The sequence below is a fragment of the Streptomyces sp. NPDC045955 genome (assembly GCF_056430805.1).
In genome coordinates this window covers 181,998-238,335 of record NZ_JBWKKY010000002.1, presented here as the reverse complement: position 1 = coordinate 238,335, position 56,338 = coordinate 181,998, and the positions used below count along the sequence as shown (strand labels likewise).

The window sequence follows — 56,338 nt, the reverse complement described above, 5'->3', positions numbered from 1 at the left end:
GCGTGCTCAGGAGCTGGTCGACCGTGTGCTCCCGCAGGAACGGCAGATCGGCGGAGAGCACCACGACGTGCTCCGCCCTGGTGTGCCGGAGACCGGCGTCGAGCGCGGCGAGCGGGCCGCCGCCGGGCGGGTCCTCCTGGGCCCAGGTCACGGGCCGGGCCGTCGGCCGGGGCGCGGCGACGACGACGGTGGCGCGGGCGCCCGCGCACGCGGCGAGCACCCGGTCGAGCAGAGCCCGGCCGCCCACGCGCACACCGGGTTTGTCCGCGCCTCCGAGGCGCCGGGCGGCACCGCCGGCGAGTACGACCGCGTCGTACGCGGCGGGGTCCGGCCCGCGCGCGGGGCCGGTGCCGGATTCGCCGGGGGGCTGGTAGGCGGTCACCCCCTGAGTATGCGTGCCCCCGCGATCACAAGGAACTCGGGGGAACCGACACGATCAGGGGCACCAGCTCGCGGGCGGAGTAGGACTCACAGCATCCGTCCTTCGGGGCCGGACCGGAGATCACAGCGTCCGTCTTTCCGGGCCGGACCGGAGATCACAGCGTCCGCAGCAACACCGCCGGCTGTTCCACGCAGTCCGCCACGTAGCGCAGGAAGCCGCCCGCCGTGCCGCCGTCGCACACCCGGTGGTCGAAGGTGAGCGAGAGCTGGACGACCTGCCGCACCGCCAGTTCGCCCTCGTGCACCCACGGCTTGGGGACGATGCGGCCGACGCCGAGCATGGCCGCCTCGGGGTGGTTGATGATCGGGGTGGAGCCGTCGACGCCGAAGACGCCGTAGTTGTTCAACGTGAAGGTCCCGCCGGTGAGTTCCGCGGGCGTCAGTGTCCCGGTCCGGCCCGCCTCGGTCAGCCGGGCGAACTCCGCGGTCAGCGACTCGGCGTCGCGCGCGTGCGCGTCCCGGACGACCGGGACGACGAGGCCCCGGTCGGTCTGCGCGGCGAAGCCCAGGTGCACGTGCTCGAACCGGACGACCTCCCTGGCCTCCGCGTCCACCGTGGAGTTGAGCTCGGGGAAGCGGGCGAGGGCCGCCGTGCAGATCCTGGCCAGCAGGGCGAGGAGGGAGATCTTGGGACCGCCGGCCGCGTTCATGGCCGTGCGCGCCCGCATGAGCTCCGTGGCGTCGGCGTCCACCCAGCAGGTGGCGTCCGGGATCTCGCGGCGGCTGCGCGCCAGTTTGTCGGCGACGGCGCCCCGGATGCCCTTGAGCGGCGTGCGGATCTCGCCGTGGGCCGCTGCCGCGGTGGGCTGCGCTGACGTGGACCGCGGTGCGGTGGGCTGCGGTGCGGTCGCCGTGCTCGTCGCCTGCGGCACGGGCGCGTGCGGCTCCGCCGTCTGCGCCGCACCCGCTCGGGCAGCGGCACGCAGCGCGTACTCCACGTCCGCCCGCAGGATCAGCCCGTCGGGGCCGGACCCGGTCAGCTCCCGCAGATCGAGGCCGTTCTGCCGGGCCAGCCGGCGGACCAGCGGCGAGATCACGGGGACCGGGCCGTCCTCGGTCCCGGGGACACCCGCCTGCCCGTTCACCGCCGCCGGGCCGGCGCCCTGCCCGGTCGTCACCGCCCGGGAGCCCGCCGCGGACGCATCCGGCACCGGCCTCTGCTGCCGCACCCTGCGGCGCCGCGCGGGCGCCTCGGACGTGCCGTATCCGACCAGGACGTTCCCGGAACCCCCGGCGTCGGCGGACCTCGCGTCCCCGGCATCGGACGCCGGCCGCTCCCCCACCGCCACCGTGATCAGCGGCGCCCCGACGGGCAGTTCCGTGCCCTCCTCGCCGAAGCGGGCCGTGACCACACCGCCATAGGGACAGGGCACCTCGACCATCGCCTTGGCCGTCTCGACCTCGACGACCGGCTGGTCGATCGCGACGACGTCCCCGACCTCGACGAGCCAGCGCACGATCTCCGCCTCGGTGAGCCCCTCACCCAGGTCGGGCAGCTTGAACTCCAGCACCTGTGCCATCAGCTCTCGGCCTCCCATTGCAGGCGCCCCACGGCGTCCAGGATCCGGTCCACACCGGGCAGGTGGTGGCGCTCCAGCATCGGCGGCGGATACGGGACGTCGAACCCGGCCACGCGCAGCACCGGCGCCTCCAGGTGGTGGAAGCAGCGCTCCGTGACCCGCGCCGCGATCTCCCCGCCCGGGCCGCCGAAGGAGCCCGACTCGTGGACGACGACCGCGCGTCCCGTCCGCCGCACCGAGGCGCACACCGTCTCGTCGTCGAACGGCACCAGGGAGCGCAGATCGACGACTTCGAGATCCCAGCCCTCGGCCCGGGCCGCCTCGGCCGCCTCCATGCAGACGGGTACGGACGGGCCGTACGTGACGAGCGTGGCGCTCCGGCCCGAGCGCCGCACCACCGCGCGGCCGATCGGTTCAACGGGCGCGGGTTCCTCGGGGTTCCAGGAGTCCTTCGACCAGTACAGCCGCTTCGGCTCCAGGAAGACGACCGGGTCGTCGGAGGCGATGGCGGCGCGCAGCAGACCGTAGGCGTCGGCGACGGTGGCCGGCGTGACGACATGGAGCCCCGGAGTCGCCATGTAGTACGCCTCGGAGGAGTCACTGTGGTGCTCGACGCCGCCGATGCCGCCGCCGTAGGGGACACGGATGGTGATCGGGAGGGGCATCTTGCCGCGGGTGCGGTTGCGCATGCGGGACACGTGCGAGATGAGCTGTTCGAACGCCGGGTAGGCGAACGCGTCGAACTGCATCTCCACGACCGGGCGCAGGCCGTACATCGCCATGCCGACGGCCGTGCCGAGGATGCCCGCCTCGGCCAGCGGGGTGTCGGTGCAGCGGTCCTCGCCGAACTCCTTGGCGAGTCCGTCGGTGACGCGGAAGACGCCGCCGAGGGTGCCGACGTCCTCGCCCATGACGTGCACGGCGGGGTCGGCGGCCATGGCGTCGCGCAGCGCGCGCGTGAGGGCCTGCGCCATGGTGGCCGGCTTGACGGCGACGGTGGTCATCGGTGCGTCCCCTCCGACTCGCTCTCGGCCTCCAGCTCGGCCCGCAGCTGGTCCTGCTGCTCGCGCAATTGGGGTGTGGGCTCGGCGTAGATGTGGGCGAACAGGTCCATGGGGTCGAGCGCCGGGTCCTGGTTCATGTGCGCGCGCAGGTCGGCGGCCATCGCCTCGGCGGCGTCACGCGCGGCCTGCTTGCCGGCCTCGTCGAGCAGGCCGCGCGCGGTCAGCTCCCGCTCCAGCAGCTCGATCGGGTCGTGTTCGCGCCAGGTCTCGACCTCGGCGTCGCCGCGGTAGCGGGTCGCGTCGTCGGCGTTGGTGTGGGCGTCGACCCGGTAGGTGATGGCCTCGACGAGGGTCGGTCCGCCGCCGGCGCGCGCGTGGCGTACGGCGTCGCTCAGCACCTCGTGCACGGCGGCGGCGTCGTTGCCGTCGACCAGGCGGCCGGGCATGCCGTAGCCGACGGCCTTGTGGGCCAGCGAGGGGGCCGCGGTCTGCTTGGCGAGCGGGACGGAGATCGCGAAGCCGTTGTTCTGGACGAGGAAGACCACCGGGGCCTGCCAGACGGCGGCGAAGTTCAGCGCCTCGTGGAAGTCGCCCTCGCTGGTGCCGCCGTCGCCGACCATGGCCAGCGCGACGACGTCGTCACCCTTGAGGCGGGCGGCGTGCGCGAGGCCCACCGCGTGCGGCAGCTGGGTGGCGAGCGGGGTGCACAGGGGGGCGACCCGGTGCTCGTAGGGGTCGTAGCCGGTGTGCCAGTCGCCGCGCAGCAGCGTGAGCGCCTCGACGGGATCCACGCCGCGGGCCACGACGGCGAGCGTGTCGCGGTAGCTGGGGAAGAGCCAGTCCTGCTCCTCCAGCACGAGCGCGGCGGCGATCTCGCAGGCCTCCTGGCCGGTGGTGGAGGGGTAGACGGCGAGGCGGCCCTGCTTGGTGAGCGCGGTGGCCTGGGCGTTGTAGCGGCGACCGCGGACCAGCTGCGCGTACAGCGTGCGCAGCAGCTCCGGGTCGGCCTTCGCGGCCGCCTCGGTGCCGAGGACGCGGTACGGCTCGGCGTCGGGCAGCAGCGGCGCGGGGTCCGTGCGGGGCTGCCAGGCGGGCGGCGGAGTCGGCCGGTACGCGCCCCGCTGCTCCATGACCGTCATGACGGCACCTCCTCGTGGGGAGCGGCTTCGTGCAGGCGCGTCGGCGGTGATGCGCCTCACCTACCGATTGTTCGGTCGTCGGCACAATTTGGCTACGGGTGACCTCAGGCTGTGGACAAACGGTTCTCCACAGCCTGTGATGGACGCAGTACGTCCATGCTAGGGAGGCGGGCGCAGGTGGCATCTGAACAAATGGCCGAGAGCCAGGACGACAGCAGCCTGCCGCCACCGCCGCGCCCGCTCGACGCCATCGACCAGGACATCCTGCGCATGCTCCAGGCGGACGGCCGCGCCTCGATACGGTCGGTCGCCGAGCGGGTCCACGTCTCGCGCGCCAACGCCTACGCCCGGATCAACCGACTCGTCGAGGACGGTGTCATCCGCGGCTTCGGCGCCCGCGTCAACCACGAACGGGCGGGTCAGGGGACATCCGCCTACATCACCCTGAAGATCGTGCAGAACTCCTGGCGCACGGTGCGCGAGGAGCTCAGACAACTGCCCGGCGCCTCGCACATCGCCCTGGTGGGCGGTGATTTCGACGTGCTGCTGCTGGTGCACGTGTCCGACAACCGGGCGCTGCGCGAGCTGGTGCTGACCCGGCTCCAGGCGATCCCGCAGGTGCTCAGCACGCGCACGCTGCTGGTGTTCGAGGAGGAGGACCTGGAGCCGCAGGGCTGAGCTCAGGCGCTCTTGCCGAGCCCGCCGAACGCCAGCTGCACCACCGCGTCGGCCACCTCGCGCTCGCTCATGCCCCGCCCGCCCGGCTTGTACCACTCGACGATCGAGTTGATCATGCCAAAGACCAGCCGGGTCACCAGGCGGACCTCTATGTCGCCGCGCACGTCCCCGTCCGCGGCGGCGGCCTTGAGCAGGTCGGCCACCCGGTGGTCGAAGTCGCGGCGGCGCTCCAGGGCCCACCGCTCGGTGTCCGTGTTGCCGCGCACGCGCAGCAGGAGGGTCACATAGGGCAGTTCGGCTATGAGCACCTCGACCATGCGCCGCACGACGTACTCCAGGCGCTCGGCGGCGCGCCCCACGCGCGCGTGCTCCTCGTCGAGGATCCCGAACAGGCCGTCCAGGGCCCGGCTCACGGCGCGGCGCAGCAGCTCCTCCTTGCCGGCGACGTGGTGGTAGATCGACGACTTGGAGATGCCGGCCGCCTTGGAGAGGTGCTCCATGGAGGTGCCGTCGTAGCCGCGCTCGTTGAACACCCGGACGGCGACGGACAGCAGCGTGTCCGGGGTGTAGGTGTCGCGCTTGGCGGTGGTCATGAGGCGGTGCCCTCCCGCTTGTCGGAGGCGTGGGCGTGGCGGTACAGCGCGAGGGACGGCGCGTAGCGCCCCGAGGGGTCGCGCAGGTGCAGGTCGTCCAGGAGGGCGTAGGCCCAGGAGCGGCCGAGCCTGCGGCTCCACTCGAAGGGGCCCAGGGGGTAGTTGACGCCGAGGCGCATCGCGGTGTCGATGTCCTCCTCGGTGGCCACGCCCTTGGCGACGGCGTCGTGCGCCAGGTCGATGATCCGCGCGACCGTCCGGGCGACGATCATGCCGGGCACGTCGCCGATGACGGTGACCTTCTTGCCGAGCGCCTGGAACAGGCCGATGGCCTCGGCGAGGGTCTGCGGGGAGGTGTCCTGGGAGGCGGACAGGGCGATCCGGGTGGCCTTGCGGTAGTCCAGGGCGAGGTCGAAGTAGACGACGTCCCGGAACTCCACGGAGGTCTGTCCGTCGGCGAGGGCGAGCTGACCGCCGCTCGGCAGCACCAGGCGGGTGCCGTTGTCCTCGTCCTCGTCGCGGACCGGGATGCCCGCCTCGCGGATCAGGGCGAGCAGGTCACCGGCCGGGCCCAGGTCGCCCTCGGTGACGACGTAGGCGGGCGGCTGCCGCTGCTCCGCCGTGTCGGGCTCCGGGCGCTCGGCGCCGTCCCGGTGGTCGTACCAGCCGTGACCGGTCTTGCGGCCCAGCCGGCCGGACTCGACCAGGCGGCGCTGGGCGAGGGACGGCGTGAAGCGCACGTCCTGGAAGAAGGACTCCCAGACCGACCGCGTGACGGCCTCGTTGACGTCCTGGCCGATCAGGTCGGTCAGCTCGAACGCGCCCATCCGGAAGCCGCCCGACTCGCGCAGCACGGCGTCGATGGTGGCCGGGTCGGCGCCCTGCGCCTCGTACACCGCGAAGGCTTCGGCGTAGAAGGGCCGGGCGATGCGGTTGACGATGAAGCCGGGGGTGTCCGCGCAGGCGACCGGTGTCTTGCCCCAGGCGCGGGCGGTCTCGTACGCGCGCGTGGCGTACGTGACGTCGGTGGCGAACCCGGAGACGACCTCGACCAGCGGCAGCAGCGGCGCCGGGTTGAAGAAGTGCAGGCCGACGAAGCGGCCGGGGACGCGCAGGGCGCCGGCGACGGCGGTGACGGACAGGGACGAGGTGTTGGTGGCGAGCAGGCAGTCGTCGTCGACGATGTCCTCCAGCTCGCGGAACAGCTCCTGTTTGACGTCGAGGCGCTCCAGGACCGCCTCGACGACGAGGGCGCAGTCCGCCAGCTCGGAGAGCGTCCCGGCGGGCAGCAGCCGGGCGCGGGCGGCGTCCCGGTCGGCGCCGGTGAGCCGCTCCTTCTCCACGAGCCGGTCCAGACGGGCCCCGATCGCGTCGGCGGCCTCCCGAGCGCGTCCGGGGATGGTGTCGTACAGCCGTACGGGATGGCCGGCGACCAGCGCGACCTGGGCGATTCCCTGGCCCATGGTGCCGGTGCCGACGACGGCCACGGGGCTGCTGAGGTCGAGTGCTGTCATGTGCGCGATCCTCCCGCACGGGGTTTTCCACAGATGCGGCGGACCCCCTTGAACCGACCGATCGTTCGGTTACTCTAGCTCTGTCCGAGTGTTCCTGCCCAGGTTTCTGCCCAGGTCATGAACTCGACGAGGAGTTCTTGAGACGAGGAGTTGGTCACCCATGACCGCCGCACTCTCGGCGCACGAGCTGATCGCCCGGCACCGGTCCACCCTCGACCAGGCGCTGGAAGCGATCCGCACGCGCGCGTACTGGTCCCCGCACCCCGAGCACCCCAAGGCCTACGGGGAGAACGGCAGCCTGGACGCGGCCGCGGGCAAGGCCGCCTTCGACGCCCTGCTCGGCAGCCGCCTCGACCTCGGCCAGCCGGGCACGGACGACTGGGTGGGCGGCGAGACCTCCCCGTACGGCATCGACCTGGGCGTGACGTACCCGCACGCGGACCTCGACGTGCTGCTGCCCGCCATGAAGGCCGGACAGCGGGCCTGGCGGGACGCCGGCGCGGAGCAGCGCGCGGTGGTCTGCCTGGAGATCCTCAAGCGCATCAGCGACCGGACGCACGAGTTCGCGCACGCGGTCATGCACACCTCCGGCCAGGCGTTCATGATGGCGTTCCAGGCGGGCGGGCCGCACGCGCAGGACCGCGGCCTGGAAGCGGTGGCGTACGCCTACGTGGAGCAGGTCCGCACGCCCGACACGGCGGAGTGGACCAAGCCGCAGGGCAAGCGCGACCCGCTCGCCATGACCAAGCAGTTCACTCCTGTCCCGCGGGGCATCGGCCTGGTGATCGGCTGCAACACCTTCCCCACGTGGAACGGCTACCCGGGCCTGTTCGCCTCCCTCGCCACCGGCAACGCGGTCCTGGTCAAGCCACACCCGCGCGCGGTGCTGCCCCTCGCGCTCACCGTGCAGGTCGCCCGCGAGGTGCTCGCCGAGGCCGGTTTCGACCCGAACCTGGTGGCGCTGGCCGCCGAGCGCCCCGGCGAGGGCATCGCCAAGACGCTCGCGCTGCGCCCCGAGATCCGGATCATCGACTACACGGGCTCGACGGAGTTCGGCGACTGGCTGGAGGCCAACGCCCGCCAGGCCCAGGTCTACACGGAGAAGGCCGGCGTCAACACGGTCGTCGTCCACTCCACGTCCGACTACAAGGGCATGCTCTCCAACCTGGCCTTCTCGCTGTCCCTCTACAGCGGCCAGATGTGCACGACCCCGCAGAACCTGCTCGTCCCGCGGGAGGGCATCTCCACGGACCAGGGCCCCAAGTCGTACGACGAGGTGGTCGCCGACCTCGCCAAGGCGGTCGACGGGCTCCTCGGCGACGACGCCCGGGCGAACGCGCTGCTGGGCGCGATCGTCAACCCGGACGTGAAGGCCCGGCTGGAGGCCGCGGCGGGGCTGGGCGAAGTAGCGCTCGCCTCCCGGGAGATCACCAACCCGGAGTTCCCCGGCGCGGTCGTGCGCACGCCGGTGATCGTGAAGCTGGACGGGGCCAAGCCGGACGCGGAGGCCGCGTACATGAGCGAGTGCTTCGGGCCGGTCTCCTTCGCCGTGTCGGTCGACTCGGCGGCGGACGCGGCGGAGTTGCTGCGGCGGACCGTCCGGGAGAAGGGCGCGATGACCGTCGGGGCGTACACCACCGACCCGGAGGTCGAGCAGGCCGTGCGGGAGGTGTGCCTGGAGGAGGCGGCGCAGTTGTCGCTGAATCTCACGGGTGGGGTGTATGTGAACCAGACGGCCGCGTTCTCCGACTTCCACGGGTCGGGTGGAAATCCGGCGGCCAGTGCGGCGCTGTGTGACGGGGCGTTCGTCGCCAACCGGTTCAGGGTGGTCGAGGTGCGGCGGGAGGCCTGAGCACTCGGGGGTGCGGTGATCGCGCGGGCGCGGGCCCTTCGTGGTTGCTCGCGCGGTTCCCCCCGCCCCTAAGGCATGTGGCAGCTCCAGTGGTACAAGGTCATCGCCACGCTCGTCGCCAGGTTGTAGCTGCTGACCTGGGGGCGCATGGGCAGGGACAGCAACTGGTCCGCACGCGCGCGTAGTTCCGGTGACAGGCCCGTGCGTTCGGAGCCGAAGGCGAGGACGGCGTCGTCCGGGAGCTTCAAGGCCCGGATGTCGTCGCCCTCCGGGTCCAGCGCGAACAGCGGGCCGGGCGGCAGGTCGGACACCTCCAGCCGTTCCACCGCCGTCGCGAAGTGCAGCCCGGCCCCGCCGCGCACCACCGTGGGGTGCCAGGGGTCGACCGTCCCCGTCGTCACCACGCCCGTCGCCCCGAAGCCGGCGGCCAGGCGGATCACCGCGCCCGCATTGCCCAGGTTGCGCGGGTTGTCGAGGACGACGACGGGGGCCGTGCGGGGCGTGTACGCCAGCTTCCGGAGGTTGGACTCGCGGGAGGGCCGTACGGCCAGGGCGGCCACGGCGGTGGGATGCGGGCGCGGGACGAACGACGCGTACGTCTCGTGCGGCACCTCCGTCAGCAGCCCGGCCAGCGCGTCCCGTACGTCCGGGGCCAGCTCGTCGGCGAGGGCGAGCGTGGCCGCCCGGTCGGCGGTGACCGCGACCGGCACCTCGGCGCCGAACCGCACGGCGTGCTTGAGGGCGTGGAAGCCGTCGAGCAGGACGGTACTGCCGGCGAGCCGGCGCCAGACGGTGACGGGGTCGGTCATGTCCCGAAGCCTACGTGCGTGGCCTCCGGGCGGTCGTGGGTGTGCTGCTCGCCGGGCTGGGCGGACCCGTCGCGCCGCAGCAGCCGGTCACGCGCGCGTGCCGCCCGGCCGCCCAGGCGGCGCAGGAAGGACGTCGGCAGGAACACCGCGTCGGCCGCGATCATCGCCAGCGAGAAGAACGGCAGCCCGAGGACGACGGCGATCACGGCGTGCTCGGTGATCATGATCGCCAGCAGGACGTTCTTCACCCGCCGGTTGAACAGCGTGAAGGGGAAGGCGACCTGCACGAGGACCGTCCCGTAGGTCACGAGCATCACCATCGTGCCGCTGGCGGTCAGCAGGTCGGCGAGCCCGGGCCAGGGCGAGAAGTACTCCAGCTGGAGCGGGTAGTAGACGGCGGTCCCGTCCTGCCAGCGGGAGCCCTGGATCTTGTACCAGCCGGCCGTCGCGTAGATCAGGCACGCCTCGGCCATGATCACGAACAGGGCGCCGTTGTGCACGACGTTCGCGACGACGTCGAGCATGATCCGCGGCTCACCGGTCTTGGCGCGGCGCCCGGTCAGCCACCACAGGGCCTGCGCCGCCCACACGGTCCACAGCAGCGCCGGTATCAGCGGTTCGCCCTCCATCCGGCCGGCCAGGGTCGCCCCGAGCAGCAGGAACCCGAGCACACCCCACAGGACAAGCCCGGTCCGGTCCGTGACCCGCTCGCCCCGCGCGTTTGCCGCCCGGGCCCACGCGGCCCGCCGGGCGTCCAGCGACCACACCCGGGCGCAGCGCGTGAACACCAGATAGATCGACATCAGGTGCAGCACGTTGTCGCCGCCGTCGCCCATGAAGACGCTGCGGTTCTGGAGCGACAGCACGCCGACCATGAACAGCACCGACATGGTGCGGGTGCGCCAGCCCAGCATCAGCAGGGCACTGGCGAGGACGGCGAGCAGGTAGACGGTCTCGAACCAGATACCGCCGTCCGACCACATGAGAGCGGTGAAAGCCTTGTTGGTCCCGATCAGCTGCTCGGCGAGACCCCAGCTCCAGGGCCCGTCGGGGCCGTAGAGCTCGTGGCGGTGGGGGTACTCGCGCAGCAGGAAGAGCAGCCAGGTCGCGCTGAAGCCGATGCGGATCACGGCGGTCTGGTACGGACCGAGGGCGGCCTCGGTGACCAGGGCGATACCCCGCGAGACGGCCAGGGAGAAGCGGTTCACCGCACGCCACCCCCGGCCTCGTCCGCCGGCACCGGCCACCACGGCAGCTCACGGTAGGCCGGCGTCGTGGACACCTTCTCCCGGCTCCACTTCGGCGCGGGCACATTGCTGGTACGGGAGCGGACCTGGACGCGCTCGATGGCACCACCGCCCCCGGTGGCGGCCCGCACGGCGTCGTCGCGGTCGAGGCGCAGCACCACGATCCGGCGCAGATACGACTCGGAGAGCGAGCCGCGCAGGCCCACCGGGCGGTTCTCGCCGTCGTGTGTCGCGAGGAAGAAGTCCCAGGCCCGGCGCAGCTCGTTCTGCTGGGTGTGGCTGGGCAGCAGGTTGCCGTCGATGGCCCGGCCGTCCTCCGCGGACAGGTCGTACCAGCCGGTGGTGAGGTTCCCGCCCTCCCCGTCCCGGACCTCGGCGCGGACCTGGATCGAGATGTTCTGCTGGAGCGGGTTCGGCGCGAAGAGCTTCCAGTTCTGCTCGAACTCCGGGTAGATCCAGTCGTCCACGGCCTTGCCGTGCTCCCGGGTGACGGTGTTCGGCGGCGCGACGTGCAGGAACGTCATCCCGAGGTGCGCACAGGCCCCGACCGCGACGACCGCGAGCGCCAGGGCGACACCGATCTGGTAGCGGAGGGAGAGCGCGGCTATACCCGCACGGGGTCCGGCGGGCGCGTGCGGCTCGGCGGGCGCGTGCGGCTCGGCGGGCGCGTGCGGCTCGGCGGGCGCGTGCGGCTCGGCGGCCGGGTCCGGCTCGGCGGGCGCGTGCGGCTCGGCGGCCGGGTCCGGCTCGGCGGGCGCGTGCGGCTCGGCGGCCGGGACCGGCTCGGCGGGCTCGTGCGGCTCCTCGGCAAGCCCGACGGACGGGGCGGGCGCACCCGAAGCGGCAGTCGCGCCGGACTCGGCGGGAACACCCGGCCCGGCCTTCCCCGCCGGCCCCGCCGGCCCCGCCGGCCCCTCCGGCCCGTCCGGCCCGCGGGCGTTCGAGCCTCCGTCGTACGCGTCCATTCAGCCCCGTCCACGATCCCGGTCAGTCGTTGTCGTCCGCCCGGTCGCGAGGGCGTCGCACCGCCCGCGCACCGCTGCGCGACGTCGGCACGGGCACCGTACTCAGGCCGCCCTCCCGCGCACAGCCTCTTGCGCCGGTTCCGGCCGTGGCCGTCACCACACCACGGAACCCGACCCGCCGCCGACCCCACGCCGGGGGTGAGCAGACCGGAGGCGGATCGGAGGCGGATCGGAAACAGACCGTACGGCGCGCGCGGCGGCCGGGGAGCGGCGATCCCCCTGGTCCACAGGGGACCCCCGCAGGTTGTCCACAGGGCGCCCGGGCCGGTCGCCCTCAGGAGTGACACCCTACGACGCCCGCCCGTACGCCCATTCCCTTCTTCTAGAACCTGTTCTATCTTGCGCCCGTCAGCTCAACGGGACCGGCCGGAAGGACAGGCACCGTGGACTTCACCTTCACCGAGGAGCAGCAGGCGGCGGCCGAGGCGGCGAAGGGCGTGTTCGCCGGGGTCGCACCGGACACCGTGCCCAGCCCCGCCCTCACCCCGGGCGCCGTCGCCGACACCTTCGACCGCGCCCTGTGGGACAGGCTCGCCGACGCCGATCTGCTGAGCCTGCTGCTGGACGCGCGCTACGGCGGGGCCGGCCTGGACGCGATCGCGCTGTGCCTGGTGCTGCGGGAGTCGGCGCGCGTGCTGGCCAGGGTGCCGCTGCTGGAGAACAGCGCGGCAGCGGCCGTCGTCCAGGCCTACGGCAGCGATGAGGCCAAGGCCGCCCTGCCGGCCCGGGCGTGCCGGGGCGAGCTCGTGCTGACCGTCGCCGCGCACGGCCGCACCGGCCACGACCCGGCCGAGCTGGCCGTCACCGCACGGCGGGACGGCCAGGCGTGGGTGCTGGACGGAGTGCAGACGGCGGTGCCATGGGCGTACGACGCGGACGTCACGGTCGTCCCCGCGCACACGGAAACGGGCCGGACCGTGCTCGCCCTGGTGCCCCGTGACCAGGAGGGGACCGTCCTCGCCGAGCAGTTCTCGACGAGCGGTGAGCGGCTCGGTGAGCTGCGGCTGGAGTCGGCACGGCTCGCCGCCCGGGACGTGATCGACGCGGACGGGGCTTGGGAGTGGCTGCGGGATCTGCTGGCCACCGGGACGTGTGCGCTGGCGCTCGGCCTCGGAGAGCGCGTGCTGCGGATGACCGGGCGGTACACGAGCGAGCGGGAGCAGTTCGGCTTCCCGATCGCGACCTTCCAGGCCGTCGCCGTGCAGGCCGCCGACCGCTACATCGACCTGCGCGCGATGGAGGTCACGCTGTGGCAGGCCGCGTGGCGGATCTCCTTGGGGGCGCCGGGCGCGCTGCCCGCCGCCGGTGACGTCGCCGTCGCCAAGATCTGGGCGGCGGAGGGCGTCCGCCGGGTCGTGCAGACCGCGCAGCATCTGCACGGCGGGTTCGGCGCCGACGTCGACTACCCCCTGCACCGGTACCACGCCTGGGCCAAGCACCTGGAGCTGTCGCTCGGCCCGGCGGCGGCGCACGAGGAGGCCCTGGGCGACCTGCTGGCGGCCCACTCCCTGGGCTGATCCCACCGGCGACCGGGCACCGACGAGGCGGGCGCTGGAGGCGGGCGCTACAGGACGAAGCCGGGCTGCCCGTCGTCCGTCACGACGGGACGGCCCGCCGCCTCCCACACCTGCATGCCGCCGTCGACGTTCACGGCGTCGACGCCCTGCTGGGCCAGGTACATCGTGACCTGGGCGGAACGCCCGCCGGAGCGGCAGATGACATGGACCCGGCCGTCCTGCGGGGCGGCCTCGGTCAGCTCGCCGTAACGGGCGACGAACTCGCTGATGGGGATGTGCAGCGCCCCTTCGGCGTGACCGGCCTTCCACTCGTCGTCCTCCCGGACGTCCAGCAGGAAGTCGCCGTCCTTGAGGTCCGCGACCTCGACCGTGGGCACACCAGCTCCAAAACTCATGCCTCCGACGCTACCCGAACCGGCGCCCGGCCCGACCGCACTGCGGCCCGACGGGAGTGCGGCCCGACCCGAGTGCGGCTCAGCCCTCGGCGAGCAGCGCGGCCAGCTCCCGCTCCCGCTCGGTGACCTGGGTGAGCAGCTGCTGCCCGATCTCGTCCAGGAGGCCGTCCGGGTCGTCCGGGGCCAGCTGGAGCATGTGGCCTATGGCGCTCTCCTCCAGCTCCTTGGCGAGCAGGGCGAGCAGCTCCTTGCGCTGGGCGAGCCATTCGAGGCGGGCGTAGAGCTCCTCGGCGCGGCTCGGGCCCCGCTTCAGCTCGGGCCCCTTGGCCCACTCCTCGGCGAGCTCGCGCAGCTCCGCCTCGTCGCCCCGGGCGTAGGCCGCGTTCACCCGGGTGATGAACTCCTCGCGCCGCTCGCGTTCCTTCTCCTCCTGCGCCAGGTCGGGGTGGGCCTTGCGGGCCAGCTCGCGGTAGAGCTTGCGGGCCTCCTCGCTGGGGCGGACCCGCTGCGGGGGCCGGACCGCCTGGTCCGTGAGCATCGCCACGGCCTCCGGAAAGAGGCCGCTGTCGTCCATCCAGCCGTTCAGCAGCTCCTCGACGCCGGGGATGGGCGCGAGCCGGGCCCGGGCCTCCTCCGCCCGGCGCCGGTCCTCCACGTCGCCGCTGCGGGCGGCTCTGGCCTCGAGGATCCGGGCGTCCAGCTCCTCCAGCCGGGCGTAGAGCGGACCGAGCTTCTGTTCGTGCAGCCGGGAGAAGTTCTCGATCTCGACGCGGAAGGTCTCCACCGCGATCTCGTACTCGATCAGCGCCTGCTCGGCGGCCCGCACGGCCCGCTCCAGCCGCGCCTCGGGCCGCGCCGCCTCGCCTTCGCTCTGCGCCGCGCCGTCCTCGGAGCGAGGCTCGCCTCCGTCGGCACGCGCCGCATCACCTTCGGGCGTCACCCGTTGCTCACCGGCGCCGCCACCACCCTGCTCAGCTTCCGGGGTCGTCACCCGACCAGCGTAGGCCACGGCCCGACCGCTCCCGCGCCGCGGACCGTCACCCGCCCGGGCTCCTCAGGGTTCACACCCCCATCTCCGCGGCGACCTTCCCCGCCCGCACCGCCGCGACCAGGTCCGCATGGTCCGCCTCCGTACGGTCCGCATAGGCGACGGCGAACGCGGCGATCGCCTCGTCCAGCTCCTCGCTCTTGCCGCAGTAGCCGGCGATCAGGCGGGGGTCGGCGCTGTGGGCGTGGGCGCGGGCCAGGAGGGCGCCGGTCATCCGGCCGTAGTCGTCTATCTGGTCGGCGGCCAGGGCGGCCGGATCGACGCTGCCCTTGCGGTTGCGGAACTGGCGGACCTGGAAGGGGCGCCCGTCGACCGTCGTCCAGCCCAGCAGGATGTCGCTGACGACTTGCATCCGCTTCTGTCCCAGCACGACCCGCCGCCCCTCGTGCTCGGCCGCCGGCGCGTCGAAACCGGCCGTCACCAGATGCGGCACCAGCGCCGACGCCCGCGCCTCCTTCACCTGGAGCACCAGCGGCTCGCCCCGGTGGTCCAGGAGCAGCACCACGTAGGACCGGGTGCCGACACTGCCGGTGCCGACGACGCGGAACGCCACGTCGTGCACCGCGTGCCGGGCGAGGAGCGGCAGGCGGTCCTCCGGCAGGGTGCCGACGTACTCCTCCAGGGACGCCGCCACCGCCGCGGCCTCCTCGTCCGGGACGCGCCGCAGCACCGGCGGGGCGTCGACGAAGCGGCGCCCGCCGTCCTGCGTGGCCTCCGTCGACTTGGCCGCGAAGCGGCCGCTGGTGTTGTGGCGGGCCTTCTCGGAGACCCGCTCCAGCGTGCCGATCAGGTCATGGGCGTCCGTGTGGGAGACGAGCTCCTCGTCCGCGATGGCGTTCCACGCGTCCAGCACCGGGAGCCTGGCCAGCAGGCGCATGGTGCGGCGGTAGGCGCCCACCGCGTCACAGGCCGCCTTGCGGCACCTGTCCTCGTCCGCTCCGGCCTCCCGGCCCGCGAGCACCAGGGACGCCGCGAGGCGCTTCACGTCCCACTCCCAGGGGCCGGGCACCGTCTCGTCGAAGTCGTTCAGATCGATGACCAGGCCGCCGCGGGCGTCGCCGTACAGGCCGAAGTTGGCCGCGTGGGCGTCTCCGCAGATCTGGGCCCGGATCCGGGTCATGGGGGTGCGCGCCAGGTCGTGGGCCATGAGGCCCGCGGCGCCGCGCAGGAATGCGAACGGGGTGGCGGCCATGCGACCGACCCGGAGCGGCGTCAGCTCGGGGAGCCGGCCTCGGCCCGACTCCTCGACGGCGCTCACCGCGTCGGGCCGGGACGCGTCCGGATCGAGCGTGGCGTGCGCGCTGCGCGGGATCGGTTTGCGCAGGGCCTTGCCCTCGTCCTTGGGCGAGCCCTCGACGGGCCACTCGGCGAAACCGCGCACCCGCGGCAGCCGACGGGTCGCCCCCTGCGCCGCCCCGCCCTCGGCTCCGGCACCGTCCCTGGTCACACCGACCGCCTCCCCCGCACGCGCACGAACATCAACTCGTGCGACCGTACAGCCGACGGCCGAAACGCGTCAGACCCTGTGGACAACTCCACAGCTGTGGACGACCCGTGCGGAGCACACCGGCTCCTAGCCTGTTGCGAGAGTGACCTCTGCCGCGCGGCGCCCGGCACGCTCCCCCACTGCCTTAGGGGCGTGCGAGGTGCCCCCACTCGCCGCACCGCCCGAAAGCCCGAGTACGCCCGTACGAGGGCTTCCGGGCGGCACTCCCCCAGCCTTCGGCCGGGGGGACCCCCAGAGCACGCACCGGACGCCGCGCGGCCGCCCTCCGGGCGACGAGGCCACTTTCGCAACAGGCCCTAGGTTGCACACCTAGGCCCCCGTCGAGACAGCCTGCTCCTGCACCTGTACCCGCCCCTGCACGGGCACCTCCACCCGCCCCTGCGCCAGTACCCGCTCGGCCCGCTCCGCCGAGATGTCGAGCCGGGCCAGCACCGCGGGGACGGCGATACTCGGCAGGAAGTGTTCGAACATCACGACGATGCGGCGCTCCAGATCCTGCCGCTGGCAGCGCAGCTGCGACAGCAGCTGCACCCCCGAGAAGCTGCCGACCAGCAGCTCCGCCGTCTCCGCCACGTCGACATGCGGCAGCAGTTCGCCCTGCGCCTTCGCCTCGGCCAGCATCTGCACGTTCTGGTCGATCCACATCCGGAAGGCCGGCGTGCGGTCGAGGTCCATCGCCCCCTGGTCGAGGGCGAGCCCCACACTGGCGCGGACCAGCGGTTCGGACCGCAGCCGGCGGGCCAGCACCAGCCCGGAGTCGACGAGTTCCTGGAGCTGGCTGGACTGCGGCGGGAGCGTGATCGCGAGCTGCTCCTCGAACACCCCCAGCGCGAGCTCCTCCTTGGAACCGAAGTGGAAGTACAGCGCGCCCTTGGTGACGCCCGCCCGGTCCAGGATCTCCCCGATGGTGGCCGAGGTGTAGCCGCGTTCGTCGAAGACGGCCGCGGCCGCTTCGAGGATGGTCCGCCGGGTGCGGATCGCGCGCTCCTGTCGCGCCATCGGGTGCCTCCAGATCTCCGTCGATTCCAGTGAAATCGCTGTGCAGCGGGGGCGCGGAGAGCCTGGCCCAGCGGTTTGGCCCACCCTTTGAAAAAAACCGGCTCGTCCGTATCTTAGTCAAACGCCGACCTCAGCCAGGCAGCCGATCCTGGGGGTTCTCATGCCGCAGTCAGAACCTTTAAGCGCACCCGTGGACGATCAGACCGGACAGGAGGGCCGTCCGGCAAACAGAACCACCGCGGCCGTCGAGAACGCGCCATACGCCGCAGTCACCGACCGCACAGAACCCCCCGGCCTCCCCGGAGTCCCCGAAGCCGTCCCGGTCACCAAGGAACTCGCCCACCGCACCACCGAAGCAGACGTCTTCCCCACCCGGTGGCGCCGAATCTCCGAAACCCGCTTCCGCTTCACCGCTCACTGGCCGGCCGCCCACGCCTTCTTCGGCCCCGTGGACGACCGCCACCAGGACCCGATGATCGTGGGCGAAACGTTGCGGCAGGCCTCGATGGTGCTCGCGCACGCCGAGTTCGGCGCTCCCGCCGACACCCACTTCGTCATGTGGGACCTGACGGTCCACACCGACCCCTTCGCGCTCCTGCTGGCGGACGCGGACGAACCGGTCGACGTCGACGTCGTCTGCTCCGAGATACGCCGGCGCGGTCGCGGCCTGCACAGCATGCGGACCACGATGGAGTTCCGCCGCGCGGGACGCTTCGTCGCCCGCGGCACCGGCAGCACCGCCTGCACCTCACCCCTCGCCTACCGCCGTCTGCGGGCGAAGCAGTTGGCCGAACTGGGCACCCCGGTGCCGCTGCTGCCGGGCATCTCACCGGCGCTCGCCGGCCGCTCCCGCGCCCAGGACGTCGTCCTCGCCCCCGCCGACCGCCCCGGCGTCTGGCGACTGCGCGTGGACACCGACCACCCGGTGCTCTTCCCGCGGCCCAACGACCACGTGCCCGGCATGGTCCTGTTCGAGGCGGCCCGCCAGGCGGCGGCCGCCGCGTCCGGCCGGCAGCCCTTCCTGCCCCGCTCGATGACGGCGGCCTTCTCCCGGTACGCCGAACTGCACACCCCGTGCTGGATCGAGACGGAGGTGCTCGACGAGAACCCGCGGGATCCGGCGGAGACGACCGTACGGGTCTCGGGGCGGCAGGACGGCGAGTCCGTCTTCAGCGCCACGCTGACCTGCGCGCAGCCGGCCCGGGTACGGTCCCTGTCGTGACGGTCGACTTTCTCATCACGGGCGCGAGCGGCTTCGTCGGCAGCAGGGTCGCCGCCGTCGCGCACCGGCAACCCGGCGTCCGGGTGCGGCACTTGTCACGCCGTACGCCACCGGGAACAGGCCCCGGCGAGTTCGTCCGGGGCGACCTCGGCGACCCGCTCTCCCTGCGGGGCGTCTGCGCGGGCGCCGACGTCCTGGTGCACTGCGCCGCGCGGATCGGCGGCGACGCCGGGAGCGTCGAGGCCGTCAACGACCTGGGCACGCGGGCCCTGGTCGAGGAGGCCGTGCGCGCCGGAGTGCGCCGGATCGTGTACGTGAGCACGGCCGCCGTGTACGGCCGGGGCCCCTTCCGCGGTGTCCACCCCGGGGAGGTGCCGATCGCGCCCGCGTCGGCCACCAGCCGCACCCGGGCCGCCGCCGAACGGCACGTCCTCGACGCGGGCGGCCTGGTGCTGCGCCCGCACCTCGTGTACGGCGAGGGCGACCAGTGGGTCGTCCCCGGAGTGGCATGGCTGCTGGGCGAGTTGTCGGCGACGACCCTCACCGGCTGCGAGGCGCTCCTGTCGATGATCGACGTCGACACGCTGGGGCGTGCGGTGGTGGCCGCGGCCCTGTCCCCGGCGCACGACGGCGGTGTGCACCACGTCAACCACCCCGAGCCGGTGAGCGTCCCGGACCTGGTCGGGGCCGTGCGGACCCTGCCGGCTGAGCCCGGCGGCGGTGCGGCGGTGGACGTCGCCACCGCCTTCGACCGGGCCGCCGGTAAGCCGCTCGTCCTGCATCACCTCGGCATGCTCACGGTCGACCACTGGTTCGTGGACGACGCCTTCTGGAAGGACCTCGACTGCTCGCCCGGCGAGGGGTTCGCGGCCGGATTCAGTCGCGCGGCACCCTGGTACCGCTCGTTCCTCCGAGGCCGGAAAGCTTCCTGATCGCCTCCGCCTCCTCGGGACGCGGGCCAGGGTCCGGTGCGGCGCTCCCGGGCCGGCCGTGCAGCAGCACGGGCAGCTCCTGGTGCCCCGTGGAGATGATGGACCGCAGCCGCCGCGGAGGCCGGGACGGATCGGCCAGGGCCAGCCGCGGGAACCGGTCGAACAGGGACGTCAGGGCCACCGTCGCCTCGGCCATGGCCAGGGGCCGGCCCAGGCAGTGGTGCACGCCGTGGCCGAAGGAGACGTGGTCGCGGCTGGTGGACCGGGTGATGTCGAACCGATCGGCGTCCGGGCCGTGCCGCTCGGGGTCGCGTCCGGCACCGGCGAACGAGACCACGACCGGATCGCCCTTCGGAATGGTCAGACCCGGCTCGATCTCGATGTCCTCGACGGCGTAGCGCAGCCCCGACATGGCGCCGGGCGCCTCGAAGCGCAGCGACTCCTCGATGGCGTCCTCCCAGGTCACCTGTCCGGAGCGGACGAGTGCGAGCTGGTCGGGGTGGGCGAGCAGGCTGTGCACGGTGTTGTCGATGAGGTTGACGGTCGTCTCGAAGCCTGCGGTGAGCAGCAGGATCAGGTTGTCCATCAACTCCTGTTCGCTGAGGCTGCCGTCGTCGTGCGCGGCCATGAGGGCCGTCGTCAGGTCGTCGGCCGGGTGCTCGCGCTTGTACTGCAGGAACGCGGTCAGCGTGCCGTACAGCTCCACTCCGTTGGCCTGGGCGTCCTCCAGGGTGATCGCCGTGTCGAAGAAGCGGTTGATGATGCGGTAGAGGGACGCCCGCGGACCGCCCTCACCCGGCGGCACGCCGAAGAGTTCGCACACCACCTCGTGCGGTATCGGCGCCGCGAACGCCGCGCGCAGATCGACGACTTCGCCCTCGGGGATCCGCTCCAGGCCGTCCAGGGCCCGGTCGACGATCTCCTGGACGCGCGGCAGCAGCGCGTCGACGCGGCGCTTGGTGAAGGCGGCGGCCATCGGTTTGCGCAGCCGGCTGTGGTCGCTGCCATAGGCCGTGACCATGTTGCGCACCGACACCCAGATCGCGAGCGGCCAGGTGCGGGAGATGTCCCCGTTGATCCAGGCCGGCCAGTGCTGGAAGGCGTCCTTGCTCGTCTCGGGGCCGGCCAGGAGCCGCTTGTTCAGCTCCAGGCCGTTGATCCACCACGCCCGTACGCCGCCGGGGAGTTCCACCTCCACGGCCGGTCCCCGGGCCCGGATCCGGGATATCTCGCCGTACAGGTCCTGGCCGGACGGGTCGATCGCCAGGAAGGGGCAGGCCTGTTGTGCCATGACTCATCGCTCCTCGGTCCAGAGGCTGGGGAACCATCGTGCGATCCACATGACGAAAAAACTTGGCATCCGGTTTGTTTTGGTCACCACTTCACCCACTGTCGGCCAGGGGGAGCCCGGCCGGGCGCCGACCAGGCGCGGGCGGCGACGCCCCGCTACCGCAGTGCGAGCCCCGCCCTGCCCGGCTCCTCCCACGCCACGCCGGTCTCATCCGCTGCCCCGGGATCCGGCTCGGCCCCGGCCGGGTCCACCACACCGGCCAGGTGCGGTGCGGCCACGCAGGGCAGGAGCAGGTGCCACAGGTCGGTCAGCGAGGAGCGGGCGAGCCAGCCGGGGTCCTCCCGGCCCAGCACCTCGATGCCGGTCGTGGCGGCGAGGACGACGGCGCAGGAGCGGTGCGGCGGCATCCCGGCGGCGAGTTCACCCCTGCGCTCGGCCTCGGCCAGCAGTGCGTGCACGCACTCCCGCCACTCCCGTCGCAGGTCACGCACCCGCCCGGCGACCGCCTCGGCGTTGAGCCGCAACCCCGCACGCACCACGATGTCGGCGCACAACAGCCGTGCGACGTGGTGCGTGACGTCCACGAGGCGCTGGAGGGCGCACCCGTCGCCGTCGCGGGCCCGTGCCGCGATCCGGCACAGCCCGCGGGCGGCCGTGTGCTCGACGGCTTCGGCCACGGCGGCCTTGTTCGCGAAGTGGAAGTGCAGCGCCCCGGAGCTGACGCCGGCTCCCGCGCTGATCTCCGCGAGGCTGGCCCGGACGTATCCCCGTGCCTCGAACTGCTCGGCCGCCGACCGGATCAGCGCGAGACGGGTCCGGACGGCCCGGTCCTGTTTGGTCACCCCTGGCTCCCCTGGAGGGCTCTGATGGCGACGCAATGAAACCAACTCGCTGGTTTTTCCACAACGCGCCGACGAGCCAGGGGCCTTGGCGGCTGCGCCGCTCCGCCGGGCCGCGGACCCACCCGGCAGTGACATCGACGCCGAGCACCTCGCGGCCCGGAGCACTGCCTAGTGCCGCGGCAGGCAACGTTCGCCCGACAAGGAGCGGCGTCCGGTGCGTGCTCTCGGTGTGCCGCCCGGAAGCCCTCGTACTGGACGTACTTGGGCTTTCGGGCGGTGCGGCGAGAGGGCGTTCGCGACGGGGCGAACGTTGCCTGCTGCGGCACTAGGACCGCAAATACGCCAGCACGGCCAGCACCCGGCGATGGGTCTCGCCCGCCGGTGGCAGGTCCAGCTTGGTGAGGATGCCGGAGATGTGCTTGCCGACGGCCGCCTCGGAGACGACCAGTTCGCGGGCGATCGCGCTGTTGGACCTGCCCTGCGCGATCAGCGCGAGCACCTGACGCTCACGCGGGGTGAGCCGCTCCAGCGGGTCGCGGCGGCGGCGCAGCAGCTGCCGTACGACCTCGGGGTCGACGACCGTGCCGCCGTCGGCCACCTCGCCGAGCGCCTCGACGAACTCCTCGACCTGGCCGACGCGGTCCTTGAGCAGATAGCCCACGCCCGCGCCGTCACCGGAGTCCAGCAGCTCGGCGGCGTACCGGCGCTGCACGTACTGGCTGAGGACCAGCACGGGCAGCGTGGGCCGCTCCCCCCGCAGCCGTACGGCCGCGTGCAGGCCCTCGTCCTGGAAGCCGGGCGGCATCCGCACGTCCGTCACCACCACGTCGGGGGTGTGCTCCCCGACGGCCGCGATCAGGGCCTCGGCGTCCCCCACGGCCGCGACGACCTCGTGTCCGCAGCGTTCGAGCAGCCCGACGAGCCCGTCCCGCAGCAGCACGCTGTCCTCGGCCAGGACCACCCGCAGTGGTCGCTCAACTCGCAAGGCCACAAGGGATCTCCACACGCAGCAGGGTCGGTCCGCCGGGCGGACTGGACAGGGAGAGTCTGCCATCGAGCACCGACACCCGGTCGGCGAGTCCGGTCAGCCCGCTGCCCTCCCCGGCCCGCGCCCCGCCGCGCCCGTCGTCACGGACCTGCAGGACCAGCCGGCCGTCGCGGTGCCCGCCGCTCACCTCCGCCCGGCTCGCCCCGCTGTGCCGGCCCACGTTGGCGAGCGCCTCGCACACCACGAAGTACGCGGCGGCCTCGACGGCCTGGGAGAACCGTCCGGGCAGCTCCAGGTCGACGTCCACGGGCACGGCCGAGCGGTCGGCGGCGTCGGCGACGGCGGCTTCGAGGCCGTAGTCGGCGAGGACCTTGGGATGGATGCCGTGGATGAGTTCGCGCAGTTCCGCGAGGGCCGTGCCCGCCTGCTCATGGGCCTTGGCGAGCTGGTCGGCCAGCGGGCCAGGCGGGGCGTCCAGCCGGGCCAGGCCGAGCGTCATCGTCAGGGCGACGAGCCGCTGCTGCGCCCCGTCGTGCAGATCGCGCTCGATCCGCCGCCGTTCCGCCTCGAAGGCGTCCACCAACCGCACCCGGGAACGGGCCAGTTCGACCACCCTGGCCCCCAATTCCGCCTCGCGCGGGGCGATCAGCAGCCGTGCCAGCCCGGCCCGCGCACCGACGGCGACGCCCAGCAGATAGGCGCCAAGGGCCAGCAGGACGAGCCCGAGAGCGGCGAACGCGAAGGCCGCCGGCCAGCTGGTGACGGTCCAGAGCTTGAGGACCTTCGCCTCCTGCCCGTCGCCGACGGTGGCCATCAGCAGCGGCGTGAGCGCCACGACCAGCGGACAGAGCAGGGCGACGCACAGCGCGAGGGCGTCGACCGGCCACAACAGCCCCGCGAACAGCAGGGCGTGGCCGAGCTCGCGCCACGTGGCCCGCTCCCGCAGCCGGGTCGTCAGCCACGCCCGAAGGCCCGGCTCGCCGGGCGTCCCGTGCTGCCCGGGCGCCGGATCCGGGCCGACCAGCCGCAGCCTGTGCCGCTCCACCGCGGCGACCGGGATGCCCGCCAGGGCCGTGCACAGGAGCAGCGGCAGTCCCACCAGAACGAGCGCGAACACACCCCCGACCACCGCCGAGGCCACGATCCCCACGAGCACGACGACGCCGGTCACCACGCCGGTGAACAGGTAGGCGGCCGAGCGCCACGGCCACGCGGACATCAGGTAGCCGGGGCGGCCCATGGCCTGCCACACGTTCCGAGGCTGCATGGGGATCACCGTAGAAGCCCGCCACGGCCCCGGCCATGGGCCCAGGCGGAGGCCCGGGGGTATGCCTGGCCCTACCCCAGGTCTAGGCCCTGCCGCACTGCGCCGGCCCGTCCCTGCCCGGTTTCGTGGAAGCGACACCGACACCAGGGGGACCCCATGACACACGACGCCATCCGGCTGGACTCCGTCACCAGGGCATACGGCCCCTTGACCGCACTCGCCGGCATCTCCCTGGCGTTCCCCGCCGGGACCTTCACCGCCGTCATGGGGCCCTCCGGCTCCGGCAAGTCGACCCTGCTCCAGTGCGCCGCCGGCCTGGACCGGCCCACCTCGGGCTCGGTCACCCTCGCCGGCACCGAACTGACCGGACTGAGCGAGCGCCGGCTGACCCTGCTGCGCCGCGAGCGCGTCGGATTCGTCTTCCAGGCGTTCAACCTGCTGCCCTCGCTGACCGCCGAGCAGAACGTCGCCCTGCCGCTGCGGCTGGCCGGCCGGCGCGTCCCGAAGGCCCGGGTGCGCCAGGCGCTCCAGCAGGTCGGCCTCGCCGAACGAGCCCGGCACAGACCGTCCCGGCTCTCCGGCGGCCAGCAGCAACGCGTCGCCCTGGCCCGGGCGTTGATCACCCGCCCCGACGTGCTGTTCGCCGACGAACCGACCGGCGCCCTGGACACGCGGACCGGCCGCGAGGTGCTCGGGCTGCTGCGCGGCATGGTCGACCGCGAGGGCCAGACGGTCGTCATGGTCACGCACGACCCGGTGGCCGCCGCGTACGCCGACCGCGTGGTCTTCCTCGTCGACGGGCGCGTCCACGGGGAGTTGACCGCTCCGAGCGCCGACACCGTCGCCGCGCGCATGACCCGTCTGGAGGCCGTGCCGTGCTGAGCGTCGCCCTGCGCACCCTGCGCACCCGCTGGGCCACCTTCACCGGCAGCTTCCTCGCGCTGTCGCTGGGCGTGGCGCTGCTGACCGTGACGGGCCTGGCCCTGGCCTCGTCGGCCACCGCCCCGCAGCGCGCCCCCGAACGCTTCGCGACGGCGCCGGTGGTCGTCAAGAGTCAGGACGTGCTGCGCGTACCGACCCCGATCGGCGACCGCGCGTCCCGGCTCGCCCACCCGCGCCCGGTCCCCGCCACGACCGTCGCGGCGTTGCGGAGACTGGGCCGGGTCGTGGCGGACAGGTCCTTCGCCGTCCACGCCCCGGCCGCTCCCTCGGACCTGGTCGGCCACCCCTGGTCCACCGCCGCGTTCGCCCCGTACGACCTCGCGGCCGGGCGGGCCCCCCGCACCGCCGGCGAGGTCGCCGTCACCGGCGACTGGGCACGCCCCGGCCGGCGCCTGCACACCGACCGGGGCCCGGTACGCGTCGTCGGCACACTCACCTCACGGGGCTTCGAGAACGCCGTGTTCTTCACCGACGCCCGTGCGGCCCAACTCGCTCACAGGGTCACCCAGTTGGTTGTCCAAGCCGATCCGGCGGCCGTACGGCAGGCGGTGGGCGACCGCGCCCAGGTCCTCACCGGGACCGCGCGCCGCCTCGCCGACGCCGACCCCGGACGGGACGGCGAGGCGGTCACGGCGATGAACTCCCTGTTCGGCACCGCAGGCGGCGTCACCGCCTTCGTGTCGGTCTTCGTCGTGGCGTCGACCTTCGCCTTCGCGGTCGCCCAGCGGCGCCGGGAGTTCGCCCTGCTGCGCACCGCCGGGGCCACCCCGGGCCAGATCCGCCGGACCGTCCTCACCGAGGCCCTCGCCGTCGGCACCCTCGCGTCGGCCACCGGCTGCGCGCTCGGCTCCCACGCGGCGCCCCGCCTCGCGGCCTGGGTCGTCGGCAACGATCTCGCCCCGGCCTGGTTCACCATCGGCGACCACGCCTGGCCGTACCACGCGGCCTTCTGGACCGGCCTGCTCGTCGCGCTGTGCGGAGCGACCGCTGCGTCCTGGCGGGCCGGCCGCACCGGCCCCACCGAAGCACTGCGCGAGGCCGCCGCGGAGACCAGGACTCTCACCCGGGGCCGCCTGCTGTCCGGCACGGCCCTGCTGCTGACGGCCGCGGTGACCCTGGGCCTGTCCCTGGCCGGAGACCCGGTCGGCCTGCTGCACCGCAAGTCCTACGTCAGCCGCCCGATGCTGCTGATCACCGCGGCCGCCCTGCTCTCCCCGCTGGTGCTGCGTCCCCTGATCCGGCCGCTGACGTGGCTGCCGGGCCCCTGCGCCCTGCTGGTCCGCGAGAACACCGCCGCCGGGATGCGCCGCACCGCCGCGCTCGCGGCCCCCGTCCTGGTCACCGTCGCCCTCGCGGGCTCGCTCCTCGGCGCCACCGCGACCCTGAACCGGGCGAAGACCACCGAGACGAGTGAGCGCACCACCGCCGCCTTCGTCCTGACCCCGCCGGCCGGCACCGGCTTCGACCACGCCGCCCTGCGCAGACTGCGCGCCGTCCCGGGCACCGAGATGTCACCGACGTCCTCCACGTCCGTCCACGTCCTGGAGGACGGCGTGGCCCTCATCCGCTCCGAGGCCCGCGCGGCCACCCCCGGCCCCCTCGCGGCCACCACCCGGCTGCCTCTGGCCGCCGGAGCGGTGAGCGACCTCGACGACGACTCGATCATCGTCAACGAGGAGTGGCGGCGTCACCGGGTGGGCGACCGGGTCCTGGTCTGGCTCGGTGACGGAACGCCGCGCACCCTGCGGATCGCCGCGGTGATGCCCACCGGCACCGGGGACCACGGCGTCTACGTCACCCCGCGCAACGCCCCGGGCGCCACGGTCGACCGGATCGACGTGGCCCTGACCGCCGGCGCGGACCCGGAAACCGTCGCCACCGCCCTCCGCCAGGCACTCGGCACCGGGAACGGCCAGGTCCTCACCCGGGCGGAATGGATCCGGGCCACCCATCCCGAGACCAAACGCACCACCCGCCTCGGCCTCCTGCTGGTCCTCGGCATCGCCCTCCTCTACACGGGCATCTCCGTGGCCAACACCATGGTCATGGCGACGTCGGACCGGGCCCGCGAGCTGGCCGTGCTGCGGCTGGCCGGCGCCACCCGGTGGCAGGTCCTGCGGCTGACCGGCGCCGAGGCCCTGACGGTCGTGACGGCCGGCGCCCTCCTCGGCCTCCTGGTCGCCGCCGTCAACCTGGCCGGCATGGCGAGCGCCCTCGCCCTGCTGTCGGCCCCGGTCGCGATCGAGCTCCCCTGGCAGGCCCTCGGCACGACGACGGCCCTGTGCGCCCTCCTCGCCGTGACCTCCGCGCTCGCCCCGGCCGCCCTCGCCCTGCGCCGCCGCCCGGCGGAACTGGCGGGCGTACGGGAGTGAGGAGACAGCTACGGGGACGCCCCGAGGCCCGGTCCATCTCATGATGAAACCGATAACCTGGCAGCCGTGAAACGGACCTCGTTCGACACCTGGCCCTGCTCCATCGCCCGCACCGCCGACATCCTGGGCGACGCCTGGAGCCTGCTGGTGCTGCGCGAGGTCTTCTACGGCGAATCCCGCTTCGACGGCTTCATCGGCTCGCTCGGCATCGCCCGCAACACCCTCACCGACCGGCTGCGGCGCTTGGAGGCCGAGGGCCTGCTGCGGCGGCAGGCCTACCAGAGCGACCCGGTCCGCCACGCGTACCTGCTGACGGACAAGGGCCGTGACTTCTTCGGCGTCCTCGCCGCGATCAACGCCTGGGGCGACCGCTGGCTGGCCGGCGACGAGGGCGCCCCGGTCGTCCTGCACCACACGCCCTGCGGCCACGACACCGAGGCCCGGGTCGTCTGCTCCGCCTGCGGCGAACCCCTGCGCGACCAGGACATGACCGCCCGCACCGGCCCCGGCTACCCGGCCCGCCTCCTCGACGAGCCGGCCGTCCGGGAGCGCTTCGCCTCCGGCCGGCCGCTGTCGAACGGCCGGGCCGACGAGGACTGAGGGCATCCTCGCCGGCCCGGAGCGGCACCCGTCACCGCACACCGGGCTCCCTGACGCGTTCGGCGTCGCAGTAGTCCTGGTGCCAGTAGGGGTACGGCAGCGGCGGGGCGCTGACCTCGTCGAGCGCGGCGCGCTCCTCGGGGGTGAGCGACCAGGCCGTGGCGGCCAGATTGTCGGTGAGCTGGCGTTCGTTGCGGGCACCGATGACGACCGATGTGACGCCGCGCCCCTCCAGCGCCCAGCGCAGCGCCACCTGGGCCGGGGTCACCCGCCGCTCCTCGGCGATCTTGCGGAGCACGTCGATGGTGTCGAACGTGCGCTCGGGATCGACCGGCTCGAACCAGCCCACCGCCCGCCGTGTGCCCGGCGGCGGTGTGGCGCCCCGCTCCTGGTGGCCGCTGAGCAGACCGCCGGCCAGCGGGCTCCACACCATGACGCCCACACCCTCGGCCTCGGCCATGGGCAGCAGCTCCCACTCGACCTCGCGGGCGGCCAGGCTGTACTGGATCTGGTGCGAGGCGAACCGCTCCAGACCCAGCCGCTCGCTGGCCGCCAGGGCCCGGGTGAGCTGCCAGGACGTCAGGTTCGAGGCACCCACGTAGCGGACCTTGCCGGACCGCACCAGGTCGTCCAGCGCCCGTAGGGTCTCCTCCCACGGGGTGCGGCCGTCCCAGCCGTGCGTCTGGTACAGGTCGATGTGGTCGGTGCCCAGGCGGCGCAGACTGGCCTCGACCGAGCGCACGATGTGGTGCCGGGACAGTCCACGGTCGTTCGGACCGCTGCTGCCGTCCGGCATCTGCCAGCGCACCTTCGTCGCGATGATCACGTCGTCGCGCCGGTTGCCGAGGGCCGCGCCGAGGACCTCCTCCGCCTGGCCCGCGGAGTACATGTCGGCGGTGTCGAAGAAGTTGACGCCCGCGTCCATGCTCAGGTGGACGAGCCGCCGGGCCTCGATGGTCGTGAGCTGTCCCATGTGCTGGAAGCCGTGGCGGCCGCCGAACGTCATGGTGCCGAGGCAGATCTCGGAGACCTGCAGGCCGGTGCGGCCCAGGTAGCGCATACGCATGGGGATCGGGGTCCTCTCGGTCTCAGCGGGCGTCGGCCGTGACCTGCTCGTCGAGCACCTGGGCGGGACTCGGGGCGGTCTGCCGGGGCCGCAGGAACGCGATGGCGATCAGGCCCGCGACGAGCAGCGCGCCCGCGGCGGTCAGCAGGCCGTCGCGCACCCCGTCCAGAACCGCGGCGGGGCCGCTGCCGTCGGAGGCGTCCATGCCGGCCGCGGCGACCGTGGCGAGGACCGGCGTGCCGACGGTGACGCCGAGCTGCTGGCCGGTGTAGGCCAGACCCGTGGCCAGGCCCTGCTCGTGGTCCGGCAGACCCGAGGTCGCGGTGATCATGTAGCCGACGACCGCGAGGAGGTGGCCGAAGCCGCCCGTCGCGGTGGCCACCAGCAGCAGCGGCATGCCGGCGTCGCTGGTGTCGAGGAAGAAGAGCACGGCCGTGCTCGCCGCCTGCAGCAGCAGGCCGTACACCAGCGCCCGGTGGACGCCGATGGCGCCGATGATCCGTGCCGCGAAGGCACCGCCGAGGACGGCCGCGACGCCCAGCGCGGCGAACGTGAACCCGGCGTTCAGCGGCGTCATCCCGCGCACCTGCTGCATGTACAGCGTGAGCAGGAAGACCATGCCGGTCATCATCGCGAAGGTGACCAGGCCGGTGGTGTTGCCCCAGCTGACGGTACGGCGGCGCAGCACGTTCAGGTCGACGAGCGGTGCGGCGACCCGCGACTCGACAGCGAAGAAGGCGATCAGCAGCACCACACCGGCGGCGAGGGCGAACAGGGTCGTGCCGGCGCCCCAGCCGTTGCGCTCGGCCGAGGTGATGCCATAGATGACCGACAGCAGGCCGCCGGTGACGGTGACCGCGCCGAGGACGTCCAGCCGCGGCGTCTGCTCGTTGCGGCTCTCCTTGATCAGGGCCGGGGCGGCGATCGAGGCGACGAGGCCGACCGGGACGCTGATGAAGAGCGTGACGCGCCAGCTGGTCAGGTCGGTGATGACACCGCCGAGCACCACGCCGGACAGGAAACCGAGCGACAGCAGCGCGCCGTTGATGCCGAGCGCGCGGTCGCGCTGCGGGCCCTCCGGGAAGCTGGTCGTCAGCAGGGACATCGCCGCCGGGGTCAGCATGGCGGCCGCGACGCCCTGGGCCGCGCGGGCCGCGAGCAGGAACCCGGGCGTGGGGGCCAGGCCGCCGGCCAGGGAGGCGACCGTGAACAGGGCCATGCCGGCGATGAACCAGTTGCGGCGGCCGTAGAGGTCGGCGGCCCGGCCGAAGAGCAGCAACAGGCCGCCGGACGGCAGGGCGAACGCGGTGACCACCCACTGGAGGTCGCTCAGCGCGAAGCCGAGGTCCTTGCCGAGGACGGGGAGCGCGACGCTGAGGATGGAGAAGTCCAGGGCGAGCATGAACTGCGCGCCGCACAGCAGGGCGATGATGAGCCACTGGCGCGTGGTGAAACGCGCCTTGGCGGGCGAGTTGACGGCATCGGAAGTCATGGGTCGAGGCTCGCAATCCCCAACCCGCCGCGGGGAGCCCGTACTTATCCTGGGTTTATGACCACCAGCCTCAACGCAGTACGGGAATCCCGTCGACGCGAGGAACTCAGGCAGTTCCTGCGCACCCGCCGGGAGCGTCTCCGGCCCGAGGACGTGGGGCTTCCGCCGGGAGCGCGCAGGCGCACACCGGGCCTGCGCCGGGAGGAGGTCGCGATGCTCGCCGGCATCGGCGCCTCCTGGTACACATGGCTCGAACAGGGCCGGGACATCAAGGTGTCGGAGCAGGTCCTGGACGCCATCTGCAGGACGCTGCGCCTCGACGCCGTGGAGCGGGACCACCTCTACCAGCTGGTGGGCATGAACCCACCGCGGCGCACGGCGGACGACTCCCCCGGCACCGCGCAGCTGACGGCCCTGCTGGAGGGCTGGATGCCGAGCCCGGCGTACGTCATCGACCGATGCTGGAACATCGCGGGGACCAACAGGGCCGCGGAGCTGGTCTTCGGGTTCCGCGAGGGCGACACCAACTGCCTGGTGGCCTTCTTCACCAACCCCGCCTTCCGGGCCCGCCACCGTTATTGGGAGGAGATCGCCCCCGGTCTGGTGTCCGAGTTCCGCCGGGACGCGGCCCGCTACCCCGACGACCCGGAGTTCACCCGGATCTCGGACCGGCTGACCGAGGAGAGCGCGGAGTTCGCCGAGCTGTGGTCGCGGTACGAGATCACGGCGGCCAACCGGGGCGTGAAGGCCATCGACCATCCGCGGGCGGGGTGCCTGATCTTCGAGCACTCGGTGCTGCAGATCCCCGACCGGCCGGGCGTCCGGCTGATGCTGCACACGGCGCAGGCCGGTACGGACACCCGCGAGCGGGTCGTGCAACTGCTGGACCGGGACGCCCGCAAGGACAGGATCTCGCTGGTCGAGGCCGGTTGAGGAGGACCGCACGAGAACCACTGGAGAACCACAAGAGACCTGTACGGGAAGTCAAGACAGGGCTCGATCCTGTGACAATGCTCTGATACACATGACCGCGAAGGCCGGTTCCCGTGAGCGGAGGAATACGTACCGTGGTCAGCAAGAGCAAGATCGCAAGTGTGGGTGCCGTCGCCGCGGTGACACTCGGCGCCGGATTCGTCCTCCAGCCCGTCGCCCAGGCCGAGGTGCCGCCGGTGAGCGCGGTCGTCCTGAGCCAGGGCGTCACGTCGGCGCCGTTCAAGATCAAGGCCGACGGCGACCGCAAGGTGCTCTACCGCAAGGCGGTGGTGCAGCCGGGCGCCTCGACGGGCTGGCACTACCACGTGGGCGAGGAGATCGCCGTCATCGACTCCGGCACCTTCACCCGCGTCGAGGGCTCGGACTGCTCGGTGCGGGAGTACGGCCCCGGCGAGTCGCTCGTGGAGCCCGTGGGCCCGGACACCGTGCACATGGGCATCAACAACGGCACGGAACCGGTGGAGTTGTACGTCGTCGACATCATCCCCAAGGACGCCACCTCCCCGACCGTGCCCGCCCCGGACCCGGGCTGCGACACGAGCGGCGCGTCCGCGGCCCGCGGGGGCCAGTGATGCGGCTGCCCCGCCCGCTGGGCATCTCGGGCCCCTCGCTCTGGCTGCCCCCCGGGCGGCAGAGCGCGCCGGAGGCCGTCGGGCTGGCGCTGGTCGACCAGGAGACCGTCGACGAACTGGGCTGTGACGCGCTGCCGGTGGCCGACCAGGCGCCGCCCGAGATGGCGGTCGAGGCGGGCCGCCGGGCGCTCGCGGCGGCGGACGTGGACGCCCGTGCCGTGGGCCTCCTGCTGCACGCCTCGATCCACTACCAGGGCCACGACCTGTGGTCGCCCGCGCACTTCATCGCCGACCAGCTGGGCGCCGACGCCGCCGTGCCGGTCGGCGTCCAGCAGGTGTGCAACGGCGGTGCGGCGGCCGTGGAGCTGGCCGCCGCCCGGCTGTTCGTCGAGCCCGGCCTCGGCCACGCCCTGGTGACCACCGCGGACGCCTTCCTCGATCCGGGCTTCGACCGGTGGAGCGGGGACTACGGCATCGCGTACGGCGACGGGGCCACCGCCCTGGTCCTGCACCATCTGCCGGGGAACGCGGGCGGCAGGCCGGCCGACCTGGTACTGCACTCCCTGTCGACGGTGGCCGCGCCCCGGCTGGAGCGGATGCACCGGGGGGACGACCCGTTCAGCCCGGCCGCCCGCTCGCTCGGCCCGCGGGTCGACATCCGCCGCACCAAGAAGGCTTACCTCCAGGCGGAGGGCATGGAGACGTTCACCGAGGCGAGTAGCGGTGCGCTGCGATCGGCGGTGGAGTCCTGCCTGGCGGGCGTGGGCCTCACGGCCACGGGCGACGTCCCGCTGCGTTACGTGGTGGCCCCGCGCCTCGGCCGCAAGACCGTCGACCTCGCCTACGCGCCCCTGCTGACGAAGCTCACCGGCGCGGAGCTGCTGCGCCCCGGAGCCGACACCGGTCACCTCGGCGCCGGCGACACCGCGGCCTCCCTGTCCGAACTGCACGCCCGCCGGCTGCTGGGCCCCGATGACTACGCCCTGGTGGTGAGCGCCGGCGCGGGCTTCACCTGGTCCTGCCTCCTGGTGAGCGGCGCCTGAGCCCGACCACCGCTCGTCGTCCGCCGGGCCGGTATGCCGCCAACGCCGCCTGCCCGGGCGGGCGAGCCGGGCTGGGCTCCGCCCCACCGGCCCGAACACCCGCGCCCCGGACGAACAGGCAAGGACCAGCGGCACCGGCGCCCCCGCGGGCAAGCGACCGCCGGCACCTGCTGCCCACCCGGCGGATGCGCGAACGCTGCCCACCCGGCGGATGTACGGGACGACCGCCCCCGGGTGTACGGGACGGCCGCCCATCCGGCGAGACAAGCGAGGCCCCGCACTCCCACCGGCGGGGGCCGGCGAGCAAGCCGCCGTCCCGGCACGACGCCGCCGCGGCAGGTGAGGAGAGGCCGGTACCGCACACCACCCGGGGCCGCGGGGCCGGGTGCCCCGCGGCCCCGGGTGGTGTGTCCTGTCGGCTCAGCCGGCCGGCTGCATGGTCGGCCTGGAGAGGTGATGGACCATGCTCCGTACCGCCACCCGGTCCTGCTGACGCCCGGAGCACTGCTCGACCGGCCTGGGTCGCGTCCGGTCCAGGGAGGGCTCGCCGCGCAGGATGTCCTGCTCCATCTGGACCAGGAACGGCGAGGGCTCAAGGCCCAGTTCGTCCACCAGGCGGGCGCGCAGCCGCCGCATGACGGCGAGCGACTCCGCCCGACGCCCGCACCGGTACAGCGCCAGCATCAGGTGCCGGTGGAAGTTCTCGTGCAGCGGGTGGCGGGCGGTGAGCTCGGTGAGCTCCGGCACCAGCCTGTGGTGCGCGCCGCGCTGGAGATCGGCGTAGATCCGGTGCTCCTGCGTGCACAGCAGCGACTCGTCCAGGTGGACGATCCGCGCGCCGAGCAGCTCACCGGCCTCCACGTTGACCAGCGCCGGACCGTGCCACAGCGCCACCGCCTGGTGCAGCAGCTCAGACCCCCGCACGAATTCACCGCGCTGGACGGCCGCACTGCCGGCCTCGGCCAGCAGCTCGTATTCCGTCATGTCGAGGGCGACCCTCGAAGTGGACAGCACATAACTGCTGCCCTCGGTTATGAGAATTTCGTCGGCGACCTCGCCGGCGCTCTTCCTGAGCGCTTCCGCGATGGTCCGCCGGACTTGGCCGATATACGTCTGGATCGTGGCCGTGGCGGTGCGCGGCGGATTGCTCCCCCACAACTCCTGCACGAGCGCGTTGACCGATACCGCACGATCCGCATTCACGGCCAGTAAGGCAAGAAGCCGACGCGGCTTGGGCGCCAGAACGATCGGCTCCGACTCATCGTCGAAGACCGTCATCGGGCCGAGGACATGAATCTGCACCATTCCCCCTTATTGGTACATCCATCCCGTCCAGCGACGGAATGGCCGAACCTCTGCCCCTCGGAGCGGCATCAACCACCTACCCTGAGTGACCAGCCAACCATAGCAGGGTTTTGGCCAGAATACGCTTATAACATGCACCAGGCACAAATGTTTACGCACCGGAGCAGTGCCTGTTACCTGCCTCACACTTCCCGAAAAAAGGGAACCACGGTGAATGCTCCTCAGAGCCATTCACCGTGGTTATCCCGGCCGTGCCGTATGCAACTTTATGACGGGCCCACGCCCTGCCGGATCAGTCCAGAGAACCCAGCAACGCTATCGCCCGCTCCAGGTACTCCTCGAAGTGGGCCAGCTCTTCGGGCGTGAATTCAGCACTCAGTGAGCCCTCGACCCGCAAGGCCGCCTTGTCGGCTTTCTTGGCAATGGCGCGGCCCGCCCGGGTCGCCCGGTTGACCACGACCTTCTGATGGAGTTCCGAGGGTTCACGAAACACCAGACCGGCCTTTTCCAGGTTGGTCAGGACCGTGGCCATCGTCTGCGGCGTCACCATGCACTCCCGTGCGAGCTGCGCCGCGGACATGCCGTCGGAGACCGACAGCAGCAGCAGGACCGAGTACTGGGGCACCGTCAGGCCGAACTCCCGCAGCACTTCCGTCTTGCGTGCGATGAGGGCCTGTTCCGCCCGCTTGATCGTGTGCCCGAGTCGGCCAGCGGCGACCGTCTCCGTCGTCGTGTTCGCCATGTCAATAGTCTTGCATACGGCAGAGGACGAAGCAGTAGTCGTGCATTGCCTTCGCCAGGCCGGCCTGCGGTCCTTCCCCGGGGCTGTTTCGGTCACCGGGCCTTCCGTCGCCGGACGGCCGGGATCGCGCAGGTCAGCCGTGCTGTGCAGGTGCGCCGGCCCTGCTCGTCGCTGATGACGATCTCGTAGGTGGCGGTGTGCGTGCCCAGGTGCAGCGGTCGGCAGGAGCCGGTGACCTTGCCCGAGCGTGCCGCGGCGTGGTGGGTGCAGGACAGCTCCTGGCCGACGATGATCCGGTCGGCTCCCGCGTGCACCCAGGCGGCGAGCGAGCCGAGCGTCTCGGCGAGCACCGCGTTGGCCCCGCCGTGCAGCAGGCCGATCGGCTGGCGGTTGCCCGCCACCGGCATGGTGCCGACCACGAGATCGGGGTCGCAGTGGGTGATCTCGATGCCGAGCCGCTCCACCAGTTGCTGGTCGACGTAGGGGGGCAGGACCTCGACGGGCCCCAGGGCGGTTTGAGTCATGACCGGCCCCTCAGTGCGCGGAGGCGGGCTCGGGCGACGCCGAGGCCGGGTCGCCGGACGCTTCGGCGGGCGCGTCCCCGGACGGCTTCCCGCCCGAGAGCAGGCTGCCGACGACGACCGCGCTGACCGCGCACGCCGCCGCGACGATCCACATGGTGGTGTGCAGACCGGTGGCGTACGCGTCGGCCATCGCGGTCACCGCGCGGTCCCGCACCTCGCCGGCCGGCAGCGACGCGGCGGCCTCGGTCAGACCGCCCTGCAGCGCCCGCGAGGTCAGCGCCTCGGCGCCGCCCGGGTACGCGGACACCGCACCACTGTCGAGGGCGCTCTTGGTGAGCGCCGTGACGAGGGTGCCCAGTCCGGCCATGGAGACGGCGTCGGAGGCGAGCCGCACCGTGTTGAACATGCCCGCGGCCATGCCCATCCGCTCCGGCTCGACGGCCGAGACCGCCGCGCCGTCCAGGATGCCGAGCGAGATGCCGTACCCGATGCCCAGGAAGAGCAGGGGACCGGCCAGTGCGGCCGTCGAGGCACCCGGCTCCATCATCGTCAGCCAGGCGGCGCCGACGGCGGAGAAGCACAGCAGCACGACGAACAGGGCGCGCTGTGAGACCTTCTGTGCGACCACGCCCGTGACGGCGGGCATCACCAGCGACGGGCCCGTCAGGAGCAGCAGGACCAGGCCGATGCGGACGGCCGACATCCCGCTCGTGGAGGTCAGGTAGGGCGGCAGCACGATGACGAGTGCCACGAAGCTGAACGCCAGCACCAGCGGCACCAGGCAGACGGCCAGGAACTGCGGGCGGGCGAACAGGCGCAGGTCGAACATCGGGTGCTCGGTGCGGCGTTCCACCGCGACGAAGGCCACCATCAGGAACAAACAGCCGACGGCCGAGCCGAGCACGATCGGGTCGGTCCAGCCCCGGCCCGGCCCCTCCACCAGGGCGAGCACGAACAGGGCGACGCCGAAACCGAAGGCGAAGGTGCCGGTCCAGTCGAAGCGCGGCCCGCGGTTGGGCTCCGAGCGGGGCAGCAGGGGAGTGCTCAGCAGGACGAGCGCGGAGACCGCGGCCAGCACGAGGAAGACCGAACGCCAGCCCCACAGGTTGACCAGGACGCCGCCGAACATCGGCCCGAACGCCAGGCCCGCTCCCAGGAACGTGCCGAAGAGGCCGAACGCCTTCGCGCGGGCGGTGCCGTCGAAGGACTGCGCCAGGATCGCGGTGATGGAGGCGAGCGCCGCGCCGCTGCCGAAGCCGGCGATCGCGCGCGAGACGTCGAGCAGCAGGATGCTGTTCGCGAGGCCGGACACGGTCATCCAGAAGGCGAAGAAGGCCATGCCCCAGGTGAACATCCTGCGGTGGCCGATGCGGTCGGCGAGCGAGCCCATGGCCGCGAGGCTGCTGGACGCGGTCAGCATGTAGCCGTCGACCACCCACTGGGCGGCGGCCAGTGAGCTGTGCAGATCGGCGCCGATGTCGGGGACGGCCACGGACGGGCCGGTCACCACCAGGGTCATGAGCGGGCCGACGACGCACGCCGCGGCGAGCGTGGCCCGCGGGTTGCCGGTGGACACGGAGGATCACCTCTGTCTGTTCGTTGTCACTTGGATGTAGTCAGCTATGTGTAAGAACCCTGGCATAGATTAGGGGAGAGGGCACAGCTACTGTCAATGTCGTATGGCAGAGTTCTGTGTAAAGATGAGGGCCTGTCAATCGACGGACAGGTACGGCACACGGGCGAGTGGGAAAGGCGGTGCGCACGGCGATGCGCAGGATCCAACTGGGCGGCTCACAGCGGACCTTCGCGGCCGTCGGCCTCGGCTGCATGGGCATGTCGTGGGGGTACGACGAACTGGGCCGGGACGAGAGCGAGTCCATCGGGGTCATCCGGCATGCCCTGGAGATCGGCGCCGATCTGATCGACACGGCCGACCAGTACGGCCCGTTCACCAACGAACTGCTGGTCGGCAAGGCGCTGCGGGGACACCGCGACAAGGCGCTGCTGGCCACCAAGGGCGGGCTCGTGGTGGACGACCCCGCCACCTACCGCAGCCACCGGGACGGCCGGCCCGAGTATCTGCGCGCCGCCGTCGACGCCAGCCTGAAGCGGCTCGGCGTGGACCATGTGGACCTCTACCAGCTGCACCGCATCGACCCCGAGGTGCCGGTGGAGGAGAGCTGGGGTGTGCTCGCGGAGCTGGTGAAGGAGGGCAAGCTCGGCGCGCTCGGCCTGTCCGAGGCGTCGGCGGAGGAGATCGGCCGGGCGCAGGCGGTCCACCCGGTGGCCTCCGTGCAGAGCGAACTTTCCCTGTGGAGCCGCGACGCCCTGACGAACGGCGTGGTGGAGTACTGCGGGAGTGAGGGCATCGCGTTCATCGCGTTCGCCCCGCTCGGCAGGGGCTTCCTGTCCGGGTTGATCAGCAGCCCGAAGGACCTGCCGGACGTGGACGGGCGGCACCGGATCCCCCGGTTCCAGCCCGAGGCCATCAGCGCCAACCAGGCCATCGTCGACCGGGTCCGGACCGTGGCCGACCGGCTCGGCGCGACGGTGGCCCAGGTCGCGATCGCCTGGGTGCTGGCTCAGGGCGACCACGTCGGCGTCATCCCCGGCACCAAGACCCGCCGCTACCTGGAGGACAACGTGGCGGCCGGTTCCCTGACCCTGGCGCCCGAGGACCTGGCGGAACTGGCCGCGCTGCCGGAGGCGGTCGGCGCACGCTAGACGCTCCGCGGGAACACCGCGACACCCCGGGCCAACGGCCGAGCCACACCGACGTGCTCCTACGGCCGACGGTACGCCGGGGGATCCTACGGCCCGACCGCACGCGAAGGGGGGCAGCGCTCCCACAGCCCGGCCCCACGCAGGAGCGGCGCCCCTACAGCGGCGCCCCTACGGCCCGGCCCCACACGGGAACGGCGCCCCACAGCCCGACCGTGCCCGGCGACGGCGGTGTGTCCGCCGCGGTTGTGGTGCGCCGGCCGGTTGCGATCCGGCGTACGCCTCGAAGCGCCGGCCCCGCCCCGCCCCGCCCCGCGCCCTCACCGGGCACGGGACGGGGCGGTCGTGTGTCACACCGGCTGGCGCCGGGTGCCGGTCACGAGGGTCGCCGGGATGACCGGCCAGCCGTGTTCCGCCGCGTGGGCCGCCATCCTCGGGTTGGCGCCGACCACGGTCGGGTGGCCCACCATGCGGAGCATGGTCAGGTCCCCCGGGTCGTCCCCGTAGGCATGGCAGTCCGCCGGATCCGCGCCGAACTTCTCCAGCGCCTGCCGGACCGCCTCCGCCTTCGCCGGACCGAACATCGCGTGCCGGATCCTTCCGGTCATGCACCGGTCCGCGTCCAGCTCCGGCTCGGTGCACAGGACCAGGTCGACCCCGAGGTCGTCGGTGATCGGGTGCAGGGTCGCGGGCCAGGAGCCGGAGATGACCACCGTGTGGTGGCCCGCCTCCTGGTGCCGGCGCAGTCGGGTAACGGTCGGCTCGATGAACGGCGCCCCGCCTTCGCGCAGTTCGGCGTACCACTCGCGTGCCTCGGCGACCACGTCGTCCCAGGGGACGCCGGTGTGCAGCTCGTAGAACTTGGACACCACCTCGACGGGGGTGACGCCCATGGACGCCAGCCGCCGCAGCGGCTCCACCAGCCGTTCGTACTCGGCGCCCCTCACGTCCCCCTGCCGCCGCAGCCGGTGGCGCAGCAGCGAGAACGGGGTCTTCATGGCGATGAGTGTCTCGTCGGCGTCGAAGAACGCCACCACGGGACGGGAGTGACCGGTGGTCAGCGGGGGCAGGGCAGTGGTCATGGCCGACTCCTGAGGTGGGCCGCTCGGGTGAGCAGATAGGTGGTCTCCTGGGGCCGCCGGGGGTCGAGCCGGGCCAGCAGATGGCCGTCCGGACGGACCACGGCCACGGCCGGTCGCGGACCGAGCGCCGCGGCCAGGCCCTTGGGGACCGCGCGGGTCAGATCGAGCACGGGCGTGCCCTCGGGCAGCGCCCGCCGCATCCCGTCGCGGGTGCGCTGCCAGTCCGGCGGCGGGGTCCGCGCGCCGGGCCACAGCAGCACGGTGTGCCGGTCCCGGTCGATCGCCGGCCAGCCGCCGGTGCCGGGACGCGGGGGCGCCCCGGCCGGGCCGGTCCCGCCCGAGACCATCACCGGCAGCCGGGGATGGCGGTCACCGCCGTAGCTCACGGCCGTCTGGCCGAGCTGCGGGGCCAGCTTGCGCTGGAACAGGCCGGTCCGGTCGGCGGCCATGAACGCCGCGTCCCGGAGGGCGACCTTCGCCGGGGAGTTGACCAGGCCCGCCTTGGTCAGCAGCTCGGTCGAGCGCGCCACGTCGTGGGAGACCGCCCGGCGCTCGGTGTCGTAGGAGTCCAGGATCGACTCCCCGAACTCCCCGCGGATGACGCCCGACAGTTTCCACGCCAAGTTGAACGCGTCCTGCATCCCCGTGTTCATGCCCTGCCCACCGGCCGGGCTGATCACGTGCGCGGCGTCGCCGGCCAGGAAGCAGCGTGCACTGCGGAAGCTGGAGGCGATCCGGACCCGCACCCGGAAGGAGCCGCTCCACAGCAGTTCCTCGACCCGGCTGCGGCCGGCCGCCCGGTCGTCGACGACCTGCTGGAACATCTCGCGCGGCGGCGGGTTGTGCTCGTCGTACGCGTCGTGCGGCACGTTCAGGGCGATGCGGTGCACGCCGTCGCCCATCGGGCCGAGGACCATGGCGCCGCTCGGCGCGTAGCAGTAGTGCGACAGGTCCTCGGAGAGGGTGGTGGTCAGCCGGGCGTCGGTGATGGCGAACGACACGTCGACCGGCGGACCGTCGTAGGCGATGCCCAGTTCCTTGCGGACGGTGCTGTGCGCTCCGTCCGCGCCGACCAGCCAGCCGGGCTCCAGCTCCTCGATCCGGCCGCCGTCGTGCTCCAGCTTGACGACCGGGCCGCCCGGGGTGTTGTCCAGGGCGGTGAGCCGGACGCCCTCCTCCAGGGTGCCGCCGAGCGCGGCGAGCCGCCGGCGCAGCACCTGCTCGGTGTCGTTCTGCGAGAGCGTCAGCGCGAACGGGTACGGCGAGTCCGGCAGCCTGCTCATCCAGGCCGTCGCCAGACGGCGGCCGCGCGAGTAGAACGCCGTGCCCGCCAGCCGGTGGCCGATGCCCAGCAGGTCGTCGGTCACCCCGATCCGGTCGAGCAGTTCGAGGTTGCGCGGCCAGATCACGTTCGCCCGGGAGTGCGCCGAGTGCCCGCGCCCGGCGTCCACGACGCGGACCGGGATGTCCCGCTGCAGCAGCTCGCAGGCGACGACCAGACCGACCGGGCCCGCCCCGACGACCAGCACGGGCGCCCCGGGCCCACGCCCTGTCAGGCCGCCCACATCAGCCCCCCGTTGACCTCGACCACACTGCCGTTGACGTACGAGCTGTCCTGCGAGGCGAGGAACACGGCGGTGGCACCGACCTCCTGGGGACGGCCGAGCCGCCCGGACAGGAGCCGGCCGCGGTAACTCTCCCAGGCGCGCTCGTTGGCGGCCAGCTCCTTGCCCATGCCCTCGTCGATGTAGCCGGGTGACAGGCAGTTGACCGTGATGCCCTTGGGGGCCAGTTCGGCCGCCGAGGTACGGGTGAACATCTCCACGGCGGCCTTGCTCGCGCTGTAGGCGGACGCGCCGATCGCGGCCCGGCCGGCCACGCAGGACGACACGTTGATGATGCGGCCGCCGGCGCCCGTCGCCTCGCGCCGGGTGGTCATCGGGCCGATCACCGCGCGCGTGCAGAGGAAGACACCGGTCAGGTTGGTGGCCAGGGTGGTGTTCCAGTCGGCCACCGAGAGCCGGGAGATCTTGCCGTCACGGCTGACCCCCGCGTTGTTGACCAGGATGTCGACGCCCCCGTACGTCTCGACGGCGGTGGCCATCAGCCCCTCCACCGAGGTCTCGTCGGTGACGTCCGTGTGGTGGTAGAGCAGCCGGTCGCCGTGGTCGTCGGCGAGTTCCTTGATGTCGTAGGGGTTGCGTGCGGCGACGACGACCGAGGCGCCCTCGGCGAGGTAGGCCTCGGCGATCGCCCGGCCCAGTCCCCGCGTGCCCCCGGTGATGACGGCCGTCTGTCCGTCGAGCCTCATGGCTCCTCCGATGCTGCGTGTGGTGTACGTGTGTGGTCGATGTGCCGGTGCCGGTGTCGGTGCGGAACGCGGAGGCAGCGGCTCGGGACGGGCGTCAGTACCAGGTCAGCAGCGCCGCGCCCGCGGTCATGCCGCCGCCCACCGACGCCAGCAGCACCCGCTCGCCGCGCCGCAGCGGCCGTTCGCGGTGGGTGGCGTGCAGGGTGAGCGGCACGGAGGCGGCGACGGTGTTGCCCAGGTGCGGCGCGGTGTACGCGACCCGCGCCGGGTCGATCCCGGCGTCCGCGACGAAGGCCTCCAGGAGCCTGGTGTTCGCCTGGTGGAAGACGAACCGGTCGACGTCCTCCAGGGCCAGACCACAGTCGTCGAGCGTCACGGCGGTCAGTTTCGCCAGCACCGACAGCGCGTAGTCACGCACCGCGCGTCCGTCCATCCGGAAGAAGTGCTGCCCGGCCTCGCGGGCCTCGGCGTCGAGCGGCGTCCGGGTGCCGCCGGCCTCCACGCCGACGTAGTGGTGGAACTCGCCGTCCGTGACCAGCTGCACCGACCGCAGGCCGTAGCCCTCGGGCACCTCGCCGAGCAGGACGGCGCCCGCGCCGTCACCGAACAGGCTCACCGTGCGCCGGTCGGACCTGTCCATGATCGTGGAGAACATGTCGGCCCCGACGAGCAGCACGTGCTCGCCGTGCCGGCCCGCCTTCAGCAGGCCCTCGGCAACCGCGAGACCGTAGAGGAAACCGCTGCACACGGCGTTGATGTCGAAGGCGGGCAGGGTGGACAGACCCAGCTTGTGCTGGAGGATCGCGGCCGTGGACGGCTGCGGCACGTCCGGGGTGCTGGTGGCCACCACCAGCGCGCCGAGCCGCTCGCGCACCTCGTCGGAGACGCCCCGGAGCGCCTCGCGGGCGGCGGGGAGGGCGAGGTCGGACGTGGTGGTGCCCGGCTCGGCGTACCGCCGCTGGAGCACTCCGGTGCGTTCGGTCACCCAGGACTCGGGCATCCCCGTCCAGGCGCTGATCTGCTGGTTGTCGACGACCTTGGCCGGTGTGTAGGAGCCGATCGACAGGACACCGACTGGCATGGTTTCCCTTTCCTGTGCTTTCTCGTGGGTGGTGGTCGCGTGCGGCACGGGGCGTCAGTGACCCATGCCGAGCCCACCGCTGACCGGCAGCACGGCGCCGGTGATGTACGAGGCCTCGTCGCCGGTGAGGAACCGCACGGCGGCGGCCACCTCCTCGGCGGTACCGGCCCGGCCGAGCGGCGTCATCGCCAGGTACTGGTCGAGGCGGGCCGGGCGTACCTGGCGCAGCATGTCCGTCTCGACGAGCCCGGGGGCCACGACGTTGACGGTGATGCCGCGGCTGCCGAGCTCCCAGGCGAGCGAGCGGGCCAGCCCGACGAGGCCGGCCTTCGCGGCGGTGTAGTTGGTCTGTCCGGGCGAGCCGGTGAAGGCGACGGCGGACGACACCAGCACCATCCGGCCCCATCGCCCGCCGAGCATGCCCCGGGAGGCGTGCCGGGCCAGGCGGATGACCGACCTCAGGTTGGTGTCGAGCACGGCGTCGACGGCGTCGTCGTCGAGGGTGAGCAGCAGCCCGTCCCGCGTGATCCCGGCGTTCGCCACCAGCACCTCGACGTCGCCCTGCGCGGCCGCGACCTCCTTGAAAGCCCGCTCCACCTGCGCCTCGTCCGTCACATCGCACCGCACCCCGAGGAGCCCCGCCGGGGGCTCACCGGTGCGGTAGGTGACCGCCACCCGGTCGCCACGCTCGGCGAGCGCCCGCGCGACGGCCAGCCCGATACCGCGATTGCCCCCGGTGACGAGCACGGAACGCCCCACGGCCACCGGGCCGCCGACCACACCGGACGCACCGCCGATCCCGGGCCCACCCGCACCCCTGACGAAGCCGCCCGAGCCGGGGGCGCCCGCCGAGCCCGGGCGGCCCGGCGAACCCACCGTGCCAGGGGCGCCGGGGGTGCCCGCCGAACCGGGAAAGCCCGACGGACCAGCGGAGCCCGCCGAGCCGGGGGTGTCGGGAGTGCTGGCCAAGCCAGAGGCGCCGGGGGTGCCGGACGAAGCGGACGAGCCGGGGGCGCCCGGCGAACCCACCGTGCCGGCCGTGCCGGCGGAGTCAGGTGTGTCCGGGCCCCTGCCCGGTGCTCCCTCCGCGTTCGAGGTCATGCCGGCGTCACCACGATCACCGCGTTCTGGCCGCCGAAGCCGAAGGAGTCGTTCACCGCGGCGCCGATGTCCAGCGGCCGGGCCTCCTTCGCCACGACGTCCACGCCGATGCCCGGGTCGAGGCTGGTCAGGTTGGCGGTCGGCGGGACGAGGCGGCGTTCCACGGCGAGCACCGTGTACACCGCCTCGGCCGCCCCGGCCGCGCCCAGCAGATGCCCGACAACACCCTTGGTGGAGGTGACGGCCGGCTTCTCGCCGAAGACCCGGCGGATGACCCCGGCCTCGGTGACGTCGTTCAGCGGCGTGGACGTGCCGTGCGCGTTGACGTGGTCCACCTCGGAGGGGTCGACCAGGGCGTCGGCGAGGGCCGCCCGGATGGCCCGCTCGGCCCCGCCGCCCGTCGGATCGGGCGCCGAGGCGTGATGGCCGTCGGCAGACGCGCCGAACCCCGAGATCCTGGCCCGGACACGGGCGCCCCGCGCCCGCGCGTCCTCGACACGCTCCAGTACCAGCATGGCCGCGCCCTCGCCCGCGACGAACCCGTCCCGGTCGGCGTCGAACGGCCGGGACGCGGACGCCGGGTCGTCGCCCCGCGTGGACAGCGCACCGGCCCGGGCCAGGCTCGCCATCGCGGTCCGGGACATGGCCGCCTCGGCACCGCCCGCCAGGACGATGTCGCAGACGCCGGCCTCCAGCAGGGCGCGGGCGTACCCGATCGCCGTGTTGCCGGACGCGCAGGCCGTCGACACCACCTGGTTGGGGCCGAGGGCCTTGAGGTCCATGGCGATGTACCCGGCGGTCATGTTGACCGGGCCCATCACCATCAGCAGCGGCGACACGAACTCCTGGCCGTCGGCCAGGTGCTTGCCGTGCTCCCGCTCGACCGTCGACCAGCCGCCCAGCGACGTGCCGACGACCACGCCGACCCGGGGCCCCTCCCAGGTCGCCGGGTCGAGCCCGGCGTCCTCGACGGCCTGCCGGGCCGCCACCACGCCGAAGTGGCTGACCGGGTCCATGCGTACGGCGCTGCGCCGCCCGAGCAGCGCACCCGCGTCGAAGCCGGGTACGCGGCAGGCGAAGTCGACGGGCAGACCCGCGAGGTCCGGGTCGGTGGCCGCCGTGGACTCCCCCGCCCAGACCCGCTCGACGTTGGCCTCGACACCCAGCCCGGCCGGGGTGACCAGGCCGACGCCGGTGACCGCCACGTCGAAGCGATGCGTGCGCCCGTCCGGGCGCTGCGTCACTGTCCCGGTCATCAGGCCACCGCGGCCTTGGTGTCGATCATGGCGAGCACGTCGCCGAAGGTGTTCTCCGGGGTCAGTGCCGTCTCGTCGATCTGGACGCCGAACTCCTTCTGCACGATGACGCTGAGCTCGATCAGCGCGAGCGAATCCAGGTCGAGGGTGTCGAAGGTGGCGCTGGTGTTCAGCTCCTCGGGCAGCACGCCGAGCTTCTCGGAGACGAGCTGGAAGAGACGGTCCTGGTGTGCGGACATGGCTGTTTCTCCTTGTACGGATTGGATGGTGAGGTGGGACTGGTGAGGACTGGTCAGTGCCTGCCGACCACGACGGCGGTGAACGTGAATCCGCCGCCGCCGTTGAGCACGAGCGCGTAACTCCCGGGCGTCAGCAGGTCCGTGCGGGCCAGGTCGGCGAGGGAGGCGTTGAGGTCGCCGGCCCCCACGTGCCCGGTCGCACGGCCGAGGTCGAGCACCTCCGCGGAGGTGACGTCCGTCAGCGGCGGGAGGTACGCCTCCGCCATCGCCTTGCTTCCCAGCCGGGGGATCACGGCGTAGCGCAACCGCGGGTCGTCGGCGGCGAGTCCGGCACCGGCCAGCGCTTCCTCGACGACGGCACGGATGCGGTCGGCCGCGGTCTTGAGGAAGAAGTCGACGCCGTACGTCTTGATGAACGCCCGCTTGGTACGCCGCACGTCGATCATCGAACTGTGTCCCATGGGCGTCGCGTTGAGCTCGTCGTCACCGCGGTGCATGACCTCCAGTTCCGCCGCGACCCGGGTGGCCAGGGAGTGCAGCAGCAGGTCCGGCGTGCGGGAGTGCCCTGCCACGGCCGGTCCGCCGACCCGGTGGACGAGAACCGCCGTGGCCGCGTCCCCGGCCGCCATGCCGTAGTCGCTGAGCCAGCGGTGCCAGCTCGGCGTCAGGAACCGGTCGGCGGTCGTGACCAGCGCGGGCCCGGCGGCCGGGTCGCCCTGGAGCCGGCTCGCGGCCAGCTCGATGCCGATGGCGCCGCCGTTGCACTGCTGGAGCAGCCCGATCGGTACGGCCTGGTGGGCCCCGAGCCGCCGGGCGATGTAGTGCGGGGCCGACCATGCGTCGTGGCCTTGGTGGTGGACGCTCGCGTGCAGCACCAGCGAGAGGTCGTCGGCCTGGGTGCCGGAGACGTCCAGTGCCCGGGTCGCGGCCTCGACGGCCATGTCGGGCGGTGCCGTGTCCTCGCTGACCGGCAGGGCCGTGTAGCCGAGTTCGCGGGCGGTGCGGGCGTCGATGTCACCGGCGGCCACGGCCTCCTCGGCCGTCTGGCGGTGCTCCGGGTACCAGGCGGTCGCCGTCAGCCCGAGCGGTGAGTCCAGTCGCACGGGTCGTCACCTGCCGTCCGTGTCCGGGGCCGGTGGCCCGGCGAGGTCGGCGACCGCGATCTCGGCCGTGCAGACCGACACCCCGGCCTGGCGGAAGTCGACGGTGCGGCGCTCGTCGCCCGAGGGCGTGACGGTGACCGTGACCGGGCTGTCCAGTTCCACGAAGCGGTGGAAGGTGGCGCCGAAGGCCCGGGCGTACCGCCGCTCGGCGGGCGCCCCGGCGGCGAGGACCGCGGCTTGGCGGGCCGCCTCCATGAGCGCCATCGCGGGCACATGGTCCAAGGGGTGGTCGTACATGGCCGGGTGCCGCACCGGGACGTCGAGCGTGGCCCGCAGAGCGATCCCGCCGCCCGGGCGTTCCAGGTCCGTGAGCACCACGTTCCCGGCCCGCTCGCGGCCGACCAGAGCGGGCTCCACGGGTGTGCCCACGCGGGTGGGCGGCATGTCGGACGAGGACGGTGGAACGTTTCCTCTGCTCTTCTCCCGGTGCGCCGTGTAGCCGTCCCGGCTGAGGTATCCGGCCACGACGGCGCTCGTCCCGGCCCGCCGGCCGCCGACGACGAACACGCACTCCAGCGTGGCGGCCAGCAGCCTGGTGCCGCGCCGCTTGAGGTCACGCGCGGCCACCTCGATCACGAGCTCGTCCGGGGCGTCACCCCGGGCCCGCAACGCGGCCAGGTCCGTGAACTCGGTGGTCCAGTCGCTGATCAGGAAGGACGTGTCGTAGGCGACGTCCAGCCACTGGTGCGCCACGACGGTGACCGCTTGGCGGGCGGCCTCCAGCAGGAACAGCGGGTCGAGCAGCGCGGGCCGCTGCGTGTGGTCGTTGTAGTAGCTGTGCGCACGTGGCGCCTGGACGGCCACGGCGAACGTGTCGTCGCCGAGCCGCACCGCGTCCGTGACGAAGACCTCCATGACGGCCCGGCGGTGCACCAGGACGCGGTCCATCGAACGCTGGTAGGCGAGTTCGGCCGCGACCGGAGCGGCTTCCGGCCGCTCCTGCTCAGCAATGGTCATGCCCCGTTCCGTTCGTCCGTGGGTCTGCTTCGGCGGCACCCCGAGGGGCGCGGAATCAGCCTCACAGCCGCCTCTGTGGGTTCGGCTGCGAACGGCGAGGGGCCCGACGGGCGACTCGCGGGCGGCTGGGTGGAGAGCCGCTCAAGACTGGCTGGAGACGTGGCACAGGCGCCCCGGACACGCGAAAGGGCCGTCCCCGCCGGGGACGGCCCTGTTACCCGTACCTCTGCTCCATATGCGCCCCGCGCCGGATCAGTCCGGCGCGACCGCCAGGACGACCTTGCCGCGCACATGGCCGGTCTGCACGAGTTCATGGGCGCGGGCGGCGTCGCCCAGCGGGAACTCCGCGCTGACGTGGACCCGCACCGCACCCCGGTCCACCAACTCCACCAGCTCGGCCAGGTCGGCCGGATCGGGGCGTACGAACACGTAGCGCCCGCCCAGCCGCGTCACGTCACCGGAGATGGACGCGAGCCGCCCGCCCGGCCGCAGCAGGGCCGGGGAGCCGAACAGGGTGTCACCGCCCATGAGGTCGAAGACGGCGTCGACGCCCTCCGGGGCCAGGGCACGCACCCGGTCGGCGAGCCCGGGGCCGTAGACCACCGGCTCGGCGCCGAGCGAGCGCAGGAACTCGTGGTTGCGCTCGCTCGCCGTGCCGATGACGCGCGCGCCGAGGGCCCGGCCGATCTGGACGGCGAGCGAGCCGACCCCGCCGGCCGCCGCGTGGACGAGGAGCACCTCACCGGCGGCGATCCGCAGATGGCGGCGCAGCGCCTGGTAGGCGGTGAGACCGGCGGCGGGAAGGCCGGCCGCGGCCCGCCAGTCGAGAGCGCGCGGCCTTCGCGCCAGGGTCCGCACGGGCGCGGCCACCAGTTCGCCGTACGTGCCGCGCTGCATGTGGTCGGCGCGGACGTAGCCGACGACCTCGTCCCCCGGGGAGAACTCGGTGACCCCGAGGCCGGTGCGCTCGACGATCCCGGACAGGTCGCAGCCCATCACCATGGGGAAGTGCGACTCGAACCAGTCGTCGATGTAGCCCTCCCGGATCTTCCAGTCCGCCGGGTTCACACCCGCGTACTTCACGCGCACGAGCACGACGTCCGGTCCGAGACGCGGTTCGGGGAGGTCCATCAGCTCCAGGACCTCCGGACCTCCGTAGCGCTGAATGGCGACGGCCTTCACGTACAAACCCCCTGCTGGAACGACGACGGCACGCGCGACCGGGCAATGCCACTCGCACTATAGGTCAGACGAGAGGCAGAGTTCTGCTACACAATCGGTAATTGACATATGACCGAGGACTCCGTCAGAGTCGCGGTCATGCTCGTACTGTCCGCCACCACCGGCAAGTTCGGCACGAACGTCCATCTCGTCGCCGCGGGCCCGGGACATCCCTGCCTCATCGTCGACCCCGGGCACGACGCCGCCGAAGCGGTCCGCGAGGCCGTCCGCGCCCACCGTCTGGAGCCCGAGGCCATCCTCATCACGCACGGCCACATGGACCACACCTGGGACGCGGTGCCGCTCGCCCGGCACTACGGCGTCCCGGCCTGGATCCACCCCGCCGACCGCTACCAGTTCGGCGCCCCGGCCAAGGGCCTGCCGGACTCCTTCCCTCGAGAACTGCTCGTCGGCCATCCCGACCAGGAGCCCGACGAGGTGAGCGAACTCCCGGAACAGGGCGGGGAGCTGGCCTTCGCCGCGGCCGAGGTGACGGTGCTGCACACGCCCGGCCATACCGGCGGCTCCGTCATGTTCCGCTTCGGCGGCGACGACGTCCCGCTGCTGGCCACCGGGGACACCCTGCTCGCCGCCGGCCCGGGGCGCGCGGACGCCCCCGGCGCCAGCCCGGCCGGCCTGCGGACCTCCCTCGGCATGATCGCAGCCACCTGCCCGGACGACACGCGACTGCTCACCGGGCACGGCCCCACCACCACCCTCAGCCAGACGGGAATCCGATGACAAACCCCGCCGAGACCCCGATGAACCCCTCCGACACCGCCGCCACGACCTCCGGGAGCGTTATGCGTACCGTCCGCTTCGAGTCCTTCGGCGGCCCCTCCGTCCTGGACGTCGCCGAGGTCGCCGTGCCCGAGCCCCAGCCGGGGCAGCTCACGATCGACGTCGAGTACGCGGGCGTGAACTTCGCCGAAGTGATGTTCCGGCGCGGCCAGTTCCCGGTCGACCTGCCGCACTACCCCGGCTTGGAGGCGGTCGGCACCGTACGCGCCGTCGGCGACGGCGTCACCGGCTTCGGGCCCGGCGACCGCGTGGCCGCCCTCACCCTGGGCGGCGGCGGCAACGCCGAGGTCGTCGCCGTCGGCGCCGAGCACGTCGTACGGCTGGACGGCGACCTCGCCGGGCTGGACGGCACCGTGGCGGCGGGCGCCCTGTGCAACGTCACCACCGCCCTCGGCGTGCTCACCTCGGCCGGGCATCTCGCGCGGGGCGAGACGGTGGTCGTCCTCGCCGCCGCGGGCGGAGTCGGCACGGCCGCCGCCCAGCTGGCCCGGTCGCTGGGCGCGGGCACCGTGATCGGCGTGACGAGTTCTCCGGAGAAGGCCGAATACGCCGGCGGTTTCGGCTACGACTGCGTGGTGTCGTACGACAGGATCGAGCGGGAAGTGGCCGAGCGGACCGGCGGAGCGGGCGCGGACCTGGTCCTGGACTCCGTGGGCGGCGCGTTCCGCTCGTCCGTGACCGGCCTGCTGGCGGCGTTCGGACGACATGTGATCTTCGGCAACGCGGCGGCCGAGGACGTCACCTTCGAGGGCAACCACCCCTGGTACACCAACAGTTCACTCGTCGGCTACAACCTCGGCGGCGTCGCGGGCCGAGCCCCGCAGCTGCTCCGCGCCCACCTGGAACAGGCGTTGACGGAGGTCGCCAAGGGCACCGTCCGCGTGGACGTGAAGGTACTGCCGCTGAAGGACGTGGCCCACGCCCACGAGCTGCTGGAGACACGGGCGTCCACGGGGAAGTACGTCCTGGATGTCCGGTCCTGACATGCGCGAGTCGGAGTCCGGACTGCCCATCGAGCCGGTCTACGGGCCGGAGGTCCTTCAGGGCTGGGATGCGGCGGAGAAGCTGGGGGAGCCGGGTGAGTTCCCGTTCACCCGGGGTGTGTATCCGTCGATGTACACGGGCCGGCCGTGGACGATGCGCCAGTACGCCGGTTTCGGCACGGCCAGGGAGTCCAACGCGCGGTACCGGCAGCTGATCGCCAACGGCACGACGGGCCTGTCGGTCGCCTTCGACCTGCCCACCCAGATGGGCCACGACTCCGACGCCCCGCTCGCGCACGGCGAGGTCGGCAAGGTGGGCGTCGCCATCGACTCCGTCGACGACATGCGGGTGCTGTTCGACGGGATCCCGCTGGACCAGGTCTCCACGTCGATGACGATCAACGCTCCGGCCGCTGTGCTGCTGCTCATGTACCAGCTTGTCGCCGAGGAACAGGGCGTGCCCGCGCAGCGGTTGACGGGCACGGTCCAGAACGACGTGCTGAAGGAGTACATCGCCCGCGGGACGTACATCTTCCCGCCGAAGCCCTCGCTGCGCCTGACCGCCGACATCTTCAAGTACTGCCGGGCCGAGATCCCCAAGTGGAACACGATCTCGATCTCCGGCTACCACATGGCCGAGGCGGGCGCCTCCCCGGCGCAGGAGATCGCGTTCACCCTCGCCGACGGCATCGAGTACGTGCGCACGGCGGTCGCGGCCGGCATGGACGTCGACGACTTCGCACCCCGCCTGTCGTTCTTCTTCGTGGCGCGCACGACGCTGCTGGAGGAGGTCGCCAAGTTCCGTGCCGCGCGCCGGATCTGGGCGCGGGTGATGCGGGAGGAGTTCGGCGCGGAGAACCCCAAGTCGCTGATGCTGCGCTTCCACACGCAGACGGCCGGGGTGCAGCTGACGGCGCAGCAGCCGGAGGTGAACCTGGTCCGGGTCGCGGTACAGGGCCTGGCCGCGGTGCTGGGCGGCACGCAGTCGCTGCACACGAACTCCTTCGACGAGGCCATCGCCCTGCCCACGGACAAGTCCGCCCGCCTGGCACTGCGCACCCAGCAGGTCCTGGCCCACGAGACGGACGTGACCACCACGGTGGATCCGTTCGCGGGCTCGTACGTCGTCGAGAAGATGACCGACGACGTGGAGGCGGCGGTGCTGGGGCTGATGGCGAAGGTGGAGGAGCTGGGCGGCGCGGTCGGCGCCATCGAGCGCGGCTTCCAGAAGAACGAGATCGAGCACAGCGCCTACCGCATCGCCCAGCAGACCGACGCCGGGGAGCGGGTCGTGGTCGGCGTCAACCGCTTCCAGCTCGACGAGGAAGAGCCCTACGAACCCCTGCGCGTCGACCCCGCCATCGAAGCCGAGCAAGCCGAACGCCTGGCCGGACTACGCGCCGAGCGCGACCAGCAGGCGGTCGACGCGGCCCTCACAGCCCTGCGGAAGGCCGCCCAAGGAGACGACAACCTCCTCTACCCGATGAAGGACGCCCTGCGCGCCCGCGCCACCGTCGGCGAGGTCTGCGACGCGCTGCGCGACGTGTGGGGCACGTACGTCCCCGTCACATGAGGATTCGCACCCGACAGGGGGACCAATGACCGCACCGATCCGTGTCGTGATCGCCAAGCCCGGCCTGGACGGGCACGACCGTGGAGCCAAGATCGTCGCCCGTGCCCTGCGGGACGCGGGTGTCGAGGTCGTCTACACGGGGCTCCACCAGACCCCGCGCCAGATCGTCGACACGGCGATCCAGGAAGACGCCGACGGCATCGGCCTCTCGGTACTCTCCGGCGCCCACATGACGCTCTTCGCGGAGGTCCTCGGACTCCTCGACGAAGCGGACGCGCGCGACATCACGGTGTTCGGGGGCGGCATCATCCCCGAGGCCGACTTCCCGCTGCTCCGGGAGATGGGCGTGGCCGCGATCTTCACTCCCGGATGCCCCACTCCGGACATCACCCGCTGGGTGATGGACCGGGTGGCGGGCTCGTCAGCCAAGTCTGTGTGATGCCCCACAGCGATCAGGGAAGGAGAAACGGGCCTCCGGGGTGACTTCCGTCACCTTTGGAGACCCGCCTCTCAAGAACGGCCGGCGATCAGAAGCGGCTGACCATCCCCGGGATGCCCGGAGGTGTCGGGACCGGCAGCCGGTTGGGGGCGTTGCGTTCGCCTGCGGCCGGAGCGGCCTTGCAGGTCATGTCCTTCGCGGGGAGCTTGCCGGTGGTCAGGTAGGCGGTGGCCGTCTTGTCGGCGCACGACTTGGTGCCGTAGATGCCGTGTCCGACACCTCCGGCGACCGTGACCATCCTCGAGCCCTTCATGGCGCGGCGCAGGCCCTGGCCGCTGGTCAGCGGCGTCTGGGAATCCCACTCGTTCTGGAGGATCAGCGCGCGCACCTTGTTACCGATCCTGGTGGCGGGCTCGCTGCCGTTCTTCTTCCAGAAGGCGCACGGCTTGATGTGGGAGGCGAAGTCGCCGTACAGCGGGTACCTGGCCTTGTCCCGGATCGCGTCCTTGCGGTACTGCTCCGGATCGCGCGGCCAGGCGCGGGTGTCGGCGCAGACGACGGCCCAGAAGCCGGCGTCGCCGTTGTCGTCGGGCACGGTCCGGCCGAAGGACGGCGGAACCGGCTCGGGCGTCTTGAGTTCCCCGTCTGCGGAGGGGCGAGCGCCGGCGGCGGCCTTCTTCAACTCGGCGACCGCTTCGGCGGCGTCGCGCGTGCCGAAGAACATGCCCCGGAGGCTGTAGCGGATGTCGTCACCGGTCAGCAGCGTGCCGTCGAGGTCGATCGGCTTGCGGTCGGCTTGGGCGACCAGGCCGTAGAAGGTCTTGCGGACCGCCTCGGGAGTCCGGCCCAGCTTGTAGGTGGCATGCCGCGCGGCGGTCCACTCGGTCCATCGGGTGAAGGCGGGCTCGGCGCCCTCCGCCCAGACCTGGATCATCCCGCGCCACACCCGGGCCGGGTCGACGGCGCTGTCCAGCACGAAGCGGTCGGTGCGCTTGGGGAACATCTGCGTGTAGACGGCGCCGAGGTAGGTGCCGTAGGAGTATCCGAGGTAGGAGATCTTCTTCTCCCCGAGCACGGCGCGGATGACGTCCATGTCCCGGGCGGTGTTGCGGGTGGTGATGTGGCGCAGCTTGCCGCCCTGCTTCTTGTCGCACTTCTCGGCGACGGTCCGGGCCCACTTCACGTCCTTGGAGAACGTCTCGGCCTTGTAAGGCCGTTGCCAGTTCCGCTCGTCGGACGTCAGGCCACAGCCGACGGGGGAACTCCGGCCGATGCCCCGCGGGTCGAAGCCGACGAGGTCGTACTTGTTCTTCACGGACTTCGGCAGCTCGTCGGCCATGTACTGCGGCATGTCGACGCCCGGCCCGCCCGGACCACCCGGGTTGAGCAGAAGCACACCGCGCCGTTCCTTCTTGGTGCTCGTCTTCATCCGCGATATCGCGAGGTCGAGCTTCTTGGCGCCCGGTCTGCCGTAGTCGAGCGGCACCTTGATCGTGGCGCACTGAAGGGAGGCGGGCAGCGCCTTGTCGCAGCGGTGCCAGGCCGGTTTCTGCTGGAGGTAGGGGCGGAGGGTGTTCTCGGCGGCGGATGCGGTGGCGGGTGTCAGCGCGGGGACCAGCGGGGTGACGGCGCCGACCGCCAGGAAGAGGGCTATTCGACTGTTGCGCACGGGCGTTGGGTCCTTGGATCGATGCGTAAGGGACGCACCCACCCTGCCGCGCGCGAAATGCGGATTGATCCCTCCACGGGGCAGTGTTTCTCCCACCCTGGGTGTACGGGGAGTCGGGGCGGATCATGCTGGAGTCGGACAACCGCGACTGTCTCTTTGCCATCTACCTCAAGTGGCTTTTTCTAAAACCAAGTTGAGTCCTGCACGATCCCAAGTAATCCGACGTTGCAGGGATTTCCTTCGCTTCCTTGCGGCGCCAGTTGTGATTCCACCGGCGTCTTCGACAAGAGGCCGGTGTCCAGAGCCTCGGGGTCCGGGGCCGGGGACGGCGAGGGTGGCGGCCTGGTGGGTTGAGACGGCGAGCGGCCGGCGCGGCGTGAATGTCGGTCTCGTCGTCGTCATGCACGAGCGCCAGCGCGAGGCCCTCAACGCCCCCGACCTGGCGGACCGCCTGGAACTCGACCAGCGCTTCAGGCCGGCCGAGCGGTCCAGTTCCAGACGGGCGGCCGCGCGCGCCGCCACATTCTTGTGCAGCACGCGCGTGATGCCCGTGACCACCCCGGAGAGCTGGTCGAGCGGCGTCCGCGCTGACAGGGCCTCACCGACCGATGCCCGCACCGCTGCCAACGCACTGTCCACCACCGCGTCCGCGAGATCGGCCTTGGAGCGAAAGTGAAAGGTCAGCGCCCCGTTCGACAGCCCGGCGGCATGCGAGACCCGCCCCAGCGAAACCCCCGCGTAACCGTCACGCTCGAACTCCTCGGCAGCCGCCTCGATGAGGGCGGCGCGAGTCACCGCCGCCCGGTCCTGCTTGGTCACCTGTCGGCTCTCTCGTTCTTCCTCCTGGACCGCCTGGGACCTGACACGACGCCAGATCCCAGGCGGCTCGGACCGTTTCAGTCGCTCGCCGCCACGGCGAGACGGAGGTGCGGCTGGGCCTGGGCTTCCAGCCCCAGCCGCTGGAGCGTGCGCCCGTACAGCAAGCGCACGTAGGAGTCGTCCGGCCGCTGCTCCACGAGCGGTTCCAGCATCGTCCGCGCGCGATTGAGCTGGGCGGAGCCGAAGTAGGCGCGGGCCGCGAGGATCCGCACGCCGGGGTCGTCGGCGAAGTCGGCCAGCAACGGCCGCAGCAGGGTGACTGCGCCGAGCGGGTCCCGCTCCTCCATCAGCGACTCCGCCCACCGCATACGGCTCACCTCGGCCGGTACGTCGGACTGCGGGCCGATCCCGGCCAGGAAGTCCGCGATCGCCTCGGACGACTGTGCGCCGGCGAGCGCCTGGTTGCCCACGACGAAGGAGGGCGACGTGCGCACCTTGCGCGCCCTGCCCTGCAACAGCAGTTCGCGGACGAGCAGTTCACCGGCGTCGGTCTCCAGCAGGTCCGGCCCCTCGCGGAACCCGGACCGAAGGGCGACGGCACGCAGGACCGCCCGGTCGCTGATGTCCAGCCCCTCGATGAAGTAGGCGTGCATCAGGTCTTCGGCCAGCGTGTCCTGCACCCCCGGGCCGGCGTGCTCGTGTGCCAGCGCGAGGAGCCGGTGGGCGTCGTGGCTGCTGGCGCGCCAACTGGCGCCCCGCCAGGGGCCGAGCCCCTCGGTGGCCGCGATCTGCGAGATCCGCACCCGGTTCTCGGCCGGGCTGAGGCCGGGCGCGCAGGCGCGCAGCGCCTCGTCCATGAGCGGGTCGCGCATGGCCTCGTCCATCGGGAGAGCCGTGGAGGGGGCGCTCGGGTCGATGCGGAACGGCCGCCAGACCACCTCGACGTCGTCGCGATCCGCGATCGCGCGCTCCAAGCGGCGCTTGCCGATGTACGCCCACGCGCAGACGACGTCTGCCCAGATCTCGATTCGCATGGCCCCCACGATAGGCGACGCTGGTTGTTTATACAACGTCTGTCGTTTAACTGCGCCCGCGTGGAGGCCGTCTCGCCGGGCAGCGTTCACCCTCGTGGAGCCCCGCCGCCCGCCCAAGACCCGTACGGGCTGGCCGATCGAGTAGGGCAGGGACCGCGCTTCGGCTACCCGCGATGGGCATTGCCCGCCCACGTGCCCGACCCGGAAGGTGATGGTGCGCCCGGTCGGAGCGACGCAGCGACCGCACCACCATCAGGCCGGACCTCCGCGGCCCCCTCTGCCCGCTCCTGCCGACGGCCCGTGCCCCGGCCGGCACCCGCGGCCCGCGGCCCGGCCGGTCCGCCCGAACCTTCCGTCATGCTTCAGGGAGACACGTATGCCCGCACACCCCGCCGCCGTAGGCTTCG

Annotated in this window: 53 protein-coding genes (2 of these 53 only partly in view); 17 read left to right on the top strand and 36 right to left on the bottom strand. The window is 72.7% G+C overall.

Annotated elements, in window-relative coordinates:
- The 4 genes from AC07F0_RS04440 to pdhA all read right to left on the bottom strand — a co-directional run.
- Positions 1-382, bottom strand: the 5' portion of a protein-coding gene (locus tag AC07F0_RS04440; protein ID WP_478974063.1) for an NTP transferase domain-containing protein. It extends 587 nt beyond the left edge of the window; the window shows 382 of its 969 coding nt (coding positions 1-382); it begins with the start codon at positions 380-382; the stop codon falls past the left edge of the window.
- A gap of 154 nt (positions 383-536) precedes the next feature.
- On the bottom strand, positions 537-1,961 hold the full coding sequence (locus tag AC07F0_RS04435) for a dihydrolipoamide acetyltransferase family protein (RefSeq protein WP_478974060.1): 1,425 nt from the start codon (positions 1,959-1,961) through the stop codon (positions 537-539).
- On the bottom strand, positions 1,961-2,965 hold the full coding sequence (locus AC07F0_RS04430; protein WP_478974057.1) for an alpha-ketoacid dehydrogenase subunit beta: 1,005 nt from the start codon (positions 2,963-2,965) through the stop codon (positions 1,961-1,963). Before AC07F0_RS04430 ends, AC07F0_RS04435 begins: the two co-directional genes overlap by 1 nt.
- Entirely contained in the window at positions 2,962-4,104 is a 1,143-nt protein-coding gene (gene pdhA / locus AC07F0_RS04425; protein WP_478974054.1) for a pyruvate dehydrogenase (acetyl-transferring) E1 component subunit alpha, read from the bottom strand. Before pdhA ends, AC07F0_RS04430 begins: the two co-directional genes overlap by 4 nt.
- 192 nt (positions 4,105-4,296) lie before the next feature.
- Between pdhA and AC07F0_RS04420 the strand changes: the two genes are divergently transcribed.
- Positions 4,297-4,782: an Lrp/AsnC family transcriptional regulator gene (locus tag AC07F0_RS04420; RefSeq protein WP_356927288.1), complete on the top strand. Its 486-nt coding sequence runs from the start codon at positions 4,297-4,299 to the stop codon at positions 4,780-4,782.
- A gap of 2 nt (positions 4,783-4,784) precedes the next feature.
- Here the strand turns inward: AC07F0_RS04420 and AC07F0_RS04415 are convergent, their stop codons facing one another.
- Both AC07F0_RS04415 and AC07F0_RS04410 read right to left on the bottom strand, forming a co-directional pair.
- Positions 4,785-5,375, bottom strand: coding sequence for a TetR/AcrR family transcriptional regulator (locus AC07F0_RS04415; protein WP_436728691.1), 591 nt, complete (start codon positions 5,373-5,375; stop codon positions 4,785-4,787).
- Positions 5,372-6,889 carry a 3-hydroxyacyl-CoA dehydrogenase gene (locus tag AC07F0_RS04410; RefSeq protein WP_478974051.1) on the bottom strand — a complete coding sequence of 506 codons (1,518 nt, stop codon included), beginning with the start codon at positions 6,887-6,889 and terminating at the stop codon, positions 5,372-5,374. The genes AC07F0_RS04415 and AC07F0_RS04410 overlap by 4 nt, the downstream gene beginning before the upstream one ends.
- A gap of 160 nt (positions 6,890-7,049) precedes the next feature.
- Between AC07F0_RS04410 and paaN the strand changes: the two genes are divergently transcribed.
- Positions 7,050-8,741, top strand: a complete 1,692-nt coding sequence (paaN, locus tag AC07F0_RS04405; RefSeq protein ID WP_478974048.1) for a phenylacetic acid degradation protein PaaN — start codon at positions 7,050-7,052, stop codon at positions 8,739-8,741.
- 68 nt (positions 8,742-8,809) lie between these two features.
- Here paaN and AC07F0_RS04400 read toward each other — a convergent pair whose 3' ends face one another.
- From AC07F0_RS04400 to AC07F0_RS04390, 3 genes are read right to left on the bottom strand one after another with little or no spacing between them, the layout of a single operon-like run.
- A complete protein-coding gene (locus AC07F0_RS04400; RefSeq protein WP_478974045.1) occupies positions 8,810-9,550 on the bottom strand; it encodes a TrmH family RNA methyltransferase in 741 nt (246 codons plus the stop codon).
- Positions 9,547-10,758 carry an HTTM domain-containing protein gene (locus AC07F0_RS04395; protein WP_478974043.1) on the bottom strand — a complete coding sequence of 404 codons (1,212 nt, stop codon included), beginning with the start codon at positions 10,756-10,758 and terminating at the stop codon, positions 9,547-9,549. Before AC07F0_RS04395 ends, AC07F0_RS04400 begins: the two co-directional genes overlap by 4 nt.
- The gene (locus AC07F0_RS04390) at positions 10,755-11,762 is read right to left on the bottom strand and encodes a DUF5819 family protein (RefSeq protein ID WP_478974040.1); all 1,008 of its coding nucleotides are present in this window, start codon (positions 11,760-11,762) and stop codon (positions 10,755-10,757) included. Before AC07F0_RS04390 ends, AC07F0_RS04395 begins: the two co-directional genes overlap by 4 nt.
- 443 nt (positions 11,763-12,205) lie before the next feature.
- Between AC07F0_RS04390 and AC07F0_RS04385 the strand changes: the two genes are divergently transcribed.
- Positions 12,206-13,339, top strand: a complete 1,134-nt coding sequence (locus tag AC07F0_RS04385; protein WP_478974037.1) for an acyl-CoA dehydrogenase family protein — start codon at positions 12,206-12,208, stop codon at positions 13,337-13,339.
- A 47-nt stretch (positions 13,340-13,386) separates the two neighbouring features.
- Here AC07F0_RS04385 and AC07F0_RS04380 read toward each other — a convergent pair whose 3' ends face one another.
- The 4 genes from AC07F0_RS04380 to AC07F0_RS04365 all read right to left on the bottom strand — a co-directional run bounded on the left by AC07F0_RS04380 (position 13,387) and on the right by AC07F0_RS04365 (position 17,288).
- Entirely contained in the window at positions 13,387-13,716 is a 330-nt protein-coding gene (locus tag AC07F0_RS04380) for a rhodanese-like domain-containing protein (RefSeq protein ID WP_356927289.1), read from the bottom strand.
- A gap of 97 nt (positions 13,717-13,813) precedes the next feature.
- The gene (locus AC07F0_RS04375) at positions 13,814-14,725 is read right to left on the bottom strand and encodes a hypothetical protein (RefSeq protein ID WP_478974034.1); all 912 of its coding nucleotides are present in this window, start codon (positions 14,723-14,725) and stop codon (positions 13,814-13,816) included.
- 70 nt (positions 14,726-14,795) lie between these two features.
- Positions 14,796-16,229, bottom strand: coding sequence for a DUF2252 domain-containing protein (locus AC07F0_RS04370; RefSeq protein WP_478974031.1), 1,434 nt, complete (start codon positions 16,227-16,229; stop codon positions 14,796-14,798).
- A gap of 369 nt (positions 16,230-16,598) precedes the next feature.
- Positions 16,599-17,288, bottom strand: a complete 690-nt coding sequence (locus AC07F0_RS04365) for a ScbR family autoregulator-binding transcription factor (protein ID WP_478974028.1) — start codon at positions 17,286-17,288, stop codon at positions 16,599-16,601.
- A gap of 190 nt (positions 17,289-17,478) precedes the next feature.
- On the opposite strand from AC07F0_RS04365, the gene AC07F0_RS04360 reads away from it, so the two are divergent.
- A complete protein-coding gene (locus tag AC07F0_RS04360; protein ID WP_478974025.1) occupies positions 17,479-18,510 on the top strand; it encodes a ScbA/BarX family gamma-butyrolactone biosynthesis protein in 1,032 nt (343 codons plus the stop codon).
- The gene (locus tag AC07F0_RS04355) at positions 18,507-19,442 is read left to right on the top strand and encodes an NAD-dependent epimerase/dehydratase family protein (protein ID WP_478974022.1); all 936 of its coding nucleotides are present in this window, start codon (positions 18,507-18,509) and stop codon (positions 19,440-19,442) included. The genes AC07F0_RS04360 and AC07F0_RS04355 overlap by 4 nt, the downstream gene beginning before the upstream one ends.
- On the opposite strand, the gene AC07F0_RS04350 is transcribed toward AC07F0_RS04355, so the two are convergent.
- The 4 genes from AC07F0_RS04350 to AC07F0_RS04335 form a co-directional block, all read right to left on the bottom strand.
- Positions 19,387-20,733, bottom strand: coding sequence for a cytochrome P450 family protein (locus tag AC07F0_RS04350; protein ID WP_478974019.1), 1,347 nt, complete (start codon positions 20,731-20,733; stop codon positions 19,387-19,389). The two genes, AC07F0_RS04355 and AC07F0_RS04350, sit on opposite strands and share 56 nt — an antisense overlap.
- Before the next feature lie 155 nt (positions 20,734-20,888).
- Complete coding sequence (locus AC07F0_RS04345; protein WP_478974016.1) at positions 20,889-21,575, bottom strand: ScbR family autoregulator-binding transcription factor; 687 nt, start codon at positions 21,573-21,575, stop codon at positions 20,889-20,891.
- Between the two features lie 325 nt (positions 21,576-21,900).
- Positions 21,901-22,560, bottom strand: coding sequence for a response regulator (locus AC07F0_RS04340; RefSeq protein WP_478974953.1), 660 nt, complete (start codon positions 22,558-22,560; stop codon positions 21,901-21,903).
- The gene (locus AC07F0_RS04335; protein WP_478974950.1) at positions 22,550-23,803 is read right to left on the bottom strand and encodes a sensor histidine kinase; all 1,254 of its coding nucleotides are present in this window, start codon (positions 23,801-23,803) and stop codon (positions 22,550-22,552) included. Before AC07F0_RS04335 ends, AC07F0_RS04340 begins: the two co-directional genes overlap by 11 nt.
- Before the next feature lie 183 nt (positions 23,804-23,986).
- Here AC07F0_RS04335 and AC07F0_RS04330 point away from each other — a divergent pair, with 183 nt between their 5' ends.
- The 3 genes from AC07F0_RS04330 to AC07F0_RS04320 all read left to right on the top strand — a co-directional run bounded on the left by AC07F0_RS04330 (position 23,987) and on the right by AC07F0_RS04320 (position 27,744).
- On the top strand, positions 23,987-24,712 hold the full coding sequence (locus tag AC07F0_RS04330; RefSeq protein WP_478974013.1) for an ABC transporter ATP-binding protein: 726 nt from the start codon (positions 23,987-23,989) through the stop codon (positions 24,710-24,712).
- On the top strand, positions 24,706-27,144 hold the full coding sequence (locus tag AC07F0_RS04325) for an FtsX-like permease family protein (RefSeq protein ID WP_478974010.1): 2,439 nt from the start codon (positions 24,706-24,708) through the stop codon (positions 27,142-27,144). Before AC07F0_RS04330 ends, AC07F0_RS04325 begins: the two co-directional genes overlap by 7 nt.
- A gap of 66 nt (positions 27,145-27,210) precedes the next feature.
- A complete protein-coding gene (locus AC07F0_RS04320; protein WP_478974007.1) occupies positions 27,211-27,744 on the top strand; it encodes a winged helix-turn-helix transcriptional regulator in 534 nt (177 codons plus the stop codon).
- 31 nt (positions 27,745-27,775) lie between these two features.
- On the opposite strand, the gene AC07F0_RS04315 is transcribed toward AC07F0_RS04320, so the two are convergent.
- Positions 27,776-28,810 (bottom strand): aldo/keto reductase, encoded by a 1,035-nt coding sequence (locus tag AC07F0_RS04315; RefSeq protein WP_478974004.1) that lies wholly within the window; start codon positions 28,808-28,810, stop codon positions 27,776-27,778.
- Between the two features lie 22 nt (positions 28,811-28,832).
- The gene (locus AC07F0_RS04310; protein WP_478974001.1) at positions 28,833-30,302 is read right to left on the bottom strand and encodes an MFS transporter; all 1,470 of its coding nucleotides are present in this window, start codon (positions 30,300-30,302) and stop codon (positions 28,833-28,835) included.
- Between the two features lie 57 nt (positions 30,303-30,359).
- Here AC07F0_RS04310 and AC07F0_RS04305 point away from each other — a divergent pair, with 57 nt between their 5' ends.
- The 3 genes from AC07F0_RS04305 to AC07F0_RS04295 all read left to right on the top strand — a co-directional run bounded on the left by AC07F0_RS04305 (position 30,360) and on the right by AC07F0_RS04295 (position 32,910).
- Positions 30,360-31,235, top strand: coding sequence for a helix-turn-helix transcriptional regulator (locus AC07F0_RS04305; RefSeq protein WP_478973998.1), 876 nt, complete (start codon positions 30,360-30,362; stop codon positions 31,233-31,235).
- Between the two features lie 134 nt (positions 31,236-31,369).
- Positions 31,370-31,867 carry a cupin domain-containing protein gene (locus AC07F0_RS04300; RefSeq protein ID WP_478973995.1) on the top strand — a complete coding sequence of 166 codons (498 nt, stop codon included), beginning with the start codon at positions 31,370-31,372 and terminating at the stop codon, positions 31,865-31,867.
- Positions 31,867-32,910, top strand: coding sequence for a 3-oxoacyl-[acyl-carrier-protein] synthase III C-terminal domain-containing protein (locus AC07F0_RS04295; protein ID WP_478973992.1), 1,044 nt, complete (start codon positions 31,867-31,869; stop codon positions 32,908-32,910). The genes AC07F0_RS04300 and AC07F0_RS04295 overlap by 1 nt, the downstream gene beginning before the upstream one ends.
- 420 nt (positions 32,911-33,330) lie before the next feature.
- Here AC07F0_RS04295 and AC07F0_RS04290 read toward each other — a convergent pair whose 3' ends face one another.
- The 4 genes from AC07F0_RS04290 to AC07F0_RS04275 all read right to left on the bottom strand — a co-directional run bounded on the left by AC07F0_RS04290 (position 33,331) and on the right by AC07F0_RS04275 (position 37,057).
- Positions 33,331-34,188, bottom strand: coding sequence for an AfsR/SARP family transcriptional regulator (locus AC07F0_RS04290; RefSeq protein ID WP_478973990.1), 858 nt, complete (start codon positions 34,186-34,188; stop codon positions 33,331-33,333).
- A gap of 319 nt (positions 34,189-34,507) precedes the next feature.
- Positions 34,508-34,957, bottom strand: coding sequence for a MarR family winged helix-turn-helix transcriptional regulator (locus AC07F0_RS04285; protein WP_338780061.1), 450 nt, complete (start codon positions 34,955-34,957; stop codon positions 34,508-34,510).
- Between the two features lie 92 nt (positions 34,958-35,049).
- Positions 35,050-35,481 carry a hotdog fold thioesterase gene (locus AC07F0_RS04280; protein WP_399413664.1) on the bottom strand — a complete coding sequence of 144 codons (432 nt, stop codon included), beginning with the start codon at positions 35,479-35,481 and terminating at the stop codon, positions 35,050-35,052.
- A 10-nt stretch (positions 35,482-35,491) separates the two neighbouring features.
- Positions 35,492-37,057, bottom strand: a complete 1,566-nt coding sequence (locus AC07F0_RS04275) for an MFS transporter (RefSeq protein ID WP_478973987.1) — start codon at positions 37,055-37,057, stop codon at positions 35,492-35,494.
- A 191-nt stretch (positions 37,058-37,248) separates the two neighbouring features.
- Here AC07F0_RS04275 and AC07F0_RS04270 point away from each other — a divergent pair, with 191 nt between their 5' ends.
- Positions 37,249-38,205 carry an aldo/keto reductase gene (locus AC07F0_RS04270; RefSeq protein WP_478973985.1) on the top strand — a complete coding sequence of 319 codons (957 nt, stop codon included), beginning with the start codon at positions 37,249-37,251 and terminating at the stop codon, positions 38,203-38,205.
- Positions 38,206-38,552: 347 nt separating this feature from the next.
- Here the strand turns inward: AC07F0_RS04270 and AC07F0_RS04265 are convergent, their stop codons facing one another.
- The 10 genes from AC07F0_RS04265 to AC07F0_RS04220 form a co-directional block, all read right to left on the bottom strand.
- Positions 38,553-39,284, bottom strand: coding sequence for an HAD family hydrolase (locus AC07F0_RS04265; RefSeq protein ID WP_478973982.1), 732 nt, complete (start codon positions 39,282-39,284; stop codon positions 38,553-38,555).
- The gene (locus AC07F0_RS04260; protein ID WP_478973979.1) at positions 39,281-40,813 is read right to left on the bottom strand and encodes an FAD-dependent monooxygenase; all 1,533 of its coding nucleotides are present in this window, start codon (positions 40,811-40,813) and stop codon (positions 39,281-39,283) included. The genes AC07F0_RS04265 and AC07F0_RS04260 overlap by 4 nt, the downstream gene beginning before the upstream one ends.
- Before the next feature lie 23 nt (positions 40,814-40,836).
- The gene (locus AC07F0_RS04255) at positions 40,837-41,595 is read right to left on the bottom strand and encodes an SDR family NAD(P)-dependent oxidoreductase (RefSeq protein ID WP_478973977.1); all 759 of its coding nucleotides are present in this window, start codon (positions 41,593-41,595) and stop codon (positions 40,837-40,839) included.
- 94 nt (positions 41,596-41,689) lie between these two features.
- Positions 41,690-42,676, bottom strand: coding sequence for a 3-oxoacyl-ACP synthase III family protein (locus tag AC07F0_RS04250; protein WP_478973974.1), 987 nt, complete (start codon positions 42,674-42,676; stop codon positions 41,690-41,692).
- A gap of 54 nt (positions 42,677-42,730) precedes the next feature.
- Positions 42,731-43,435, bottom strand: coding sequence for a 3-oxoacyl-ACP reductase FabG (gene fabG, locus AC07F0_RS04245; protein WP_478974948.1), 705 nt, complete (start codon positions 43,433-43,435; stop codon positions 42,731-42,733).
- 338 nt (positions 43,436-43,773) lie between these two features.
- Positions 43,774-45,033, bottom strand: a complete 1,260-nt coding sequence (locus tag AC07F0_RS04240) for a beta-ketoacyl-[acyl-carrier-protein] synthase family protein (RefSeq protein WP_478973971.1) — start codon at positions 45,031-45,033, stop codon at positions 43,774-43,776.
- Positions 45,033-45,272, bottom strand: coding sequence for an acyl carrier protein (locus tag AC07F0_RS04235; protein WP_399413648.1), 240 nt, complete (start codon positions 45,270-45,272; stop codon positions 45,033-45,035). Before AC07F0_RS04235 ends, AC07F0_RS04240 begins: the two co-directional genes overlap by 1 nt.
- Before the next feature lie 53 nt (positions 45,273-45,325).
- Positions 45,326-46,375, bottom strand: a complete 1,050-nt coding sequence (locus tag AC07F0_RS04230; RefSeq protein ID WP_478973969.1) for a beta-ketoacyl-[acyl-carrier-protein] synthase family protein — start codon at positions 46,373-46,375, stop codon at positions 45,326-45,328.
- A 6-nt stretch (positions 46,376-46,381) separates the two neighbouring features.
- A complete protein-coding gene (locus AC07F0_RS04225; protein WP_478973966.1) occupies positions 46,382-47,392 on the bottom strand; it encodes a ScbA/BarX family gamma-butyrolactone biosynthesis protein in 1,011 nt (336 codons plus the stop codon).
- A 252-nt stretch (positions 47,393-47,644) separates the two neighbouring features.
- The gene (locus tag AC07F0_RS04220) at positions 47,645-48,574 is read right to left on the bottom strand and encodes an NADP-dependent oxidoreductase (RefSeq protein ID WP_478973963.1); all 930 of its coding nucleotides are present in this window, start codon (positions 48,572-48,574) and stop codon (positions 47,645-47,647) included.
- Between the two features lie 138 nt (positions 48,575-48,712).
- Between AC07F0_RS04220 and AC07F0_RS04215 the strand changes: the two genes are divergently transcribed.
- The 4 genes from AC07F0_RS04215 to AC07F0_RS04200 are packed head-to-tail and all read left to right on the top strand — an operon-like array spanning position 48,713 to position 52,409.
- Positions 48,713-49,354 (top strand): MBL fold metallo-hydrolase, encoded by a 642-nt coding sequence (locus tag AC07F0_RS04215; RefSeq protein WP_478973960.1) that lies wholly within the window; start codon positions 48,713-48,715, stop codon positions 49,352-49,354.
- Complete coding sequence (locus AC07F0_RS04210; protein WP_478973957.1) at positions 49,351-50,397, top strand: quinone oxidoreductase family protein; 1,047 nt, start codon at positions 49,351-49,353, stop codon at positions 50,395-50,397. The genes AC07F0_RS04215 and AC07F0_RS04210 overlap by 4 nt, the downstream gene beginning before the upstream one ends.
- Before the next feature lies 1 nt (position 50,398).
- On the top strand, positions 50,399-51,970 hold the full coding sequence (locus AC07F0_RS04205; RefSeq protein ID WP_478973954.1) for an acyl-CoA mutase large subunit family protein: 1,572 nt from the start codon (positions 50,399-50,401) through the stop codon (positions 51,968-51,970).
- Positions 51,971-51,995: 25 nt separating this feature from the next.
- Positions 51,996-52,409, top strand: a complete 414-nt coding sequence (locus AC07F0_RS04200) for a cobalamin B12-binding domain-containing protein (protein ID WP_478973952.1) — start codon at positions 51,996-51,998, stop codon at positions 52,407-52,409.
- Between the two features lie 88 nt (positions 52,410-52,497).
- Here AC07F0_RS04200 and AC07F0_RS04195 read toward each other — a convergent pair whose 3' ends face one another.
- The 3 genes from AC07F0_RS04195 to AC07F0_RS04185 all read right to left on the bottom strand — a co-directional run bounded on the left by AC07F0_RS04195 (position 52,498) and on the right by AC07F0_RS04185 (position 55,931).
- A complete protein-coding gene (locus AC07F0_RS04195; RefSeq protein WP_478973949.1) occupies positions 52,498-54,078 on the bottom strand; it encodes an alpha/beta hydrolase in 1,581 nt (526 codons plus the stop codon).
- A gap of 168 nt (positions 54,079-54,246) precedes the next feature.
- Positions 54,247-54,897 carry a TetR family transcriptional regulator gene (locus AC07F0_RS04190; protein WP_478973946.1) on the bottom strand — a complete coding sequence of 217 codons (651 nt, stop codon included), beginning with the start codon at positions 54,895-54,897 and terminating at the stop codon, positions 54,247-54,249.
- Between the two features lie 77 nt (positions 54,898-54,974).
- Positions 54,975-55,931 carry a DsbA family protein gene (locus AC07F0_RS04185; protein ID WP_478973944.1) on the bottom strand — a complete coding sequence of 319 codons (957 nt, stop codon included), beginning with the start codon at positions 55,929-55,931 and terminating at the stop codon, positions 54,975-54,977.
- Positions 55,932-56,307: 376 nt separating this feature from the next.
- Between AC07F0_RS04185 and AC07F0_RS04180 the strand changes: the two genes are divergently transcribed.
- On the top strand, positions 56,308-56,338 hold the beginning of the coding sequence (locus tag AC07F0_RS04180; protein WP_478973941.1) for an LLM class flavin-dependent oxidoreductase. Its footprint extends 1,169 nt past the window's final position; the window shows 31 of its 1,200 coding nt (coding positions 1-31); it begins with the start codon at positions 56,308-56,310; its stop codon lies beyond the right edge, outside the window.

Coding starts and splice junctions, on each gene's coding strand:
- AC07F0_RS04430 (WP_478974057.1), bottom strand. CDS start 2,965: ATGACCACCGTCGCCGTCAAGCCGGCCACCATGGCGCAGGCCCTCACG.
- paaN (WP_478974048.1), top strand. CDS start 7,050: ATGACCGCCGCACTCTCGGCGCACGAGCTGATCGCCCGGCACCGGTCC.
- AC07F0_RS04255 (WP_478973977.1), bottom strand. CDS start 41,595: ATGAGGCTCGACGGACAGACGGCCGTCATCACCGGGGGCACGCGGGGA.
- AC07F0_RS04400 (WP_478974045.1), bottom strand. CDS start 9,550: ATGACCGACCCCGTCACCGTCTGGCGCCGGCTCGCCGGCAGTACCGTC.
- AC07F0_RS04420 (WP_356927288.1), top strand. CDS start 4,297: ATGGCCGAGAGCCAGGACGACAGCAGCCTGCCGCCACCGCCGCGCCCG.
- AC07F0_RS04350 (WP_478974019.1), bottom strand. CDS start 20,733: ATGGCACAACAGGCCTGCCCCTTCCTGGCGATCGACCCGTCCGGCCAG.
- AC07F0_RS04205 (WP_478973954.1), top strand. CDS start 50,399: ATGCGCGAGTCGGAGTCCGGACTGCCCATCGAGCCGGTCTACGGGCCG.
- pdhA (WP_478974054.1), bottom strand. CDS start 4,104: ATGACGGTCATGGAGCAGCGGGGCGCGTACCGGCCGACTCCGCCGCCC.
- AC07F0_RS04185 (WP_478973944.1), bottom strand. CDS start 55,931: ATGCGAATCGAGATCTGGGCAGACGTCGTCTGCGCGTGGGCGTACATC.
- AC07F0_RS04365 (WP_478974028.1), bottom strand. CDS start 17,288: ATGGCGCGACAGGAGCGCGCGATCCGCACCCGGCGGACCATCCTCGAA.
- AC07F0_RS04200 (WP_478973952.1), top strand. CDS start 51,996: ATGACCGCACCGATCCGTGTCGTGATCGCCAAGCCCGGCCTGGACGGG.
- AC07F0_RS04225 (WP_478973966.1), bottom strand. CDS start 47,392: ATGACCATTGCTGAGCAGGAGCGGCCGGAAGCCGCTCCGGTCGCGGCC.
- AC07F0_RS04295 (WP_478973992.1), top strand. CDS start 31,867: ATGCGGCTGCCCCGCCCGCTGGGCATCTCGGGCCCCTCGCTCTGGCTG.
- AC07F0_RS04210 (WP_478973957.1), top strand. CDS start 49,351: ATGACAAACCCCGCCGAGACCCCGATGAACCCCTCCGACACCGCCGCC.
- AC07F0_RS04330 (WP_478974013.1), top strand. CDS start 23,987: ATGACACACGACGCCATCCGGCTGGACTCCGTCACCAGGGCATACGGC.
- AC07F0_RS04390 (WP_478974040.1), bottom strand. CDS start 11,762: ATGGACGCGTACGACGGAGGCTCGAACGCCCGCGGGCCGGACGGGCCG.
- AC07F0_RS04335 (WP_478974950.1), bottom strand. CDS start 23,803: ATGGGCCGCCCCGGCTACCTGATGTCCGCGTGGCCGTGGCGCTCGGCC.
- AC07F0_RS04215 (WP_478973960.1), top strand. CDS start 48,713: ATGCTCGTACTGTCCGCCACCACCGGCAAGTTCGGCACGAACGTCCAT.
- AC07F0_RS04310 (WP_478974001.1), bottom strand. CDS start 30,302: ATGACTTCCGATGCCGTCAACTCGCCCGCCAAGGCGCGTTTCACCACG.
- AC07F0_RS04250 (WP_478973974.1), bottom strand. CDS start 42,676: ATGCCAGTCGGTGTCCTGTCGATCGGCTCCTACACACCGGCCAAGGTC.
- AC07F0_RS04415 (WP_436728691.1), bottom strand. CDS start 5,375: ATGACCACCGCCAAGCGCGACACCTACACCCCGGACACGCTGCTGTCC.
- AC07F0_RS04315 (WP_478974004.1), bottom strand. CDS start 28,810: ATGCGTATGCGCTACCTGGGCCGCACCGGCCTGCAGGTCTCCGAGATC.
- AC07F0_RS04270 (WP_478973985.1), top strand. CDS start 37,249: ATGCGCAGGATCCAACTGGGCGGCTCACAGCGGACCTTCGCGGCCGTC.
- AC07F0_RS04280 (WP_399413664.1), bottom strand. CDS start 35,481: ATGACTCAAACCGCCCTGGGGCCCGTCGAGGTCCTGCCCCCCTACGTC.
- AC07F0_RS04240 (WP_478973971.1), bottom strand. CDS start 45,033: ATGACCGGGACAGTGACGCAGCGCCCGGACGGGCGCACGCATCGCTTC.
- AC07F0_RS04235 (WP_399413648.1), bottom strand. CDS start 45,272: ATGTCCGCACACCAGGACCGTCTCTTCCAGCTCGTCTCCGAGAAGCTC.
- AC07F0_RS04410 (WP_478974051.1), bottom strand. CDS start 6,889: ATGACAGCACTCGACCTCAGCAGCCCCGTGGCCGTCGTCGGCACCGGC.
- AC07F0_RS04435 (WP_478974060.1), bottom strand. CDS start 1,961: ATGGCACAGGTGCTGGAGTTCAAGCTGCCCGACCTGGGTGAGGGGCTC.
- AC07F0_RS04290 (WP_478973990.1), bottom strand. CDS start 34,188: ATGACGGTCTTCGACGATGAGTCGGAGCCGATCGTTCTGGCGCCCAAG.
- AC07F0_RS04305 (WP_478973998.1), top strand. CDS start 30,360: ATGACCACCAGCCTCAACGCAGTACGGGAATCCCGTCGACGCGAGGAA.
- AC07F0_RS04285 (WP_338780061.1), bottom strand. CDS start 34,957: ATGGCGAACACGACGACGGAGACGGTCGCCGCTGGCCGACTCGGGCAC.
- AC07F0_RS04265 (WP_478973982.1), bottom strand. CDS start 39,284: ATGACCACTGCCCTGCCCCCGCTGACCACCGGTCACTCCCGTCCCGTG.